The organism is Corynebacterium sp. LK2510 (assembly GCF_040946405.1).
Classification (GTDB): Bacteria; Actinomycetota; Actinomycetes; order Mycobacteriales; family Mycobacteriaceae; genus Corynebacterium.
In genome coordinates this window covers 113,005-169,075 of sequence record NZ_JAYWLR010000002.1, presented here as the reverse complement: position 1 = coordinate 169,075, position 56,071 = coordinate 113,005, and the positions used below count along the sequence as shown (strand labels likewise).

The 56,071-nt window shown below is 64.5% G+C and carries 55 protein-coding genes and 4 tRNA genes (2 of these 59 running past the window's edge); 15 read left to right on the top strand and 44 right to left on the bottom strand.

Annotation, left to right across the window (positions count from 1 at the left end; all coding sequences use genetic code 11):
* A protein-coding gene (locus tag VVR41_RS02575; protein WP_368523471.1) for a type IV toxin-antitoxin system AbiEi family antitoxin crosses the window boundary here: on the bottom strand, window positions 1–525 show its 5' portion. It extends 501 nt beyond the left edge of the window; 525 of the gene's 1,026 nt are visible here — the first part of the coding sequence; the start codon lies at window positions 523–525; its stop codon lies beyond the left edge, outside the window.
* A 127-nt stretch (window positions 526–652) separates the two neighbouring features.
* On the opposite strand from VVR41_RS02575, the gene VVR41_RS02570 reads away from it, so the two are divergent.
* Genes VVR41_RS02570 through VVR41_RS02560 form a run of 3 tightly spaced genes read left to right on the top strand, consistent with a single transcriptional unit; the run spans window position 653 to window position 4,399 of the window.
* Window positions 653–1,030, top strand: coding sequence for a zinc ribbon domain-containing protein YjdM (locus tag VVR41_RS02570; RefSeq protein WP_321103964.1), 378 nt, complete (start codon window positions 653–655; stop codon window positions 1,028–1,030).
* A 59-nt stretch (window positions 1,031–1,089) separates the two neighbouring features.
* On the top strand, window positions 1,090–2,781 hold the full coding sequence (locus tag VVR41_RS02565; RefSeq protein WP_368523470.1) for an ABC transporter: 1,692 nt from the start codon (window positions 1,090–1,092) through the stop codon (window positions 2,779–2,781).
* A complete protein-coding gene (locus VVR41_RS02560) occupies window positions 2,768–4,399 on the top strand; it encodes a GTPase (protein ID WP_368523469.1) in 1,632 nt (543 codons plus the stop codon). The genes VVR41_RS02565 and VVR41_RS02560 overlap by 14 nt, the downstream gene beginning before the upstream one ends.
* A gap of 632 nt (window positions 4,400–5,031) precedes the next feature.
* Here VVR41_RS02560 and rpsQ read toward each other — a convergent pair.
* The 11 genes from rpsQ to rpsJ are packed head-to-tail and all read right to left on the bottom strand — an operon-like array spanning window position 5,032 to window position 10,205.
* On the bottom strand, window positions 5,032–5,316 hold the full coding sequence (gene rpsQ, locus VVR41_RS02555; protein WP_368523468.1) for a 30S ribosomal protein S17: 285 nt from the start codon (window positions 5,314–5,316) through the stop codon (window positions 5,032–5,034).
* Between the two features lie 2 nt (window positions 5,317–5,318).
* On the bottom strand, window positions 5,319–5,549 hold the full coding sequence (gene rpmC / locus VVR41_RS02550; protein WP_368523467.1) for a 50S ribosomal protein L29: 231 nt from the start codon (window positions 5,547–5,549) through the stop codon (window positions 5,319–5,321).
* Window positions 5,549–5,965 (bottom strand): 50S ribosomal protein L16, encoded by a 417-nt coding sequence (gene rplP, locus VVR41_RS02545; RefSeq protein ID WP_368523466.1) that lies wholly within the window; start codon window positions 5,963–5,965, stop codon window positions 5,549–5,551. Before rplP ends, rpmC begins: the two co-directional genes overlap by 1 nt.
* A gap of 3 nt (window positions 5,966–5,968) precedes the next feature.
* Complete coding sequence (rpsC, locus tag VVR41_RS02540) at window positions 5,969–6,712, bottom strand: 30S ribosomal protein S3 (protein WP_368523465.1); 744 nt, start codon at window positions 6,710–6,712, stop codon at window positions 5,969–5,971.
* Complete coding sequence (rplV, locus tag VVR41_RS02535) at window positions 6,712–7,071, bottom strand: 50S ribosomal protein L22 (protein ID WP_115685313.1); 360 nt, start codon at window positions 7,069–7,071, stop codon at window positions 6,712–6,714. Before rplV ends, rpsC begins: the two co-directional genes overlap by 1 nt.
* A gap of 3 nt (window positions 7,072–7,074) precedes the next feature.
* Window positions 7,075–7,350 (bottom strand): 30S ribosomal protein S19, encoded by a 276-nt coding sequence (gene rpsS / locus VVR41_RS02530; protein WP_368523464.1) that lies wholly within the window; start codon window positions 7,348–7,350, stop codon window positions 7,075–7,077.
* A 16-nt stretch (window positions 7,351–7,366) separates the two neighbouring features.
* Window positions 7,367–8,203, bottom strand: a complete 837-nt coding sequence (gene rplB / locus VVR41_RS02525; protein WP_321103836.1) for a 50S ribosomal protein L2 — start codon at window positions 8,201–8,203, stop codon at window positions 7,367–7,369.
* Window positions 8,204–8,228: 25 nt separating this feature from the next.
* The gene (gene rplW, locus VVR41_RS02520) at window positions 8,229–8,534 is read right to left on the bottom strand and encodes a 50S ribosomal protein L23 (RefSeq protein ID WP_115685315.1); all 306 of its coding nucleotides are present in this window, start codon (window positions 8,532–8,534) and stop codon (window positions 8,229–8,231) included.
* Window positions 8,534–9,199 carry a 50S ribosomal protein L4 gene (gene rplD, locus VVR41_RS02515; protein WP_321103835.1) on the bottom strand — a complete coding sequence of 222 codons (666 nt, stop codon included), beginning with the start codon at window positions 9,197–9,199 and terminating at the stop codon, window positions 8,534–8,536. The genes rplW and rplD overlap by 1 nt, the downstream gene beginning before the upstream one ends.
* Window positions 9,196–9,852: a 50S ribosomal protein L3 gene (rplC, locus tag VVR41_RS02510; RefSeq protein ID WP_321103834.1), complete on the bottom strand. Its 657-nt coding sequence runs from the start codon at window positions 9,850–9,852 to the stop codon at window positions 9,196–9,198. The genes rplD and rplC overlap by 4 nt, the downstream gene beginning before the upstream one ends.
* Before the next feature lie 47 nt (window positions 9,853–9,899).
* Window positions 9,900–10,205 (bottom strand): 30S ribosomal protein S10, encoded by a 306-nt coding sequence (gene rpsJ / locus VVR41_RS02505; RefSeq protein ID WP_005286760.1) that lies wholly within the window; start codon window positions 10,203–10,205, stop codon window positions 9,900–9,902.
* Window positions 10,206–10,709: 504 nt separating this feature from the next.
* Between rpsJ and VVR41_RS02500 the strand changes: the two genes are divergently transcribed.
* From VVR41_RS02500 to VVR41_RS02475, 6 genes are read left to right on the top strand one after another with little or no spacing between them, the layout of a single operon-like run.
* Window positions 10,710–11,201 (top strand): Asp23/Gls24 family envelope stress response protein, encoded by a 492-nt coding sequence (locus tag VVR41_RS02500; RefSeq protein WP_321103833.1) that lies wholly within the window; start codon window positions 10,710–10,712, stop codon window positions 11,199–11,201.
* Window positions 11,201–11,503, top strand: coding sequence for a hypothetical protein (locus tag VVR41_RS02495; protein WP_368523463.1), 303 nt, complete (start codon window positions 11,201–11,203; stop codon window positions 11,501–11,503). The genes VVR41_RS02500 and VVR41_RS02495 overlap by 1 nt, the downstream gene beginning before the upstream one ends.
* Window positions 11,504–11,537: 34 nt before the next feature.
* Complete coding sequence (locus tag VVR41_RS02490; RefSeq protein WP_368523462.1) at window positions 11,538–11,756, top strand: hypothetical protein; 219 nt, start codon at window positions 11,538–11,540, stop codon at window positions 11,754–11,756.
* Window positions 11,756–12,373: an Asp23/Gls24 family envelope stress response protein gene (locus VVR41_RS02485; protein ID WP_368523461.1), complete on the top strand. Its 618-nt coding sequence runs from the start codon at window positions 11,756–11,758 to the stop codon at window positions 12,371–12,373. Before VVR41_RS02490 ends, VVR41_RS02485 begins: the two co-directional genes overlap by 1 nt.
* Window positions 12,363–12,965 (top strand): hypothetical protein, encoded by a 603-nt coding sequence (locus tag VVR41_RS02480; RefSeq protein WP_368523460.1) that lies wholly within the window; start codon window positions 12,363–12,365, stop codon window positions 12,963–12,965. Before VVR41_RS02485 ends, VVR41_RS02480 begins: the two co-directional genes overlap by 11 nt.
* Before the next feature lie 2 nt (window positions 12,966–12,967).
* The gene (locus VVR41_RS02475) at window positions 12,968–13,525 is read left to right on the top strand and encodes a hypothetical protein (RefSeq protein WP_321103828.1); all 558 of its coding nucleotides are present in this window, start codon (window positions 12,968–12,970) and stop codon (window positions 13,523–13,525) included.
* Here VVR41_RS02475 and VVR41_RS02470 read toward each other — a convergent pair.
* From VVR41_RS02470 to rpsL, 5 genes are all read right to left on the bottom strand, one after another.
* Window positions 13,522–14,214, bottom strand: a complete 693-nt coding sequence (locus VVR41_RS02470; protein WP_368523459.1) for a hypothetical protein — start codon at window positions 14,212–14,214, stop codon at window positions 13,522–13,524. The two genes, VVR41_RS02475 and VVR41_RS02470, sit on opposite strands and share 4 nt — an antisense overlap.
* Before the next feature lie 93 nt (window positions 14,215–14,307).
* Window positions 14,308–15,498, bottom strand: a complete 1,191-nt coding sequence (gene tuf / locus VVR41_RS02465) for an elongation factor Tu (RefSeq protein ID WP_368523458.1) — start codon at window positions 15,496–15,498, stop codon at window positions 14,308–14,310.
* A 381-nt stretch (window positions 15,499–15,879) separates the two neighbouring features.
* Window positions 15,880–18,000: an elongation factor G gene (gene fusA / locus VVR41_RS02460; RefSeq protein ID WP_321101345.1), complete on the bottom strand. Its 2,121-nt coding sequence runs from the start codon at window positions 17,998–18,000 to the stop codon at window positions 15,880–15,882.
* 279 nt (window positions 18,001–18,279) lie between these two features.
* Window positions 18,280–18,747: a 30S ribosomal protein S7 gene (gene rpsG / locus VVR41_RS02455; protein WP_321101347.1), complete on the bottom strand. Its 468-nt coding sequence runs from the start codon at window positions 18,745–18,747 to the stop codon at window positions 18,280–18,282.
* A 6-nt stretch (window positions 18,748–18,753) separates the two neighbouring features.
* The gene (gene rpsL / locus VVR41_RS02450) at window positions 18,754–19,125 is read right to left on the bottom strand and encodes a 30S ribosomal protein S12 (RefSeq protein ID WP_019193925.1); all 372 of its coding nucleotides are present in this window, start codon (window positions 19,123–19,125) and stop codon (window positions 18,754–18,756) included.
* Between the two features lie 494 nt (window positions 19,126–19,619).
* On the opposite strand from rpsL, the gene VVR41_RS02445 reads away from it, so the two are divergent.
* Both VVR41_RS02445 and VVR41_RS02440 read left to right on the top strand, forming a co-directional pair.
* Window positions 19,620–21,434, top strand: a complete 1,815-nt coding sequence (locus VVR41_RS02445; protein ID WP_368523514.1) for a ribonucleoside triphosphate reductase — start codon at window positions 19,620–19,622, stop codon at window positions 21,432–21,434.
* A gap of 21 nt (window positions 21,435–21,455) precedes the next feature.
* Window positions 21,456–22,148 carry an anaerobic ribonucleoside-triphosphate reductase activating protein gene (locus VVR41_RS02440; RefSeq protein ID WP_368523513.1) on the top strand — a complete coding sequence of 231 codons (693 nt, stop codon included), beginning with the start codon at window positions 21,456–21,458 and terminating at the stop codon, window positions 22,146–22,148.
* 126 nt (window positions 22,149–22,274) lie between these two features.
* On the opposite strand, the gene VVR41_RS02435 is transcribed toward VVR41_RS02440, so the two are convergent.
* From VVR41_RS02435 to VVR41_RS02420, 4 genes are all read right to left on the bottom strand, one after another.
* Window positions 22,275–26,273 (bottom strand): DNA-directed RNA polymerase subunit beta', encoded by a 3,999-nt coding sequence (locus VVR41_RS02435; RefSeq protein WP_368523457.1) that lies wholly within the window; start codon window positions 26,271–26,273, stop codon window positions 22,275–22,277.
* A 106-nt stretch (window positions 26,274–26,379) separates the two neighbouring features.
* Window positions 26,380–29,877, bottom strand: coding sequence for a DNA-directed RNA polymerase subunit beta (locus tag VVR41_RS02430; protein ID WP_368523456.1), 3,498 nt, complete (start codon window positions 29,875–29,877; stop codon window positions 26,380–26,382).
* A 371-nt stretch (window positions 29,878–30,248) separates the two neighbouring features.
* Window positions 30,249–31,238: a DUF3068 domain-containing protein gene (locus tag VVR41_RS02425; RefSeq protein WP_368523455.1), complete on the bottom strand. Its 990-nt coding sequence runs from the start codon at window positions 31,236–31,238 to the stop codon at window positions 30,249–30,251.
* 42 nt (window positions 31,239–31,280) lie between these two features.
* On the bottom strand, window positions 31,281–32,777 hold the full coding sequence (locus VVR41_RS02420; RefSeq protein WP_368523454.1) for a succinic semialdehyde dehydrogenase: 1,497 nt from the start codon (window positions 32,775–32,777) through the stop codon (window positions 31,281–31,283).
* Between the two features lie 93 nt (window positions 32,778–32,870).
* On the opposite strand from VVR41_RS02420, the gene VVR41_RS02415 reads away from it, so the two are divergent.
* The gene (locus tag VVR41_RS02415) at window positions 32,871–33,668 is read left to right on the top strand and encodes an SDR family oxidoreductase (protein WP_368523453.1); all 798 of its coding nucleotides are present in this window, start codon (window positions 32,871–32,873) and stop codon (window positions 33,666–33,668) included.
* Between the two features lie 57 nt (window positions 33,669–33,725).
* Here VVR41_RS02415 and rplL read toward each other — a convergent pair whose 3' ends face one another.
* The 11 genes from rplL to VVR41_RS02360 all read right to left on the bottom strand — a co-directional run bounded on the left by rplL (window position 33,726) and on the right by VVR41_RS02360 (window position 39,738).
* Entirely contained in the window at window positions 33,726–34,115 is a 390-nt protein-coding gene (rplL, locus tag VVR41_RS02410; RefSeq protein ID WP_321102967.1) for a 50S ribosomal protein L7/L12, read from the bottom strand.
* A 64-nt stretch (window positions 34,116–34,179) separates the two neighbouring features.
* Complete coding sequence (rplJ, locus tag VVR41_RS02405) at window positions 34,180–34,701, bottom strand: 50S ribosomal protein L10 (protein ID WP_368523452.1); 522 nt, start codon at window positions 34,699–34,701, stop codon at window positions 34,180–34,182.
* A gap of 357 nt (window positions 34,702–35,058) precedes the next feature.
* The gene (gene rplA / locus VVR41_RS02400) at window positions 35,059–35,769 is read right to left on the bottom strand and encodes a 50S ribosomal protein L1 (protein ID WP_321102970.1); all 711 of its coding nucleotides are present in this window, start codon (window positions 35,767–35,769) and stop codon (window positions 35,059–35,061) included.
* Between the two features lie 77 nt (window positions 35,770–35,846).
* On the bottom strand, window positions 35,847–36,275 hold the full coding sequence (gene rplK, locus VVR41_RS02395) for a 50S ribosomal protein L11 (protein ID WP_321102972.1): 429 nt from the start codon (window positions 36,273–36,275) through the stop codon (window positions 35,847–35,849).
* A 198-nt stretch (window positions 36,276–36,473) separates the two neighbouring features.
* Window positions 36,474–37,463 carry a transcription termination/antitermination protein NusG gene (nusG, locus tag VVR41_RS02390; protein WP_368523451.1) on the bottom strand — a complete coding sequence of 330 codons (990 nt, stop codon included), beginning with the start codon at window positions 37,461–37,463 and terminating at the stop codon, window positions 36,474–36,476.
* A 138-nt stretch (window positions 37,464–37,601) separates the two neighbouring features.
* The gene (secE, locus tag VVR41_RS02385; RefSeq protein WP_368523450.1) at window positions 37,602–37,931 is read right to left on the bottom strand and encodes a preprotein translocase subunit SecE; all 330 of its coding nucleotides are present in this window, start codon (window positions 37,929–37,931) and stop codon (window positions 37,602–37,604) included.
* Window positions 37,932–37,953: 22 nt separating this feature from the next.
* Window positions 37,954–38,029 (bottom strand) — tRNA-Trp (locus VVR41_RS02380).
* A gap of 67 nt (window positions 38,030–38,096) precedes the next feature.
* A tRNA-Met gene (locus tag VVR41_RS02375) sits at window positions 38,097–38,168 on the bottom strand.
* Between the two features lie 35 nt (window positions 38,169–38,203).
* Window positions 38,204–38,276 (bottom strand) — tRNA-Thr (locus tag VVR41_RS02370).
* A 290-nt stretch (window positions 38,277–38,566) separates the two neighbouring features.
* A tRNA-Tyr gene (locus tag VVR41_RS02365) sits at window positions 38,567–38,648 on the bottom strand.
* Window positions 38,649–38,721: 73 nt separating this feature from the next.
* On the bottom strand, window positions 38,722–39,738 hold the full coding sequence (locus VVR41_RS02360) for a polyprenyl synthetase family protein (RefSeq protein ID WP_368523449.1): 1,017 nt from the start codon (window positions 39,736–39,738) through the stop codon (window positions 38,722–38,724).
* 152 nt (window positions 39,739–39,890) lie between these two features.
* Between VVR41_RS02360 and VVR41_RS02355 the strand changes: the two genes are divergently transcribed.
* Window positions 39,891–41,129 (top strand): geranylgeranyl reductase family protein, encoded by a 1,239-nt coding sequence (locus tag VVR41_RS02355; RefSeq protein WP_321103948.1) that lies wholly within the window; start codon window positions 39,891–39,893, stop codon window positions 41,127–41,129.
* 45 nt (window positions 41,130–41,174) lie between these two features.
* Here VVR41_RS02355 and VVR41_RS02350 read toward each other — a convergent pair whose 3' ends face one another.
* The 12 genes from VVR41_RS02350 to VVR41_RS02295 form a co-directional block, all read right to left on the bottom strand.
* Window positions 41,175–44,021 carry a DNA methyltransferase gene (locus VVR41_RS02350; protein WP_409338262.1) on the bottom strand — a complete coding sequence of 949 codons (2,847 nt, stop codon included), beginning with the start codon at window positions 44,019–44,021 and terminating at the stop codon, window positions 41,175–41,177.
* Window positions 44,022–44,265: 244 nt separating this feature from the next.
* Entirely contained in the window at window positions 44,266–44,706 is a 441-nt protein-coding gene (locus VVR41_RS02345; protein WP_368523447.1) for a helix-turn-helix domain-containing protein, read from the bottom strand.
* A gap of 128 nt (window positions 44,707–44,834) precedes the next feature.
* A complete protein-coding gene (locus tag VVR41_RS02340; RefSeq protein ID WP_368523446.1) occupies window positions 44,835–45,524 on the bottom strand; it encodes a demethylmenaquinone methyltransferase in 690 nt (229 codons plus the stop codon).
* A gap of 54 nt (window positions 45,525–45,578) precedes the next feature.
* Window positions 45,579–46,805 carry a glycosyltransferase family 4 protein gene (locus VVR41_RS02335; protein WP_368523445.1) on the bottom strand — a complete coding sequence of 409 codons (1,227 nt, stop codon included), beginning with the start codon at window positions 46,803–46,805 and terminating at the stop codon, window positions 45,579–45,581.
* Between the two features lie 67 nt (window positions 46,806–46,872).
* Window positions 46,873–47,277: a DUF3592 domain-containing protein gene (locus tag VVR41_RS02330; RefSeq protein WP_368523512.1), complete on the bottom strand. Its 405-nt coding sequence runs from the start codon at window positions 47,275–47,277 to the stop codon at window positions 46,873–46,875.
* Between the two features lie 40 nt (window positions 47,278–47,317).
* The gene (menD, locus tag VVR41_RS02325; protein ID WP_368523444.1) at window positions 47,318–48,946 is read right to left on the bottom strand and encodes a 2-succinyl-5-enolpyruvyl-6-hydroxy-3-cyclohexene-1-carboxylic-acid synthase; all 1,629 of its coding nucleotides are present in this window, start codon (window positions 48,944–48,946) and stop codon (window positions 47,318–47,320) included.
* Window positions 48,947–48,954: 8 nt separating this feature from the next.
* The gene (locus VVR41_RS02320) at window positions 48,955–49,533 is read right to left on the bottom strand and encodes a hypothetical protein (RefSeq protein WP_368523443.1); all 579 of its coding nucleotides are present in this window, start codon (window positions 49,531–49,533) and stop codon (window positions 48,955–48,957) included.
* 118 nt (window positions 49,534–49,651) lie between these two features.
* Window positions 49,652–51,232, bottom strand: coding sequence for an SLC13 family permease (locus tag VVR41_RS02315; protein WP_409338260.1), 1,581 nt, complete (start codon window positions 51,230–51,232; stop codon window positions 49,652–49,654).
* Between the two features lie 78 nt (window positions 51,233–51,310).
* Window positions 51,311–52,291 (bottom strand): o-succinylbenzoate synthase, encoded by a 981-nt coding sequence (locus VVR41_RS02310; RefSeq protein WP_368523442.1) that lies wholly within the window; start codon window positions 52,289–52,291, stop codon window positions 51,311–51,313.
* Between the two features lie 9 nt (window positions 52,292–52,300).
* A complete protein-coding gene (locus VVR41_RS02305) occupies window positions 52,301–52,573 on the bottom strand; it encodes a FeoC-like transcriptional regulator (RefSeq protein WP_368523441.1) in 273 nt (90 codons plus the stop codon).
* Window positions 52,574–54,523 (bottom strand): ferrous iron transport protein B, encoded by a 1,950-nt coding sequence (feoB, locus tag VVR41_RS02300; protein ID WP_368523440.1) that lies wholly within the window; start codon window positions 54,521–54,523, stop codon window positions 52,574–52,576. It abuts the gene before it with no gap.
* Complete coding sequence (locus tag VVR41_RS02295; protein WP_368523439.1) at window positions 54,523–54,777, bottom strand: ferrous iron transport protein A; 255 nt, start codon at window positions 54,775–54,777, stop codon at window positions 54,523–54,525. Before VVR41_RS02295 ends, feoB begins: the two co-directional genes overlap by 1 nt.
* A 98-nt stretch (window positions 54,778–54,875) precedes the next feature.
* Here VVR41_RS02295 and VVR41_RS02290 point away from each other — a divergent pair, with 98 nt between their 5' ends.
* Together VVR41_RS02290 and VVR41_RS02285 are read left to right on the top strand one after the other, a co-directional pair.
* Window positions 54,876–55,802: a 1,4-dihydroxy-2-naphthoyl-CoA synthase gene (locus tag VVR41_RS02290; protein WP_368523438.1), complete on the top strand. Its 927-nt coding sequence runs from the start codon at window positions 54,876–54,878 to the stop codon at window positions 55,800–55,802.
* Between the two features lie 82 nt (window positions 55,803–55,884).
* Window positions 55,885–56,071: the beginning of an ATP-binding protein gene (locus VVR41_RS02285; protein ID WP_368523437.1), read on the top strand. It continues 1,019 nt past the right edge of the window; only the first 187 of its 1,206 coding nucleotides appear in the window; its start codon is at window positions 55,885–55,887; the stop codon falls past the right edge of the window.

Genomic DNA, 56,071 nt, shown 5'->3' with positions numbered 1-56,071 from the left:
CGTTTGCGCGACTGTCCCAACCGAAACGCCCGCGAGCTTCGCGATGGTACGCATCGGCGCTTCAAGTAGATCCGGATTATCCAGAATCATCGCCACAACTTGGGAGCGCCTTGGCGTGAATAAGGAAGCAGTGGGTTTCCGGGAGTGTGAGGACACCCGCCGACACCGATTACCACCTGCCCTTCCACGAACATCGATCAGGATTCCCGGCCCTGAGATGAAGCAGTTCCCACGCTCATCCGCATACGCAACCCCATTCTCTCGCAACGACTCGGCGAGCTCCGGCGTCGCGCTAGGGATCAGGAGCAAAACGCTGTGGTTGCGCTCCTTTGCTGCGATCTCCTCGACTCTCGGCGAATCGGAAACAACCACATGCACGGGCCACGAAGCCTGCTCCTCTGGCTTCTCTCCGGCGTGTAGCGTCACAACGTCGGCAGATTCGCCGAACTGTGAACAATCAAGCGCCAGGGGAATACCACCTCGCCGAAATATTTCATTCCAGTGTTGAGTATCGCGCAGCTCCATGCATTTCACCTTACCCGCGTTCAGCAATACTGAACGTTCAATAATACCGAACACCCGCCAACGTACCCGCCCTCTTTCCGATCACTCGTGTGTGGACTCGCCTCGTGCATCGCTTAGAATCCTGGCCATGACTGCTTCTGCCGCCGATACGCTTCCCCCCTGTCCCGAGTGCTCCTCCGAGTACACCTATGAGATGCCGCCCCTGGTGGTCTGCCCGGAGTGCGCACACGAGTTCTCCGCGGAGGACACCGCGGGCGAGAACGCCGCTGAGTCCCAGGTAATCAAAGATTCGGTGGGCAACGTGCTTGCAGACGGCGACTCGATCACCGTCACCACCACCGTCAAGGTCAAGGGCGCGCAGCAGCCGCTGAAGGCCGGAACCAAGGTGCGCGGCATCCGCCTCAACCCCGATGCCGGCACCGGCCCGGAGGACCACAACATCGATTGCAAGATTGACGGCTTCGGTGCGATGACGCTCAAGCCGGCTGTTGTAAAGAAGTCCTAGCCCCCTCTCCCGACCCTGAGCCCACGACTGGCGCGGCGCGGTCTGGAACAATGTGAGAGATGAACCACCCTGACATCTCTGCCGTCGCCCGCCTGCGCGACGTTCTCCGTGAGCTGCGCCTCGACGGCCCCGCCGCTAAGGAGGCCGCCGCGCTCGCCACCCAGCTGGACGACTACATCCTGCCGCGTCTGGCCAACGTCGACGCCCCGTTGCTCGCAGTGGTGGGCGGGTCCACGGGATCAGGCAAATCGACGCTGGTCAACGCTATTCTCGGTGAGCAGGTCACCAACCCCGGCGTCATCCGCCCGACTACCCGCCAGCCGATCCTGGTGGCCAACCCGGCGGACGCCGACTGGTTCAACTCCCCGCAGGTGCTCCCGGGCCTGGCACGCTCGCACGGCGCGGGTGACGAGCAATCGACGGCGCTGCGCGTCGTTATCACCGACGCGATTCCCACCGGCCTAGCGTTGCTGGACGCGCCGGACTTCGACTCGATCGACGACCGCAACCGCGCCCTGTCCTCTCAGCTTCTCGCGGCGGCTGACCTGTGGATGTTCATCACCACCCCGGCACGCTACGCCGACAACCTCGTGTGGAGCTTCCTCAACGACGCCGCCGGCCGAAACATCGAGGTCGCCGTGGTACTCAACCGCCTCGACGACGACGCCGCTGCTACCGTGCCGGACGATTTGAAGCGCATGATGGCCGAGGCGGGGCTCGGTTCCGCACCAGTCTTCACTGTCGGTTTCTTCTCCGGGCTCGACGGTTTCCTGCCCGCTGCGGAGGTTGCGCCGGTGCGCGACTACCTCGACAACCTGGCCCGCGACACCGCGGCCAGGCGCGCAGTCGCGGGCAAGACGGTGATGGGTGCGCTTGAGGCGGTGGCAGGTCGCGTCGATAAGCTCGCCGGCGTGCGCGAAGACCGGGAGGTCTTCGCGGGTCAGCTCGCCTCAGCTATCGACGCCCACTACGACGCCGCACACGACTACGTCGACGACGCCACCTCTGACGGGAAGCTGCTGCGCACGGAGGTACTCGAGCGCTGGCAGGACTTCGTGGGCACCTCGGACGTGTTCCGCGGCGTGGAAAAGTGGTTCACCCTCGCAGTCGATCGCATCGGCGCAGTGCTCAAGGGCCAGCCCACCCCCGTGCGCGAGGTCGAAACCGAGCTCGAGTCCGGCCTGCACGCCGTCATCATCGACGCCGCCGACACGGCCGCGGCACGCTCGTGGTCCCACCTCGGAGCGGTCGCACCGGACCTGCGCGCCGGCGCCGATCCGGCGCTCGCCCGGGCCAGCGCCGACATCTCAGCCGACGCCGCGGCGCTCGTCCGCGCCTGGCAAGACGACCTGCTGCGCCACATCCAGGACACGGCCGGCGCCAAGCGCCAGCGCGCCCGGATCATGTCGCTGGGGCTCAACGTCGCAACCGTCGCACTCATGCTGGTTGTGTTCGCTTCCACCGCCGGGCTCACCGGCGGCGAGGTCGCCATCGCGGGCGGGTCCGCGGTGGTCGGCCAGAAGCTTCTGGAGACCATCTTCGGCGAGGAAGCTGTGCGCCGGATGGCCACCCGCGCCCGCGAGGACCTCCGGACACGTCTGGCGGCGCTGTTCGACAGCGAGCGCGCACGCTTCAACGCCGTACTCGAGCCTCTCAACGCAGGAACGAGCGCCCACGAGCTGCGCGCAGCGGCCGACGCCGCTGTGGACTCCGTCGAGCGAAAGGTGGCGGGCGACAATGGCGCTGCTTAAGAGGAAAGCTTCTCTCGGCGAGCGTCTCAGGGCGCTTCACGACGCCGCCGAGCTCGCCGCCCCGTACCTCGCACCCGCCGAACTCGACCGGCTGAGCGCGGTCGCCGAGGCGGGCACGCAGCGGCGCGCGCTGTCCGCCGAGCACACCGTAGTCGGCTTCTTCGGCGCCACCGGTTCCGGCAAGACATCGCTGTTCAACGCCGTAGTTGGCGAGGATCTCGGCACCGCTGCTGCGCGCCGCCCCACGACGTCCTCGCCGCTGGCCGCGATCTGGGAACCCGAAGGCTCTGCCGAACTGCTCGACTGGCTCGCCGTAGAGGACCGCCGCAACCGCGAGGACGAGTTCGCACCCGGTGCGGGCCCGATCATCCTTCTCGACCTGCCGGACTTCGACTCCGTGGAGCTCTCCAACAGGGAGATCGCCACCCGGCTCGCCGGCCAGGTCGATGTGCTCGTCTGGGTCTCCGACCCCGAGAAGTACGCCGACAGCGTCATCCACGACCAGTTCATCCGGCCACACGCCAACCACTCGGCCGTCACGCTCGCCGTGCTCAACAAGGCCGACACGCTCGCAGAGACAGACCGCCCCGTTGTCGCCCGCTCGTTCGCGGGTTTGCTTCGCGACGACGGGCTAACCAACGTCCAGGTCGTCGCAACCTCCGCCCGCACAGGCTTAGGCATCGACGACCTACGTGCCGCCATCACCCGCGTCACCCAGGCCCGCACTGCCCAGACCGCCCGCATCGAGGCCGACATCCGCGCGGTCACGTCTCCGTGGGTCGATGGTGAGCGTGGCCGGGAGCGGAAGCTGGGGGATGTCGATAAGCGAGCAAAGCGAGAAATGGATGCCGTCCTTGCACAGGCGGCAGGCGCCGACCGCCTGGCGGACGCCACCGCGGCGGCCTACCGCAAGCGCCTCAACCAGCGCACGGGCTGGCTGCTCACCTCGTGGATCTCGCGGCTGCGCCCCGACCCGCTGCGGCGCATGGGCCTGCGCGACGAGGCCGACGAGGTCGGTGTCCACCGCACCTCGCTGCCCGAACTCGACGCCGCATCGAAAGCTGTGGCCAACCGAGGTGTCCGTACGTACGCGACCGCTGTCGCCGAGGGATTGCCGCACGGCTGGGCCTCCGCGGTGAGCGACACCGCCGACGCGGTCGCAGCTCAGTTGCCCGAAGAACTGGACCGCGCGGTGGCCCGCACCACCCTGCCCGCCCAGCCCTCGAAGGCATGGTCAGTCCTCACTGCCGTGCAATGGTTAGCCCTCGTCATGGCCCTGTGCGGGGTGCTCTGGTATCTACTGGCCGCGTTCGTTCCCGGGGTCATGCTGCCGCTGATGAACTCTCTCGGCTACGGCTCCGTCCTGGTTCCCTCTATCGAAGGTTGGCCCATCCCGACGCTGCTCATCATGGGCGGGTTGCTGCTGGGCTTCGTCCTGGGTGTGCTCACCGCAGTCTTTGGCGGAATGATCGGCGCAGGAATCCGCCGCCGAACGCGATCCGCTCTGCGCGAGCAAGTCGCCCAGGCCTCCGCGGGCGCAATTGTTGAGCCGCTCTCGCAGATTCGGGGCGACTACCGCGCCTTCCGCACCGCAGTGGGCGTGGCGGCGGGCGGCTAGATCTGTACTTCCCTGCGTGGGTGTGGATTCGTTCGGGTCGAGCGCGCCTGTGCACGACCTCAAGCGTTTGCGTCTTGGGGTTTTGTGCGCGTGATCGCGCTGAGGTCGTGCACGAGAAGCTGCCCGGGCGCGGGACGGGTGAGCTACGCGGGTCTGCACGACCTCAAGCATCTGCATCCTGGGGTTTTGTCTGCGCGATCGCGCTGAGGTCGTGCACGAGGAGCTGCCCGGGCGCGGGGCGCGTGAGCTACGCGGGTCTGCACGTCCTCAAGCATCTGCATCCTGGGGTTTTGTCTGCGTGATCGCGCTGAGGTCGTGCACGAGGAGCTGCCCGGCCGCGGGGCGCGTGAGCTACGCGGGTCTGCACGTCCTCAAGCATCTGCATCCTGGGGTTTTGCGCGCGCAAGCACGCTGAGGTCGTGCACAAGAAACTGCCCAGGCGCGGCGAACACGAACGACGCAACGCTGCACGACCTCAAGCATCTGCGTCCTGGCATTTTGAGTACAAGACCGCGCTGAGGTCGTACACGCATCGCCCCCCACTCCCCCACACGAACAACTCGCCTCAACCCGCACATGCGAAAAGCCCCGCCCGAAAAAGGGCGGGGCTTTAGACACGAGAAACTATCGCTTTAGCGGGCCTTCTCGATGATCTCGACGAGACGGAAGTGCTTGTCCTTGGACAGCGGGCGGGTCTCCTCGATGAGAACGAGATCGCCGATGCCGGCGGTGTTGTCCTCGTCGTGTGCCTTCACTCGCTTGGAGCTACGCACGATCTTGCCGTAGAGGGCGTGGGACTTGCGGTCCTCGACCTCGACCACGATCGTCTTGTCCATCTTGTCGGACACGACGTAGCCACGACGACGCTTCTGGGTCGCCTTCTCTTTCTTAACTTCGTTCACGTTTGCCTCAGTCATGGTTATGCCTCAGCTCCCGGGACGACAGACAGGCCGAGCTCGCGCTCGCGCAGCACGGTGTAGATGCGTGCGATGTCGCGCTTCACGGTGGAGATGCGGCGGTTGTTGGTCAGCTGACCCGTGGCGAGCTGGAAGCGCAGGTTGAACAGCTCTTCCTTTGCCTCGGTCAGACGGGTGCGCAGCTCGTCTTCGTTGAGCTCGCGGAATTCCGATGCGGGGGTACCGGTAGCCATTAGAACTGGTCCTCCTTCTTGATGACGCGGACCTTGCACGGAAGCTTCGCGCCTGCGCGGCGGAGCGCCTCGAGTGCGGTCTCCTCGTTCGGGTACGACATCTCAAAAAGAATGCGGCCCGGCTTGACGTTAGCCACCCACTTCTCGACGGGGCCCTTACCGGAACCCATACGCACGCCGAGCGGCTTCTGGGTCAGGGGGCGGTCCGGGAAGATGTTGATCCAGACCTTGCCGCCACGCTTGACGTGGCGGTTGATCGCAATACGCGCGGCCTCAATCTGGCGGTTGGTGATGTAGGCCGGCTCGAGAGCCTGGAGGCCGTAGTCACCGAAGTTGACGGTGTTGCCACCCTTGGACACGCCACGACGGGTCGGGCGGTGCTGGCGGCGGTACTTAACGCGCTTAGGGATAAGCATGTTTTAGCCCTCCTGCTTCTGCTCTGCGCGCTGGCGGCGCTGGCCACCGCGACGCGGGCGGCGGTCGCCACGGCCGCGACGGTCGTTCGAGGGAGCGTTGAGCTCGGACTCGCGCACGCCACCGACGACGTCACCCTTGTAGATCCAAACCTTGACGCCGATGACGCCGAAGGTGGTGTGTGCTTCTGCAATGCCGTAGTCGATCTCTGCACGCAGCGTGTGCAGCGGAACGCGACCCTCGTGGTAGCGCTCGACGCGGGACATCTCGGCGCCGCCCAGACGGCCAGAGGTCATCACCTTGATGCCCTTGACCTGCGGGTTGCGCATTGCGGACTGGATAGCCTTGCGCATGGCGCGACGGAATGCGACGCGGTTGACCAGCTGCTCGGCGATCGACTGTGCGACCAGAGCGGCGTTGGCGTCGACGTTCTTGACCTCGAGGATGTTGAGGGCAACCATCTTGCCGGTGAGCTTTTCCAGCTCGCGGCGGATGCGGTCAGCCTCAGCACCGCGGCGGCCAATCACGATGCCCGGGCGGGCCGTGTGAATGTCCACGCGGACGCGGTCGCGGGTGCGCTCGATGACGACGTCGGCGATGCCGGCGCGCTCGAGGCCCTTGGACAGGAACTCACGGATCTTGATGTCCTCGGCGACGTAGTCGGCGTAGTTCTTGTCGGCGTACCAGTGGGACTTCCAGTCTGCGGTGATTCCCAGGCGAAGGCCGTGTGGGTGAATTTTCTGGCCCATTACTTAGCCCCTTCCTTGGACTCGACAACAACAGTGATGTGGGAAGTGCGCTTCCGGATCTGGAATGCGCGGCCCTGGGCACGCGGCTGGAAACGGCGCATGGTCGGTCCCTCGTTGGCGTATGCCTCGGAGATGACCAGGGTGCGCGGGTCCAGGCCGAAGTTGTTCTCGGCGTTGGCGGCTGCGGAGGCAACGACCTTCGCAACCGGCTTGGCTGCGCCCTGCGGTGCGTACTTCAGGATTGCGAGGGCCTCGGCTACGGACTTGCCGCGGACGAGAGCCAGCACGCGGCGAGCCTTCATCGGGGAAGTACGAACGAACTTGGCCGTCGCGGATGCAGTGGTGATGGTCTCAGCCATTGCTTATCGACGTCCCTTCTGTTCCTTGACGTGACCCTTGAAGGTCTTCGTGGGTGCAAACTCACCGAGCTTGTGTCCGACCATGGCCTCATCAACGAACACCGGGACGTGCTTGCGACCGTCGTGGACGGCGAAAGTGTGACCGATGAAGTCGGGGAGAATGGTCGAGCGGCGAGACCAGGTCTTGATGACCTGCTTGGTGCCGGCCTCGTTCTGAGCATCCACCTTGTTGAGGAGGTGCTCGTCGACGAACGGGCCCTTCTTAAGGCTACGTGGCATGTCTGTTTACCTCCTCTTAGCGCTTCTTGTTCGCACGACGACGGCGCACGATCATGTTGTTCGAGTAACGGTTCGGGTTGCGGGTGCGGCCTTCCTTCTGGCCCCACGGCGACACCGGGTGGCGACCACCAGAGGTCTTACCCTCACCACCACCGTGCGGGTGGTCGACCGGGTTCATGACAACACCACGAACCGTCGGGCGCCAGCCCTTCCAGCGCATACGGCCGGCCTTACCCCAGCGGATGTTGATCTGGTCGGCGTTGCCGACCTCACCCACGGTGGCGCGGCAGCGGATGTCCACGCGGCGGATTTCGGAGGACGGCATACGCAGGACTGCGTAGGAGCCTTCCTTACCGAGGAGCTGGATGGAGGTACCTGCGGAGCGAGCGAGCTTGGCGCCGGCGCCCGGCTTGAGCTCAACTGCGTGGATGGTGGTACCGGTCGGGATGTTGCGCAGCGGAAGGTTGTTGCCAACCTTGATGTCCGCGTTGGCACCAGACTCGAGCACTGCACCCTGGACGAGGCCCTTCGGCGCGATGATGTAGCGCTTCTCGCCGTCGTAGTAGTGCAGCAGCGCGATGTTCGCGGTGCGGTTCGGGTCGTACTCGATGTGAGCGACCTTGGCCAGCACGCCGTCCTTGTCGGAGCGCCGGAAGTCAATCACGCGGTAGCGACGCTTGTGGCCGCCGCCGCGGTGACGGGTGGTGATGTGACCGTGCTGGTTGCGGCCACCCTTCTTCGGGAGCGGGCGCAGCAGAGACTTTTCCGGAGTGGAGCGGGTGAGCTCCTGGAACTCGGAAACGGAGCTGGCGCGGCGACCCGGGGTTGTCGGCTTGTACTTGCGAATAGCCATAATGTGTCCTTTTCTATCGAGCCACTTAGACGGCTGCGCCGCCGAAGATGTCGATGGAGTCGCTGCCCTCGCGGAGAGTGACGTAGGCGCGCTTGGTGTCCTTGCGCTTGCCAAAGCCGGTGCGGGAGCGCTTGCGCTTGCCCTCACGGTTGGCGGTGTTCACCGAAGCGACGTCGACGCCGAAGATCTCTTCCACGGCAATCTTGATCTGGGTCTTGTTGGCAGACGGGTTCACGAGGAACGTGTAGGTGTTCTGCTCCATCAGCGCGTAGGTCTTCTCAGAGAGGACCGGGGCGATGACGATGTCACGCGGGTTTGCGATCTTAGCCATTACTTATCCTCCTCCACTGCGCCCGCGCCAGCGTTCTGGTTGGCGTTGACGAAGGTGTGGAGTGCCTCCACCGAGAACACGAGGTCGTCGGCGTTGAGCACGTCGTAAGTGTTCAGCTGAGTCGGCTCAAGGATGTGGACGCCCGGCAGGTTCCTTGCGGAAAGACGGGAGTTCATGTCCTCACGGCCGATCACGAGCAGAACGCTCTTGCGGTCGGTCAGGCGCTCAATGAAGGCGCGGGCGGCCTTCGTCGACGGGGTCTGGCCCGGGACGAGGTCCTCAACGACGTGGATGCGCGCGTTGCGAGCACGGTCGGTGAGAGCACCTGCGAGAGCAGCCTTGATCATCTTCTTGGGGGTGCGCTGCGCGTAGGAACGCGGCTGCGGTCCGTGGACAACGCCACCACCGGTGAAGTGCGGGGCGCGGATCGAACCCTGGCGGGCGCGACCGGTACCCTTCTGGCGGAACGGCTTGCGGCCGCCGCCTCGCACCATGCCACGGGTCTTGGTGGCGTGGGTGCCCTGACGGGCGGCTGCCAGCTGAGCGGTGACAACCTGGTGCATCAGGGGGATGGATGCTTCGCGGTCAAAAAGCGCTTCCGGAAGCTCTACGGAACCGTTGGTCTTTCCGTCAGCGGTGTGGACGTCAAGCGTCAGGTTCGTCATGCGTGAGCACCGCCCTTCACTGCGGTCTTGACGGTAACAACGCTGCCCTTGGCGCCGGGGATGGCACCCTTGATCAGGATGAGGTTGTTGTCGCCGTCGATGCGTTGGATCTTCAGGTTCTGGGTGGTAACGCGGTTACCGCCCATGCGGCCGGCCATGCGGGTGCCCTTGAGAACGCGACCCGGGGTGGCGCAGGCGCCGATAGAACCGACGCGGCGGTGTGCCGCCTGGTTACCGTGGGACGCGCCCTGGCCGGCGAAGCCGTGACGCTTCATGGCGCCGGCGTAGCCGTGGCCCTTGGTGGTGCCCACGACGTCGACGTAGGTGTCGCCGTCGAAGATGTTGACGGTGATTTCCTGGCCGAGCTCGTATGCCGAGGTGTCATCCATGCGGATCTCGGTGACGTAGCGGCGCGGGTTGGCACCAGCCTTCTTGAAGTGGCCGGCCTGCGGCTTCTTCGACTTACGGGGATCGATGTCGCCGTAAGCAATCTGGATGGCAGAGTAGCCATCGGTTTCGGGGGTACGAATCTGGGTGACCACAGCAGGCCCAGCCTCGACGACGGTAACCGGGATAACGCGGTTGTCCTCGTCGAAGATCTGAGTCATGCCGAGCTTCTTGCCCAGAATGCCCTTGATCTGGTTGTCAGACATTGTTAGTTCTCCACTAAGAGTTGGGGGTTCTCGGTGCTTCTCAGTTACTACTGAATGTTCACGTCAACGCTGGCCGGAAGGTCGATGCGCATGAGAGCGTCGACGGTCTTCGGCGTCGGATCGAGAATGTCGATGAGGCGCTTGTGAGTGCGCATCTCGAAGTGCTCGCGAGAGTCCTTGTCCTTGTGCGGAGAACGAATAACGGCGTACACGTTCTTTTCAGTGGGCAACGGCACCGGCCCAACGACGCGGGCACCCGTGCGGGTGACCGTCTCGACAATCTTCTTCGCGGATGCGTCGATTGCCTCGTGGTCGTAGGCCTTGAGCCTGATGCGGATCTTCTGTCCCGCCACGCTTACCTCTTCCTCGCATCCCCACATTCTCTTAACGAGAAGCGGTGGGGTTGTAGCTTCTAGTTTCTCTATAACGTTGTCCGGGCTGGGCCCTTGGCTCAACGCCAGTGTCGTTTCTGACTGTCATGACACATCCGGAAGGTGAGGCCATCAGCAAAGTGCGAGGCGAATCAGTGCTTCCGCCTGGGCCTTGATTCAGACCCGGGTGTCAGACTCGGAAGGGCGCGTGACCCTTGCGTACTGCCGCTGTTTATTTGCCATGGCCCTTCTCCGGTCCCCGCGAACGGGGCCTTCAGATGAAGGTGTCATGTTCGCCTTACCATCACGCTTGCGCGCCATGTCAAGGCAACCCGTTCATTTAAGCACGTCAGCACTTTTTGCGCAAGACGCTTATCGACGCCTCCCCGATCCACCTTTCCCGTCCCCACTTGCCCCGCCTGTGCCCGCCGCACCCGGTGTAGCCTTACCAACCAGAACTCATCGGGCTTTCCAGGAGGCACACTCATGTCCAACACCAGTACTGGCACAGGCGCGTCCAACGCCGTCACCGCGGAGCAGACCCGCCCCCGCAACGAGAACCTCGAGACCGAACTCGGCACGACCGTGATCGATGACAACGTCGTCGGCAAGATCGCCGGCATCGCCGCGCGCGAGGTCTCCGGCGTCTACAGCCTGGGCGGCGGTGCCGCGCGCATGTGGGGCGCGGTGCGCGAATCCCTGACCTCCTCGACCAACGTCCAGCAGGGCGTCAACGTCGTGGTGGAGGCAGGGCACGCCTCTGTCGCCGTGGCGATCATCGCCGAGTACGGCGTGGCTATCCACGAGTTGGCCAACGCGATCCGCGAGAACGTCAGCGTTGCGATCACTCGGATGACCGGCCTTATCGTCGACCGCGTCGACGTCACCGTCCACGACGTCCACCTGCCGGGCCAGGACACCGATACGGCGGAGCCTGCCCCAAGTTCAGACTCCGCCGTCAACGCGCAGCAGCTGTAATGACGTCAAGCGCGATGGACCGCCAGCGCGCCGAGGCCGCGCGCGACGCGGCTCTCTCTGTGTCGGGGGTCGCTGACTTGTACGCCGGGCGTTTCGGGGAGATTGCGATTCTCCTGCCGGGCACCCGTGTCGAGGGAGTGCGCAAGATTGCCCGCGACGACCGCTTCGGTGTCGAGGTTCACCTCGTAGTCGACTACGCGCTTGCCCGTGATGTCCGCGACATCGCCGCCGAGGTTCGCCGCGCCGTGGTGGGGGCAACCGGAGTGGAAATTGTTGATGTCGTTGTCGCCGACGCCCGGTGATACCGGGGTGCCCCACACCGCAGGAGCAGAAGCAATGGAGAAAGGTAAAGGGATGAACGTCCTGTCTAACAAGGCCGCGCTCGGCGTCGTCATCGGTGTCGTTGTCGCCTATTTCGTCACGTTCGGGGGCCTGCCGGGCCTTTTGTGGCTGGCGTTGTTTAGCGTCCTCGGCGGCGTTATCGGTGCCCAACTCGACGGCCGCCTCGACCTGGCAGCCCTGATCAGCGCGACTTCTGGACGAGGCCGCAGCTAATGGAGTCGTCTTTTCGGCTCAGTGGGAAGGCAGTGGCCAGGATCGCCGAGGCCGCCGCTCTCGCCGTGCCTGGGTGCATTCGCCTCGACGCGAAACTCGCCGGCCTCGCCGGCCGGGGCCTGCCGAAGATTGACGCGGTCATCGACAAAGCGGCGGCAACGGTGTCGATCGAGGCGGTTATTGCCACGTCCTACCCCGCCCCCGTCGTCGACGTCGCCGAGGCGGTGCGCACGGCGATCGCCTCGCATGTTGAGACTCTTACCGGCTACACAGTCATTCGGGTCAACATCACGGTGGCAAACGCGCGCGCTACGGGGACGACCGCACAGGACAGTCGCATCACCGCCGACGATGTCGCAGGGCATGCAACGTTCATCGTCCCGACGCCGATTACTGTCCGCCCGCTGCGGGTGAAATCGCCAGTGACCAGGCCGCTGCGTGAGCTGCGTGAGATCACGGTGACGCCACCCGCCCCCAGAGCTGTGGCCGCCCGCCCTCCTGCGGTCACGCATCCTGCAACGCCGGATCCACAGCCGGTGCGTGTGCCTCATCCTCCGCGACCCATTACGTTGCGGCCTATCTCGATTGAACCGGTGGTGATTCTCCGTGACGCGTAGTACCTCGCACCCGGTCACCGCTAACCGGGCGACGTTCCCAGGCGTGGGCCCAGGTGCAGAGCCTAGAGGCGTCGCCTCCGTCCGGTGGCTGTCTCTCGCACTTGGCGCGGCACTGCTCGGACTAGCCGTAGCACTGGGCCGAGACCTGTGGATGCACTACCGCGTGGGCCGCGACACCTCGTGGACCGCCTCGGCGCTGCGCTGGGTTGCCGACCATCAGATCGGCATGGTCACCGTCGCCGCTGGCGTTGTGGTTTCCCTCCTCGGTGTCCTACTGCTCATCGCCGCCGTGGCGCCGCGACCGCGCACCCACGTGCGCTACTCCTCGGAATCGTCCATCTGGATGCGGCCGGTCGACATTGCGCGCAAGGCGACGTTTGTTGCCCGCGAGGAATCTGGGGCAGACCACGTCCGTTCTCAGGCGAGCCGCAAACGAGTCCTGGTCCAGCTCCACATGCCGGCCGGCACAAAGGGTGACTTCGCCCGGACCCGCGTCGAGGAGGCGCTCACCGGTCAGTTTGCGGGGCTCCACCGCGTTCCCCGGATCGACGTTGAACTGACCCCAGCGCCCCAGACACCCAAGGAGATCTAGCAATGACGCGTGCACTGGCAGCTGTCGACCGCCTCGCGGTCGCCGTAGTTGGCGTCCTACTCGTCATCGTCGGCGCACTTCCCGCCCTTCTGCATTGGAACGTGCCCGTCCTTAGCAGATGGGCAACATCTGTCGACCGCGCGCAGGTGGGCCGGCTTGCAAATCAGCCATGGTTCGACCCGGCGCTCGCCGGTGTGGCGACACTTCTCGCCATCGCCGGTCTCGCACTCATTTTGGCGAATATCCGCAACCGGGCGTTCAACAACGCCACCGTCGAGCAAGAAGACGGCGCGGAGGGAACCATAGTTCTCAATGTTCAACGCCTCGCCGACGCCAGCTGCGATCACCTCGCCCTCAGCCCGCTCGTTGAGCGCGCGCAGGCCAGTGTCGCCACCGTGGGCACACGCCCTACCGCCACCTTTAAGGTCGTGGCGCGTCCGGAGGCGTCGCTGCCCGAGGTTGCCTCGCTGATCGAGACCTCCGACCTCGACTTCGCCTCCGCCTGCCCCGGCATCGACCTCGACACCGTCTACAAGCTCGAGCTCGACAGGATCAACTAGCCCTCTCCGAGATAGACCACACGCTCCACAAGCCCTATCTCGGAGGGCTCCCCACCGCCAGCCGGTACCACTCTCAGCTGCTCCCCTACCCCGCAGCTTGCAATCTGTTCCCACCGTAGGCTTCGCTTGTCGACGTCACGCCGACCGGGCGTCCACACAGTGATGCTACGGCCCACGACAGCCCTCGCGCCCCCTTCGAACGCGACCAGCCATGCGCCACCGCCGACATCACCGTGATGCAGCCCGTCAAGCGGTCGATCCATGCACAACCGGCTAACCAGCCGCACGACACCGATCCGGTGCTCGATCGACTCAGTGTCGCGGATGACCAAGGGTCTGCCAGGTCCCGTCCGCCGCAACGACTCGTAGCGCCACACGCTCGGCATAGCGGAGGGGTTCTGCGGGTCGCGAACGATGGCGTACCCACCGCTGAGCGTGACGGCTCGCGCGGGATCGGTCGTCGTGATCGTGAGATCGTGGGGCGGGGTCGGCTCAACGGTTGCTGGGTGTTCTGCCTCGAGCTGTGCTAGGGCGTCGACAAGCTCATCGTCGCTGGCTCCCCAGCTGATGCCGCGATTGGCGAGAATACCCATCAGGGTGGTCAGGGGCAGATCGGGCTGTCCCTCCCACGCGCGCTCGAGCGCCGCGATGACGCGTGGAATACGGGTGGGGTCGCTGGACTCAAACACGGCTTTGAGTCTACGCACGCGAAAAAGCCGCCCTCCCCATTGGGGAGAAGCGGCTTAGTCGTTAGCGCTTAGCGCAACCTAGATCGTCGAGGATTAGTCGAGGATCTTGGTGACGCGGCCAGCGCCGACGGTGCGGGAGCCCTCGCGGATAGCGAAGCGCAGGCCCTCGTCCATGGCGACCGGCTGGATGAGCTCGACGGTCATGTCGACGTTGTCACCCGGCATGACCATCTCGGTGCCCTCCGGCAGCTTCACGACGCCGGTGACGTCGGTGGTGCGGAAGTAGAACTGCGGACGGTAGTTGTCGAAGAACGGGGTGTGGCGGCCGCCCTCGTCCTTGGACAGGACGTAGACGGAACCCTCGAACTTGGTGTGCGGGGTGTAGGCGCCCGGCTTGATGACAACCTGGCCACGCTCGACGTCCTCGCGCTTGAGACCGCGGAGCAGCAGAGCGGCGTTGTCGCCAGCCTCAGCGGTGTCGAGCAGCTTGTTGAACATCTCGATGGAGGTGACGGTGGTCTTCTGAGCCTTCTCCTTTATGCCGATGATCTCGACCTCGTCGTTCAGGTTCAGGACACCGCGCTCGACACGACCGGTCACAACGGTACCGCGGCCGGAGATGGTGAAGATGTCCTCGATCGGCATCAGGAAGTCGCGGTCGGTCTCGCGGACCGGGTCCGGGATGGAGTCGTCGCAAGCCTGCATGAGGTCCACGACGGACTGAACCCACTTCTCGTCGCCCTCGAGGGCCTTCAGAGCGGAGATGTGAACGATCGGAGCGTCCTCATCGTAGTCCTGCTCACCAAGAAGCTCGCGGACCTCCATCTCGACGAGCTCGATGATCTCTTCGTCGTCAACCATGTCGCACTTGTTCAGCGCAACGAGGATGTAGGGGACGCCCACCTGGCGGGCGAGGAGCACGTGCTCACGGGTCTGCGGCATCGGGCCGTCGGTGGCGGCGACAACGAGGATCGCGCCGTCCATCTGAGCGGCACCGGTGATCATGTTCTTGATGTAGTCGGCGTGGCCCGGAGCGTCAACGTGTGCGTAGTGGCGCTTCGGGGTGTTGTACTCCACGTGGGAGATGTTGATGGTGATGCCGCGCTCGCGCTCCTCGGGAGCCTTGTCAATCGCGTCGAATGCGAAAGCGGTGTTCTCGTCCGGGTAAGCGTCAGCAAGCACCTTGGTGATGGCAGCCGTGGTGGTGGTCTTGCCGTGGTCGACGTGACCGATGGTGCCGATGTTTACGTGCGGCTTTGTACGCTCAAACTTAGCCTTTGCCACTGTATGTCCTCCTGGACTTCATGGTGGCTACGACGTTCGCAGCCACGTGGTTTACATTTTCGCCTTGACCCGCACCGGCTTTCACCGGGCGCGCGACAATGGCCATTTCACAATGTGCCAGTTACATGATCCTAGATACCTCTGGACCGTTTTTCAAACTGTCCTGTACCCATTCGACAAGCTTTTTGGCCCGCTAGACGGATCATTGAGGGCCTACCGCGAAGTAGTCCTGTAGGGAGAGTAACGGCCGGCTCAAGCCCCTGATCCACTGGGGTGTCTATCTTCCCGTGGACCGACGGCCTCAGCCCGGCCGCTACTCAGCTGCCGCGGTGGTGCGCAGCCCTTGAGGCACATCAAGGGCTGCCGCGGCGGGCGAACCGACTAGTTGCCGGTGCGCTCGGCGATGATCTCCTGAGCAACGCTCGAGGGAACCTCGCCGTAGGAGTCGAACACCATGGTGTAGTTCGCGCGACCCTGGGTGCGGGAACGCAGGTCGCCCACGTAACCGAACATTTGGGACAGCGGAACGATGGCCTTGACGACCTTCGCGCCGGAGCGGTCATCCATGGAGTTGACCTGGCCACGGCGGGAGTTCAGGTCGCCGATGACGTCGCCCATGTACTCCTCGGGGGTGACGACCTCGACGGCCATGAGCGGCTCGAGAAGGACCGGCTTCGCCTTGGCGACGGCCTCCTTGAGCACCTGGGAACCAGCCATCTTGAAGGCCATTTCAGAGGAGTCAACCTCGTGGTAGGCGCCGTCCTCGAGGGTGGCCTTGATGTTCACCAGCGGGAAGCCGGCGAGGTAGCCGTACTGCATCGCGTCCTGGATACCAGCGTCGACGGAGGGGATGTACTCTTTCGGCACGCGACCACCGGTGACGGCGTTCTCGAACTTGTAGGTTGCGGACTCGCCCTCTTCCAGGGTCTCCTGGTCCGGGTTGTACGGCTCGATGGAGACGATGACCTTTGCAAACTGGCCGGAACCACCGGTCTGCTTCTTGTGGGTGTAGTCCAAGGACTCGACCTTCTTGCGGATGGTCTCGCGGTACGCAACCTGCGGGGAACCGATGTTCGCCTCGACCTTGAACTCGCGCTTCATGCGGTCCACGAGGACGTCGAGGTGGAGCTCGCCCATACCGCCGATGACGGTCTGACCGGTTTCGTCGTCAAGCTTGACGGTGAAGGTCGGGTCCTCTTCGGCGAGCTTCTGGATTGCGGTACCGAGCTTCTCCTGGTCGGCCTTGGTCTTCGGCTCGATGGCGACCTGGATAACCGGGTCCGGGAAGTCCATGGACTCGAGGATGATCGGGTTATCGGTGCTGCAGAGGGTGTCACCGGTGGTGGTGTTCTTCAGACCGATGAACGCGTAGATGTTACCGGCGTCGGCGTGCTCGACCGGGTTCTCCTTGTTCGCGTGCATCTGGAAGAGCTTGCCCACGCGCTCCTTGTTGTTCTTGGTGGAGTTGAGCATCTGCTCGCCCGGGGTTGCCTGGCCGGAGTAGACGCGCACGTAGGTGAGCTTGCCGAAGAACGGGTGAACCGCGATCTTGAAGGCGAGCGCGGAGAACGGCTCGTCGACAGACGGCTTACGGGTCATCTCGGTCTCGCCATCCATGGAGGTGCCGTGCACCTCGCCGATGTCGAGCGGGTTCGGCAGGTAGTCGACAACAGCGTCGAGCAGCGGCTCGACACCCTTGTTGCGGTAAGCGGTACCGCAGTACACCGGGTAGACCTCGGAGTTGACGGTCATCTTGCGGATGGCCGCCTTGATCTCGTCCAGGGTCAGCTCTTCGCCACCGAAGTACTTGTCCATGAGGGCCTCGTCGGACTCGGCGACGGTCTCGAGGAGCTTCTCGCGGTACTCCTCAGCCTTCTCCTTGAGGTCCTCCGGGATCTCCTGGATCTGCGGCGGGGTGCCGGTCTCGACCTTGCCCGGCCACAGCAGAGCCTTCATCTCGAGCAGGTCGACGACGCCGTCAAAGTCATCCTCAGCGCCGATCGGCAGCTGCATGACCAGCGGCTTGGCGCCGAGGCGGTCGATGATGGTCTGAACGGTGAAGTAGAAGTCAGCGCCGAGCTTGTCCATCTTGTTGACGAAGCAGATACGCGGAACGTCGTACTTGGCGGCCTGACGCCACACCTGCTCGGACTGGGGCTCAACACCCTCCTTGCCGTCGAACACGGCGACAGCGCCATCGAGGACGCGCAGGGAGCGCTCGACCTCGACGGTGAAGTCCACGTGGCCCGGGGTGTCGATGATGTTGATCTGGTTGTTGTTCCAGAAACAGGTCACCGCAGCGGACGTAATGGTGATGCCGCGCTCTTTCTCCTGCTCCATCCAGTCGGTGGTCGCGCCGCCGTCGTGGGTCTCGCCCACCTTGCGGTTGATACCGGTGTAGAAGAGGATGCGCTCGGTGGTGGTGGTCTTACCGGCGTCGATGTGGGCCATGATGCCGATGTTGCGGACCTTGTTCAGGTCCTTAAGCACTTCTTGTGCCACGTTTGTACCCCAACTTAAAAGTCGTCGACGCTATACCCACAGGGCGAGGCCATGTGGCCAGGGAACGTCTCTGGCGAATGTTTATCTTGGTCAATTCTGCCACTTTTTCCTTCAAGTGGCAGTGCGGGGGATGTAACTCACCCGCGAGGGGGCTATGCGAGGGCTCTATGCACACAACCCGGCAGCGCGCGACGCGTCAGCGCCGCATGGTTATGCAGTTCGCTGGCGCGCTGTCGTGCGCGTGCCGGGTTGTCGTCGCAAAGCCACAGCCGGTAGCAATTACCAGCGGTAGTGAGCGAAGGCGCGGTTGGCCTCAGCCATCTTGTGGGTGTCCTCGCGGCGCTTCACGGAAGCACCGAGACCGTTGGAGGCATCCAGGATCTCGTTGGCGAGACGCTCAACCATGGTGTTCTCGCGGCGCTGACGGGTGAACGTCACCATCCAGCGCAGAGCGAGGGTGTTGGAACGGCCGGGCTTGACCTCAACCGGGACCTGGTAGGTCGCGCCACCGACACGGCGGGAACGAACCTCGAGGTCCGGGCGGATGTTGCCGAGAGCCTTCTCGAGGGTGCCGACGGGATCGGTGCCGGTCTTCTCGCGGCAGATCTCGAGGGCGCCGTAGACGATGCGCTCTGCGGTGGACTTCTTGCCGTCCAGGAGGATCTTGTTAACGAGCTGGGTGACGACCTCGGAGTTGTAAACCGGATCCTTCACCACGGGACGCTTCGGAGCTTGCTGCTTACGCATATCTGATTACTGTCCCTTCTTCGCGCCGTAGCGGGAACGAGCCTGCTTGCGGTCCTTGACGCCCTGGGTGTCGAGTGCGCCGCGGATGATCTTGTAGCGCACACCCGGGAGGTCCTTCACACGGCCACCGCGAACGAGGACCATGGAGTGCTCCTGCAGGTTGTGGCCCTCGCCCGGGATGTAGGCGGAAACCTCGATGCCGGAGGTGAGGCGCACACGGGCGACCTTACGCAGAGCGGAGTTCGGCTTCTTCGGGGTGGTGGTGTACACGCGGGTGCACACGCCGCGGCGCTGCGGCGAGCCCTTCAGGGCTGCGGTGGCAACCTTGCCGCGCTTGTCGTGGCGGCCCTTGCGGACCAGCTGCTGAATAGTTGGCATTAATTCCAGTCTTTCTAAACTTCGTACGAACCGGGATTAGTCAAACATGCAAAAATGGGGGCTCTTTTCCGGGGCCCTACCGAACTACATGCCGACACATTGTTCCAGCTTCCCAGCCGTTGAATGGTCTGAACTTCATCGCACAAATGTCGATGAACTACCGGACAAGGTAGCACGTCAACCCCCGCACGCCCAAACCGCTTTTCGACGCCAGGCCGAATGACCCCATTCGGGCGCACTAGATTCGGGCCACGATAGCGCATTGCGCCAGCACCTGCCCCACCGCGAGTACTACATCTTGTGTTGGCAAACTTTTTGAATTACACATATGGGATTTTTGCGGAACTAAAGCTATCGTTGCCATACGTTACGGCTATGGGCGTCCCGACCCTCCCGCCTTTACCTTCCTCACTCTCGGCATCGATGCACGTAAGGACCTTCCTTTGTCACACTCCATTCCATCCAACGTCACCACTCTCACTCCCCGTACACAGCTGCAGGATGGGGCCCGGGGGGCGTCGACAAGCGTTGGCGTCGCCTCCACTGTCGACGAATACCTCGAGCGCAACGACTGGCGCATTAACGCCAACGCCAACCAGGACTACTCCCTCGGCGGGTTGATTCTGAATGCCGCCGGCAAGATCTCCGCCAACTACTGGCTCGACGAGGTCTTCAGCCCCCAAGCCGGCACCGCACACCGCGAAGGTGACATCCACATCCACGACCTCGACATGCTGTGCGGCTACTGCGCCGGATGGTCACTGCGCCAGCTGCTCGAGGAGGGCTTCGGCGGGGTCGAGGGAACCGTGTCCTCGCACCCACCGCGCCACTTCTCCTCCGCCTGCGGCCAGGTGGTCAACTTCCTCGGCACGCTGCAGAACGAATGGGCCGGCGCCCAGGCGTTCTCGAGCTTCGACACCTACATGGCGCCGTTCGTGCGGCTCGACAACCTGAGCTTCGAGCAGGTCAAGCAGTACCTACAGGAGTTCGTGTTCAACTTGAACGTTCCATCGCGCTGGGGCACCCAGACCCCGTTTACAAACCTCACCTTCGACTGGGTGTGCCCCGCCGACCTCGCGGAGCTGACCCCGTTCATCGGTGGCGAGCCCGTCGACTTCACCTACGGCGAGCTCCAGGATGAGATCGACCTGATCAACCGCGCGTTCCTGGAGGTGCTCACCGAGGGCGACGCCAACGGCCGACCCTTCACCTTCCCGATTCCGACCTACAACATCACGCGGGACTTCGACTGGGACAGCCCCGGAGCGGAGGCGCTGTTCACCATGACCGCGAAGTACGGCCTGCCCTACTTCCAGAACTTCATCAACTCCGACCTGGATCCAGGAATGATCCGCTCCATGTGCTGCCGCCTGCAGCTGGACCTGCGCGAGCTGCTCAAGCGCGGCAACGGGCTATTCGGCTCCGCCGAGCTGACCGGGTCCATCGGTGTCATCACCCTCAACTGCGCGCGCTTGGGCTACCTCTACCGCGGCGACGAGGCCGGTCTCCTGCAGCGCGTGGAGGAGCTGGTGGAGCTCGGTGTCGAGACTCTCGAGCGCCGGCGCGCCTTCGTCAACGCCAACCTGGAGCGTGGCCTGTACCCCTACACCAAGCGCTGGCTGCCGAGCCTGGACAACCACTTCAGCACCATCGGCGTCAACGGCTGCAACGAAATGATCCGCAACTTCACCGGCGATGCCTACGACCTGACTGACCCGGAAGGCCACGCCCAGGTCGCACGTTTGCTGGACCGCATCAACGAGCTGCTGACGCAGGCGCAGGAGAAAACGGGCCACCTCTACAACCTGGAAGCCTCCCCCGCGGAGGGCGCGACCTACCGCTTCGCGCGCGAGGACCGCAAGCGCTACCCGGAGATGGTGCAGGCGGGCTCCGAGGCCGAGCCGTACTACACGAACTCCTCCCAGCTTCCCGTCTCACTGACCCCCGATCCCTTCGCCGCACTTGCCGCCCAGGAGGATCTGCAGAGCAAATACACCGGCGGCACGGTGCTGCACCTCTACATGGGCGCTGCGATGTCGTCGGCGAAGGCATGCGCGACGCTGGTGCGCCGCTCACTCGAGAACTTCCGCCTGCCCTACGTCACGGTGACGCCGACGTACTCGATTTGCCCGGACCACGGCTACATCTCGGGCGAGCACCCGGTGTGCCCGCACTGCGGTGCTAAGACTGAGATGTGGACGCGTGTTATGGGCTACTTCCGCCCCATGGACAGCTTCAACACCGGCAAGAAGGGCGAGTTCCACGAGCGCCAGTACTTCTCCGAAGCACGCGCGCAGCTGTCCAGCTAGTTGGTTGCGGTGAGCGACTCCATGCACCCCTTGCATCCCGCCCCCTACTCCGACGCGGGCACCGAGCCCCAGGCCCTGCGCCTGCCCCTGGCGGGGATCATGCCGTTTTCGGTGACGGATTGGCCAGACATGATCACCGTGACCGCGTTCACGCAGGGCTGCCCGCTGCGCTGCACCTACTGCCACAACCCGGGCCTTCAGGGCTACACGCCCGGTGAGCACACCTTCGCAGAGGCCCTCGCGCTCATGGACGAGCGCGCCACGCTTGTCGACGCCCTCGTCATCTCCGGCGGCGAACCCCTCGTCCACACGGGCCTGGGCGCGGCCATCGCGCTCGCCCACGCCCACGGGCACAAAGTGGGCCTGCACACCTGCGGCTACTCCCCCGCCCGCCTGGGCCGCCTCCTCGGCAACGCGGAGACGCGCCCGGACTGGATCGGCTTCGACATCAAGGCCCTGCCCTCCCACCTGCCGGCCGTGACGGGCGCCTCGGCCACCATGGCCCGAGGCATGTGGACGAGTCTGGACATGGTGACCGCCGCCGCGAGGGATTACGGGATGGGACTGCAGGTGCGAACAACTGTCTGGCCCGGCGGCGTGGTGGAACGCGACCTCCCCGCACTGGAAGCGGCCGCGCGGGAGCGAGGTGCTGAGCTCGTCGTGCAGTGGGCGCGGGGCTGCGACGCCGCGGGCAACTACATCGGTCCTGCGTAGAAGCCATGTGGCGCTAACCGGTAGTCAGCCCACCCAGGTAGCAGAAAGACAAAGGCCCTTGCCTCCCCAGTTCAGGGGAAGCAAGGGCCTTCGCTTTAGAGCAGACCTAGCTAACAGCCAGAGAGACTAGATCTGGTCAAACCCGTACTCGTCCAGCGGCACCGAGGCACCGGTGAACTCGCCGTAGCCGTCGTCTCCGTAGATGGAGTCGCCGAAGCTCGGGATCGAGTACGCGGCGGAACGCGCTGCCTCGGTCGGCTTGACCTGGATGTTGCGGTAGCGCGAGATACCCGTACCAGCCGGGATCAGCTTACCGATGATCACGTTCTCCTTCAGGCCGATGAGCTTGTCGGAGCGCTTGTTGATGGCGGCGTCGGTAAGCACACGCGTGGTCTCCTGGAAGGAGGCCGCGGACAGCCAGGACTCGGTAGCGAGCGAGGCCTTGGTGATACCCATGATCTCGGAGCGCATCTCCGCCGGCTGGCCGTTCTCCGCAACAGCGGCGGCGTTGACCTGGCGAGCCTCAGCGAGGTCCACGAGGGTTCCCGGCAGGAACTCGGTGGTACCCGAGTCGATGACGGTGCCGCGGCGCAGCATCTGGCGGATGATGATCTCGATGTGCTTGTCGTGGATCGACACACCCTGGGTGCGGTACACAGCCTGAACCTCGTCGATGAGGTGCTTTTCCACACCACGGCGGCCGAGGACCTCGAGCACGTCGTGCGGGTCAGCCGCACCGCGCAGCAGGCGGTCGCCGACGCTGACGTGGTCGCCCTCGCGCAGGGAGCGCTCGATCATGGCGTCCGGGTTGGACTCCATCGGGCGGCGCACCTGGGCCAGGCCCTGGCGCTTGGACAGCTTCTCGTACACGACGACGTCGGAGCCGTCATCCGGGTGGATGGTCAGCGTCCAGAAGTTGCCTTCGTCTTCCAGGGTGATCGTGCCTTCAACGGACGCGATCGGGGCGCGGTTCTTCGGCACGCGGGCCTCGAACAGCTCCTGGACACGGGGCAGACCACCGGTAATGTCGCCACCGACACCACCCTGGTGGAAGGTACGCATGGTCAGCTGGGTACCCGGCTCACCAATGGACTGCGCGGCCACGATGCCCACAGCCTCGCCGATGTCGACGAGCTTGCCGGATGCCATGGACTTGCCGTAGCACTTGGCGCACACGCCGGTCGCGGTCTGGCAGGTCAGCACGGAGCGGACCTTGATCTCGGCGACACCAGCCGCGACGAGGGCGTCGATACGCTCCTCGGTCAGCTCGGCGCCACCCTCGAGGATCACGTTGCCCTCGGCGTCCTTCGCGTCGGAGGCGAGCACACGGCCGGAGACGGTGGTCTCCACCAGCTCGTGACGAACCCACTTGTCGCCCACCTTCTCGGCGACCGGGACCTTGACACCCTGGTGGGTGCCGCAGTCGTCCTCGCGGACGATGACATCCTGCGCCACGTCGACAAGACGACGGGTCAGGTAGCCGGAGTCCGCGGTACGCAGAGCGGTATCGGCCAGGCCCTTACGGGAACCGTGGGAGTTGTTGAAGTACTCCATAACGGTCAGACCCTCGCGGAAGGAGGTCTTGATCGGGCGGGTGATGTACTCACCACGCGAGTTCACGACCATGCCCTTCATGCCGGCCAGGGTCCAGATCTGGCGCATGTTGCCGGCCGCGCCGGACTTCACGATCATCGGGATCGGGTTGTCGTCCGGGTAGAGGTCCTCCACGGCCTGACCCACCTTGTTGGTGGCGTCCTGCCACAGCTCGACCAGGCGGTCGTAGCGGTTCTCCTCGGTCAGCGCACCCTTCTCCCAGAACTTGCGCTCGATCTCCTCGGCTTCCTTCTCGTACTGCTCGAGGACCTCGACCTTGTTCGGCAGAACCAGAACGTCGGACATGGAGATGGTCACACCGGAGCGGGTTGCCCAGTAGAAACCGGCGTCCTTCATCTTGTCCAGGGTCTGCGCGACCGTGATCATCGGGTACTTCTCCACCATCGACTGGATGATGTCGCCGAGCATGACCTTGTCGGAGCCGCTGCCCTTACGGACCATCGCGCCTTCCTGGTACGGAAAGTTGAACGGAAGCAGCTCGTTGAACAGGATGCGGCCGAGGGTGGTCTCGGTCATCCAGGACTGGCCCTTCTCCCAACCGTTCGGGAACTGCTCTGCCTCGATCTCCGCGTTCGGGCGCAGGTGATCGATGCGCACGCGGATCGGGGCCTGCAGACCGAGAACGCCGCGGTCGTAGGCCATGATGGCCTCGCGGTAGGAGGAGTACACGCCCTGCTCCGGGCCGTTGTCGTCGGCAGGCTTGTAGGCACCCTCGCCGCCGATCTCGTTCTCACCCTTGAGCATGGTGAGGAAGTACAGGCCGGTCACCATGTCCAGGCGCGGCATAGCCAGCGGCTTGCCGGACGCCGGGGACAGGATGTTGTTGGACGAGAGCATCAGCACGCGAGCCTCAGCCTGAGCCTCGGCGGACAGCGGCAGGTGGACTGCCATCTGGTCACCGTCGAAGTCGGCGTTGAACGCTTCACAGGCGAGCGGGTGCAGCTGGATTGCCTTACCCTCGACGAGCTTCGGCTCGAAAGCCTGAATACCCAGGCGGTGCAGCGTCGGTGCGCGGTTGAGCAGCACCGGGTGCTCGGAGATGGCCTCTTCGAGCACGTCCCACACCTCGGGGCGCTGGCGCTCGACCATGCGCTTGGCCGACTTGATGTTCTGCGCGTAGTCGTTGTCCACCAGGCGCTTCATCACGAACGGCTTGAACAGCTCGAGAGCCATCAGCTTCGGCAGACCACACTCGTGCAGCTGCAGCTGCGGACCGACGATAATCACCGAACGGCCAGAGTAGTCCACGCGCTTACCCAGCAGGTTCTGGCGGAAGCGGCCTTGCTTACCCTTGAGCAGGTCAGACAGGGACTTCAGCGGCCGGTTACCCGGGCCGGTGACGGGGCGGCCGCGGCGGCCGTTGTCGAACAGCGCGTCGACGGACTCCTGCAGCATGCGCTTCTCGTTGTTCACGATGATCTCGGGCGCGCCGAGGTCGATCATGCGCTTGAGGCGGTTGTTGCGGTTGATCACGCGACGGTACAGGTCGTTCAGGTCGGAGGTGGCAAAACGGCCACCGTCGAGCTGGACCATCGGACGCAGCTCCGGCGGGATGACCGGGATGGCGTCCAGGATCATGCCGGCCGGGTCGTTGCCGGAACGCTGGAACGCGGCGACGACCTTGAGGCGCTTCAGGGCGCGGACCTTACGCTGGCCCTTGCCCTCGGCGATGATGGTGCGCAGCTCCTCGGCCTCGGCGTCGAGGTCGAAGTTGCGGATCAGGGTCTGGATCGCTTCGGCACCCATACCACCGGTGAAGTAGTCCTCGTAGCGGTCCATGAGCTCCTCGTAGAGGTTCTCATCGATGACCATCTGCTTCGGGGCCAGCTTCACAAAGGTCTGCCAGATCTCGTCGAGGCGGTCGACCTCGCGCTCGGCAGCCTCACGGATGTGGGTCATTTCCTTGTCGGCGGCCTGCTGGACCTTCTTGCGCGCAGACGCGTTGGCACCTGCGGCTTCGAGCTCGGCAAGGTCTTCCTCGAGCTTCTGGGCGCGCTCGGCGATCTCGGAGTTGGCGTCGGTTTCGACTTCCTTCTTCTCCAGGATCATCTCGGCCTCGAGGGTCGACATGTCGTTGTGGCGAGCCTCGTCATCAACGCTGGTGATGATGTTCGCAGCGAAGTAGATGATGCGCTCGAGATCCTTCGGAGCCAAGTCCAGAAGGTAGCCGAGGCGCGAGGGCACGCCCTTGAAGTACCAGATGTGGGTCACGGGAGCGGCAAGCTCGATGTGGCCCATGCGCTCACGGCGCACCTTGGACTTGGTCACCTCGACGCCGCAGCGCTCACAGATGATGCCCTTGTAGCGGACGCGCTTGTACTTGCCGCAGGCGCACTCCCAGTCACGAGTCGGGCCGAAAATGCGCTCGCAGAACAGCCCGTCCTTCTCCGGCTTGAGGGTGCGGTAGTTAATGGTCTCGGGCTTCTTGACCTCGCCGTGGGACCAGCGGCGGATGTCGTCGGCGGTGGCCAGGCCGATGCGAAGCTCGTCGAAGAGGTTTACGTCAAACACGTAAATTCCCTTTCACCTCCCCCGGACGGGGAGGATCGATGGTGGTTATGTCGTTGCGTTCTTCCGGGCGTCGTCAAGCACTCGCTTATCGACGCCCGCCTGGCGCTTACGCCGTGTCCGCCGCGGACCCCTCGTCGCGCGAGAGGTTAATTCCGAGGGAGGATCCGGCCTGGTCGTAATCGTCGTCATCACCGGACAGCTCCATCGGGACTCCGTCCGCGGTGAGGACCTCGACGTTGAGGCAGAGCGACTGCAGCTCCTTGAGCAGCACCTTGAAGGACTCGGGGATGCCCGGGTCAGGGATGTTGTCACCCTTGACGATGGCTTCGTAGACCTTCACGCGGCCCACCACGTCATCCGACTTGATGGTCAGCAGCTCCTGCAGGGTGTAGGCGGCGCCGTATGCCTGCATCGCCCACACCTCCATCTCGCCGAAGCGCTGGCCACCGAACTGTGCCTTACCACCCAGCGGCTGCTGGGTAATCATGGAGTACGGGCCGGTGGAGCGGGCGTGGATCTTCTCGTCGACCAGGTGGTGCAGCTTGAGCATGTACATGTAGCCCACGGAGACCGGGTACTTGAACGGCTCGCCGGAGCGGCCGTCGAACAGCACCGTCTTGCCGTTGGCGTCGACCATGACGTCGCCGTCGCGGTTCGGCTTGGAGTTCGCCAGCAGGCCGGCGATCTCCTCGTTGGTGGCACCATCGAACACCGGGGTTGCGGTGAGCGAGTCAGCCGGGACGTCGTAGAGGTGCTCCGGCAGGGTCTCGAGCAGCTTGGCGTTTGCCGGGTCGTCCGGGTTGACGGTCCAGCCGGCCTTGGCCAGCCAGCCGAGGTGGACCTCGAGGACCTGGCCGATGTTCATACGGCGCGGAACACCGTGGGTGTTCAGGATGATGTCCACCGGGGTGCCGTCAGCCATGAACGGCATGTCTTCCTGCGGAAGGATCTTGCCCACAACACCCTTGTTGCCGTGGCGGCCGGCCATCTTGTCGCCGTCCTGGATCTTGCGCTTCTGGGCAACGTAGACGCGAATCATCTCGTTGACGCCCGGGCTCAGATCGTCGTCGTCCTCGCGGGAGAAGCGACGCACAGCGATGACCTTGCCGGTCTCACCGTGGGGCACCTTCAGGGAGGTGTCGCGGACCTCGCGGGCCTTTTCGCCGAAGATGGCGCGCAGCAGGCGCTCCTCCGGGGTCAGCTCGGTCTCACCCTTCGGGGTGACCTTACCGACAAGGATGTCGCCGTCGCGCACGTCCGCACCGATGCGGATAATGCCGCGCTCGTCGAGGTCCTTCAGGACGTCCTCGGAGACGTTAGGGATCTCACGGGTGATTTCCTCGGCACCGAGCTTGGTGTCGCGGGCGTCGATCTCGTGCTCCTCGATGTGCACGGAGGTGAGGATGTCCTCCTCCACCACGCGCTGGTTGAGGATGATCGCGTCCTCGTAGTTGTGGCCTTCCCACGGCATGAAGGCAACCAGCAGGTTGCGTCCGAGGGACATCTCGCCGTCCTTGGTGCCGGGGCCGTCGGCGATGACCTGGCCGGCCTCGACGCGGTCGCCCTGGGAGACGATCGGGGTCTGGTTGTAGCAGGTGCCCTGGTTGGTGCGCTCGAACGTGCGCAGCATGTAGGTGTCCTGGATGCCTTCATCGTCCATGATGGTGATGAAGTCGCCGGTGACGTTGGTGACCGCACCCGTCTTGCGGGAGATCACGGTGTCGCCCGCGTCGTAGGCAGCGCGCTGTTCCATGCCGGTGGCAACGAACGGTGCCTCCGGGCGCAGCAGCGGCACAGCCTGCTTCTGCATGTTGGCACCCATCAGCGCGCGGTTCGCGTCGTCGTGCTCGAGGAACGGAATCATCGCCGTTGCCACGGACACCATCTGGCGCGGGGAAATGTCGAGGTAGTCGATGCCCTGCGGGCCGACGACACCGATGTCGCCGTCCTTGAGGCGGACCTCGTTGCGCTCTGCGGTGAGGGTACCGTCGGCAGCCATCGGGGTAGACGCCTGCGCGATGGCGTAGCGGTCCTCCTCGTCGGCGGTGAGGTAGTCAATCTGGTCGGTGAGCTTACCGTTTTCGACCTTCTGGTACGGCGTCTCGATGAAGCCGAAGGAGTTCACGCGCGCGTAGGAGGCGAGGGCGCCGATCAGACCGATGTTCGGGCCTTCGGGTGTCTCAATCGGGCACATGCGGCCGTAGTGAGACGGGTGCACGTCGCGGACCTCGATGCCGGCGCGCTCACGCGACAGACCGCCCGGACCCAGCGCGGACAAACGGCGCTTGTGGGTCAGGCCGGACAGCGAGTTGTTCTGGTCCATGAACTGGGACAGCTGGGAGGTACCAAAGAACTCACGGATCGCCGCGGAAACCGGGCGAACGTTGATCAGTGAGGTCGGGGTGATCGACTCCGCGTCCTGGGTGGTCATGCGCTCACGCACGACGCGCTCCATGCGGGACAGACCAACGCGGACCTGGTTCTGGATCAGCTCGCCGACGGTACGCAGACGGCGGTTGCCGAAGTGGTCGATGTCGTCGGTACTGATCGGCACGGTCTCACCGGTCGGGGAGGTCATCTCAGACTCACCCGCGTGCAGACGCACGAGGTACTCGAGGGTGGTGGCGATGTCCTCTTCGGTCAGGGTCATCAAACCGTCGTGGTCGCCGCCGAGGCCGAGCTTACGGTTGACCTTGTAGCGGCCCACGCGGGCCAGGTCGTAACGCTTCGCGCGGAAGAAAGAGTTCTCGAGCAGGGACTGCGCGAGATCGCGGGTCGGCTGCTCTCCCGGGCGCTGCTTACGGTAGATCTCCAGCAATGCCTCGTCGGTGTTGGCAACACCGTCGGACTCCAGGGTGGACATCATGATCTCGGAGAAGCCGAAGCGCTCCGTGATCTGCTCGGTGGTCCATCCCAGCGCCTTGAGCAGCACGGTCACCGGCTGGCGGCGCTTGCGGTCGATGCGCACACCGACGGTGTCGCGCTTATCGACGTCGAACTCGAGCCACGCACCGCGCGAGGGGATGACCTTCACGGAGTGCAGCGGACGCTCGGTGGACTTGTCGATGGTCTCGTCGAAGTAGACACCCGGGGAACGCACGAGCTGGGACACAACCACGCGCTCGGTGCCGTTGACGATGAAGGTGCCCTTGTCGGTCATCAGCGGGAAATCGCCGATGAACACCGTCTGGGACTTAATCTCCTGGGTGTCGTTGTTAATGAACTCCGCCGTCACGTACAGCGGCGCGGAGTAGTTGATGTCCTTGTCTTTACACTCATCAATGGTGTACTTGACGTCCTCGAAACGCGGCTCCGACAGGGACAGGCTCATGTTGCCCGAGTAATCCTGGATCGGCGAGAGCTCCTCGAGGATGTCCTCGAGGCCACTCGTTACGCGCGCGGCGTCGCCGCGCACGGCCTGCTCGCGCTCGCGCCACTCGTCGGTGCCGACGAGCCATGCGAACGATTCAAGCTGAACGTCAAGAAGCCCCGGAACAGTGATCGGTTCATCGATCTTCGCAAACGAGTAACGCTGCGGAGCTCCGGGAACATTAGCCATTGACATGGTCTGGTGGGAGACTGCCAAGTTGGGTCCTTCCAGCACCTCACGCGGACCCGGCCACAAAACTGCTCTGGCTTACAGTGTGGACGGCATTTCCGCTGGATAAGTTAGCATTCGGTCTGCTATGGAAGATCCGCCCCGAGAAAGCACAAAGCCACCTTGTCAAAACGACGTGTCCACCCTTTCGGGCCCCACCGTTCTAACAAGGTTCTTCAGCATGCCGGAGACGGCTTCCAGCGCAACGTCTTACCTTATACAAATGCGCGCGCATTGTAAAGACCTTCTCCACGGCGCACAACCCCCGATGTGCAGACCCAACGCAAGCCCCGCCTGCCGTCAGTGTCGCGGGTGACTCACTTGCCGGGAACTCTACCACCGACTGCGCGCGGGACGACAACCTCACGCGCTACGCGCTAGGCTCGCGCGCTGCCCTGGCGCCGATGCGCACCGGCGGTGTCGCCGCTTTGCGCACGTCGCGAGCGGTTGAACACACCCAGCGCCCCGAGGACCCCGGCGAGGGTGAGAACGGAACCCAGCCCGATCACACCGAGTGTGAGCGCGCGGGACTGCGCCATGGAAAACACCGTGCCGAGCTGCTGCGCGAGCGCGGCAGCCTGCGCCGGATCCATGGTGGCGTCGTAGGCAACAATGTCCTGTAGACGCCGGGCTTGGGCGTCACCGTAGAAATCGTCGACTGACTCGCTGATGTCCACGACCAAGCCGGAGACCTGGTCCACCGTCAGCTCACGCTCGGCGGAGTGGAAGTAGAAGGCGCGGATTGGCTCGTCATCCGGGCCCTGGAGCGTCATGGTGTTGCGCATGTCCGCGTAGGTCAGCGCGACGTTGGTCGGCGGGATCGTCTGGGTGAAGGTGTAGACCTCGCGCCCGCCGAGGGTGCCCTCCCCCGCGAACTCCGCTGGCGCGGTGGCGCGCAGCACGGGGTCGAAGACCTCGTAGGTCTGCTCCTGCACGTTCGTGGGGAACTTCAGCCAGTGGCCCGCCCCGCTCACGGTTGTCTCCGGCATCCCCATGACAGTCTGCAGGCGCATGTCCCCGACCGGCTCACCGCTGGTGCGGTCGAGCGCGTAGGTCCACGTGGTCGCGGTGACCAGGTTGTCGAAGTCGCTGCCGGCGTCCCCGGCACGCAGGGTGTCGCCGATGCGCACGCTGGCAGTTTCGGCATCGGCGGGGTTCTGCACCTCCATGTGCAGCTGGCGGGTCACCGGTGCCGGCTCGCCGAGGTAGCTCCCGTCTGTGTCCTTCAGCGTCCACGTCGTGTTCTCTAGAGCCAGCGGCAGCCGCCCGTCCCCGATGAGGAACCGGGGCGCAACAAGCCCGGCGACGATCAGCGCGATGCCGACGCCAGCGAGGAGGGTGGCGACAATGCGGGAGGTAGACTGCATAACCGCCGATACTATCGCACCCGCTTCTCGGGCATTGCTGCCCTACCGCAGGATGTCGCGACCGAGCTTGAGCGTTGTGGCCAAGATATTCGCCCACTTATCCCGGGGAATGCCGTTGTCCATCATGGTTGTAAACCGGGTTTCGGTGACGTTGCGCGCCTCGGTGTACTTGGTCAACCCGCCGTCGCCGTGGCGCCGGCCCGCGCCCGACTTCTTCCAGCCGCCCATGGGGGCGTCGATAGCTGACCATGCTGGCGCGTATCCCTCGTTGATGTTGACGGTGCCGGTGCTGAGCTGCCGCGCGATCGCGTGCCCGGTCGCCGACGACGCCCAGACCGACGAGTTCAACCCGTACTCGGTGTCGTTGGCGCGCTCGATGGCCTCCGCGTCGGAGTTGACCACCTCGATGTAGACCACGGGGCCGAACACCTCGGAGCGGTGGAGCTCCGCGGACTCTGGGACGTCGGTGAGCACGGTCGGGGCATAGAAGGCGTCGCCAAGCTCGCGCAAGCGCCGTCCGCCTGCGAGCACGGTCGCGCCCTTGCTCACCGCGTCGGTGACGAAGCGGTCGATCTCCTCGGTGTGCTCGACGGAGATCTGCGAGCCCATGTCGATATCCCAGTCCCTGCCGGGTCCGACGCGCATCGCCTGCACCCGCGCGACGAACTGGCTGATGAACTCGTCGGCCACCGCGCGGTGCACGTACATCCGCTCGATGGAGATGCACAGCTGCCCGGAGTTGCCGAAGCAGGCCAGCCACGCTCCCTCGGCGGCGCGCCGGACATCGGCGTCGTGGGCGACGATCATCGCGTTTTTCCCACCGAGCTCCATGGAGTAGTCGATCAGACGTCCCGCCGCCTGCTGGGCGAGCTTCTCTCCCGTCGCCGTCGAACCGGTGAACATCAGGTAGTCGCACTTTTCCACGATGGCTTGACCAACCTCGGAACCAGTACCCGTGACCACCTGAAACACCTCGTCCGGCAGTCCAGCTTCGCGCAGCAGCTCCACGCCGGCGAGCGAAGACAGAGGGGTCTTGGCATCGGGTTTGAGCACGACGGCGTTGCCGGCCATCAGGGCAGGAATCGCATCCGAGATCGACAAGGCGAGCGGGTAGTTGAACGGGGCAATGATGCCCACGACACCCTTCGGTGGGCGCTGCTCGCGGGTGGTTGTCAGACCGGGGAGGACCGACCTGCGGCGCTGTTCTTTCAGCAGGGCGCGTGCCCGGTATCCGTAGTGGCGCGCCGTCAGCGCGACGTCGAGCACCTCCTCGAGCGCGGAGAGTCGGTTCTTGCCGTTCTCGTCCTGAATCGTATCCATCAACCGTTCGCGGTTGTCCAGGATGAGATTGTGGAACCGCAGCATGATCGCGCGGCGCTCCCACACGCTCGTCTTCGCCCAGCGCAGTTGCGCGCGGCGGGCACGCTGGAAGGCTTCATACGTGTCTTCTGTCGTGTGCGCGGGCACCACCCCGACATGTTCCCCGGTGGCCGGATTGGTGATCTCGATCGACGTTCGCTCAGAGACTGGCTGGGACATGCGGATCGCTCCCTCGTGTCGGCAGTGTGATAGGCCCCGATGCTACACCTGTGATGTGCGCTACATCTAGAGCCAGAATCTATAGTCGGCGTCATGACAGCTCAACGAATCCGCACAGAACACAAGAGCCTCTTCATCTCCGGCGCAGCCTCCGGCATCGGAAAGGCGACAGCCCTGCGCATGCTCGCACGCGGTTGGATCGTCGGCTGCTACGACATCGCAGACGTCACGTGGCAGGACGAGGCAACCGCTCTGCCCGGCACACTTGTTACCGGCCACCTCGACGTGCGCAACTGGGACGACTGGGAGGCGGCGCTGGCGGACTTCACATCCCACACGGGCGGCACACTCGACGCATTCTTCAACAACGCCGGTGTCATCATCGACGGCCCCCTCGCCGAGCAGGATCCGGAGAAGATCCAGTGGCTGGTGGACATCAACTGCGTGGGCGTCACCTACGGCGCGCGGGCCTGCCACCCCTATCTGAAGCGCACCCGCGGCGCGGTCATGGTCTCCATGTGCTCGGCCGCCGCGCTGTTCGGCCAGCCCGAGGTGTCGACGTATTCCTCATCAAAGTTCTACGTCAACGGCCTAACCGAAGCGCTGGCGCTTGAGTGGGCCCGCGACCAGATCCGCGTGCACGACCTCATGCCCTTGTGGGCGCAAACATCCATTTCAGCTGTCGACGCCCGGTCCGTGCGCACCCTCGGCGTGCGGCTCGTCCCGGACGACATCGCGGCAGTTGCCGAAAGGGTCTTCACCACCCGCAACCTGTATTCGAAGAGGAAGCTGCACCACACCGTCAGTGCGGCGGATACCTTTTTCAAGGTGTTGTCCGACTTCGCTCCCGACATGGTGCGGCGCTACGTGGCAAAGATCGTCGTGGGATAGGCGCACGAAAAACTCCCCACACCGTCAACGGTGCGGGGAGTCTAAGAAGCAGCGAGATTACTTAAGGGTGATCTTCGCGCCGGCCTCTTCGAGCTTAGCCTTGGCAGCCTCAGCGTCGTCCTTGTTTGCGCCCTCGAGGATGGCCTTCGGTGCACCCTCGACCATTTCCTTGGCGTCCTTCAGGCCGAGGCCCGGAACGAGCTCGCGGACAACCTTGATGACGCCGATCTTCTTGTCGCCGGCATCCTCGAGGATGACGTCGAACTCGTCCTTCTCCTCAGCAGCGCCAGCGTCGCCGCCAGCCGGAGCGCCTGCAGCGGCAACTGCGACCGGAGCAGCAGCGGTGACGTCGAAGACCTCTTCGAACTCCTTCAGGAACTCGGAAAGCTCGATAAGGGTCATTTCCTTGAACTGCTCAATGAGCTCATCCTTGGACAGCTTAGCCATGATGGCTTCCTTTCTTTAGTGGGCCGGAGTGCGGCCCGGGTGTGTATGTCTCGGTGTGCGTTTGTTACGCAGCGTCGCTCTGCTTGTCCTGCAGTGCAGCAACAAGGCGGGCGGTCTTGGATGCCGGAGCCTGGAACAGGCCGGCAGCCTTTGCCAAGGAGCCCTGGAAGGCGCCAGCAATCTTGGCGAGGGTGGTCTCGCGGTTGTCCATCTCAGCGATGGCGTCAACCTGAGCGGCGTCGAGGACGTTGCCGTCCATGTAGCCACCCTTGATCACGAATGCCTCGTGACCCTTGTTGAACTTCTTCATGACCTTGGCTGCGTCGACAGCCTCGCCCTTGATAAAGGCGACGGCGGTCGGGCCGGTCAGAAGCTCATCGAGACCCTCGATGCCATTCTCGTTTGCGGCGATCTTGACGAGGGTGTTCTTGGCGACGTGGTACTCGACATCGAAGCCCAGCTCACCGCGCAGCTCCTGGAGCTGACCCACGGTCAGGCCGCGGTACTCGGTGAGAACGATGGAGCTAGCCTCCTGGAACTTGCCCTTGAGGACCTCGAGTTCCTGAACACTCTTCGGGTTTGCCATGACGCACGCCTCCTTCCAATTACGTCTTGTCCTTCAATCCGCCGGGACACAAAAAGTGCCCCGTGCAGAAGCACGAGGCACCGGAAAGGTAGGCCACGTTTCTCCTGCGTGGGCCGTTCCTTGGAGGGGAATCCTTCGGCCCTGGCTAACCAGGGCGACCGACGGTCTTCGGTGAAACTTGAGCTCGGGGCGCTTGCGCGGCCCGTTCAAACTTCGGTCGCTAACTCTAGCGCGATAGCACCCACGAAACCAAATCGTGGTTCGCTCCTCGCTTATCGACGCCCACCCGCCAACGACAACAGCCCCCGACCATCGGCCGGGGGCTGTTGTTACTAGGCGCTTATGTAGCGCGAGCGCTTACGCCTTGGTGGCGTAACCCTTCTGCACGGACGGGTCAACCGGAACGCCCGGGCCCTGGGTTGCGGAGAGGGTGATCTTCTTCAGGTAGATGCCCTTGGAGGACGACGGCTTCAGACGCAGCACCTCGTCGAGCAGAGCGCCGTAGTTCTCGGCGAGCTGCTCAGCGGTGAAGGAGGCCTTGCCGATGATGGCGTGCAGGTTTGCAGCCTTGTCCACGCGGAAGGAGATCTTGCCGCCCTTGACATCCTGGATCGCCTTGGCGACGTCCGGGGTGACGGTGCCGGTCTTCGGGTTCGGCATCAGGCCGCGGGGGCCGAGGACGCGGGCGACGCGACCGACCTTGGCCATCTGGTCCGGCGTCGCGATGGCGACGTCGAAGTCGAGCTGGCCGTTGTTGATCTGCTCGATGAGCTCGTCGGTGCCGACGATGTCCGCACCGGCTTCCTGAGCCTGGGTTGCCTTCTCGCCCTCGGCGAAGACGGCGACGCGGACGGTCTTACCGGTGCCGTTGGGCAGGGAGACGGTGCCGCGGACCAGCTGGTCAGCCTTGCGCGGGTCAACGGACAGGCGCATTGCAACGTCGATGGTCGCGTCGTACTTGTCAGACGCGGTGTCCTTTGCCAGGTTCGCGGCGTCGAGCGGGTGGTAGAGAGCGTCGCGGTCGACCTTTGCGGCCATCTCCTCGTAACGCTTGGACTTCTTTGCCATGTTGGCTTCCTTTCCTGTTTAGGTAAACAGCGGGAGTTGTGGTGCGGGCCTGGCCGGCCCTGCCACGTTAGGAGTGGTTACTTCTTGACCTCGATGCCCATGGAGCGGGCGGTACCGGCGATGATCGCGGCGCCAGCCTCGATGTCGCGGGCGTTGAGGTCAGCCTTCTTGGTCTCGGCGATCTCCTTGCACTGGTCCCAGGTGACGGAGCCGACCTTCTGGGTGTGCGGGACGCCGGAGCCCTTCTGCAGGCCGGCGGCCTTGAGCAGGAGGCGAGCTGCCGGCGGGGACTTCAGGATGAAGTCGAAGGAGCGGTCTTCGTAGACCGTGATCTCGACCGGGATGATGTTGCCGCGCATGGACTCGGTGGCAGCGTTGTACGCCTTGGTGAACTCGACGATGTTAACGCCGTGCGCACCGAGGGCCGGACCGACCGGCGGTGCCGGGTTCGCCATGCCTGCCTCGATCTGCAGCTTGATCAGGCCAGTGACCTTCTTCTTTGCCATCGAATTACCTCAATTCCTTGGTACGGCCCCCGGCCACGATGCACTGCCGGGAGCTTCCGGATGCCCGCCGCGGCAGCGTGTACGGAGCTGCGGTCAGGGCCACCGGGGATGAACATAGGGGCGCATTAAAAAACGCCGCGTGCGCTTGAATGCACACGCGACGTTTCACTTTAGGCCGTCGGCCTGGGCAGAAGCAAACTACATGATGCGTTCGATCTGGTCTGCCGTGAGCTCGACCGGGGTCTCGCGGCCGAAGATGGACACGAGTGCCTGGATCTTGCCGGTCTCCGGGTCGATCTCGTTGATCGTCGCGGAGACGGATGCCAGCGCACCGGAGAGGATCGTGACGGCCTCGCCGACCTGGTAGTCGTGGGCGGCGGCAGCGGCGGCCGCCTTCTCCTCCGGCATCGCAATGACAGTCTCACCCTCGGCGTTGGCGGTGGCCTTCGCGGCCTGGCCGTCGGCCGGAGCCTCCTTCGGCATGAGGAACTTCGCCACGTCGCGGTGCTTGACCGGAGTCGCGTTGCCCTCGTTGCCGACAAAGGAGGTCACACCGGGGGTTTCGCGAACGACGGACCATGCGGCGTCGTTCATGTCCATGCGCACCAGGACGTAACCCGGCAGCAGCTTGCGCTTGACCAGCTTGCGCTTGCCGTCCTTGAGCTCGATGGCCTGCTCGATGGGCACGACAACGTCGTAGATGGAGTCCTCAACCTCGAGCGTCTGGATACGCATGTCGAGGTTGGTCTTCACCTTGTTCTCGTAGCCCGAGTAGGACTGGATAATGTACCAGTCGCCCGGCAGCTTCTTCAGCTCGCGGGTGTACTCGCGCAGGCGACGCTTGTAATCGGCGTCCGCGGTGTCCTCCGAGTCGCCGCCGAGAGCGTTCTCCACAGCGGCGAGGTCGCCCTCCTGCACCGTCTCCTCCTCGACTTCGAGGGGAACGGACTCGCCGACAACCTCTTCCTCGGCGGCCACAGCCTGCTCAGCCTGCTCGACCTCTTTAGCCTGCTCGGTGGCGTCAGCTCTGTCGGAGTCCTCGTCGGTCTCGGACTCCTCCTCGGAAGCTGCCTGCTCGGCCTGCTCGGCTTCCTTGGCCTCCGGATCGGTCGACGGCTGCACCGGGGCGCCCTCGTCAACCATCTCGGTCTCGTTGTTCTCGACCTTCTGGGAGGTGTCTTCAGCCATGGTTATCTCCTCAACCTCTGCGGGGATTCGTTGATGATTTTGCCCCAGCCTACCTTCCGCAGGAAAGCAGCGGGACAATAAATTATCCCGCCTTCCCCGTGGTCGGGGCGGCGGGATGCTCGTGCGTGAAGATTATAACTAGCGAACGAAGATTTGTTCAAACACCCAGCGGGCGCCCCAGTCCACGCTCCACACAAGCGCGGTGAGGATAATAAGGAAGCAGAACACGATGAGCGTGTAGTTGACCATCTGGCGGCCGGTCGGCCAGATGACCTTGCGCATCTCGGTTGCAACCTCACCGGGGAATGCGGCAACGCCGCCACCGGGAGTCGTATCGTCCTCGGGGTCCTTGCGGACGGGACGCTTTTCCTCGTACGAGGCCGAGGTGACCTGAGAGGGGGAAGAGGTTCCGCGCAGCTGACGCTTGCCGGTCGGCTGAGCCGGGCCCTGAGCATTCGGATTCGTCACAGCTCTCCTCTACTAAACAATCTGGCAGGGGCGACAGGACTCGAACCTGCAACCTACGGTTTTGGAGACCGTTGCGCTACCAATTGTGCCACGCCCCTTGGGTACTACTAACAACGTAGTACGCCTACCCTACCACTGGGCGCCGGGGCGCCCTGTTGAGGTGAGTAGCGATGGAGAGAATTGAACTCTCGACACAGCGATTATGAGTCGCTTGCTCTACCACTGAGCTACACCGCCCTGCGTCCGTCGGATTGAATCGCGACAAACAACAGAGCCCCCTATCAGAATCGAACTGATGACCTTTTCCTTACCATGGAAACGCTCTGCCGACTGAGCTAAGGGGGCACAGCCTCTATGTTGTGAGTCTTGATTCCTCTCGACCCGCTCCGTTGAAGCCTTGAAAAGACTAACTCAACGTTTTGGATTTACACAAATCGGCAGGATAGGGCGCATTTTCGCGGTCTTTTTACGTGTTTATCTCCGCCCCTTTTGGCACGGCCGCAAGCACCTCAAAAGCACCCCACCGCAACCGCGCCCAGCGGGGGGCTCCAGCACCCCAGTACTCCTACCCTGCACTCCGCGCCCGGAAACGACGAAACCCGCCACCGTGATGGTGGCGGGTTTCGCGTGTTCTGTGCCAGGTAGAAGATTCGAACTTCTGAAGGCAATGCCGGCGGATTTACAGTCCGCTCCCTTTGGCCGCTCGGGCAACCTGGCAACGCGCTTGGCGCGCTGACTACCTTACATCACCTGCTGCCGTAAGCAACAAATCGGCAGCTCAGGGAGCGCTTTAACCGACCCGGCTGATCGTGTAGCTCGACAGCTCGCGCAGCGCGCGGTTCGCAGCACCCTCGGGCAGGTGGTCGAGGTGGTCGTCAATCTCGGCGAGGTAGCGGTGGACGTCATCAAGCGCGCGCTCGCGCCCGTTGGTGTTCCGGATGAGCTCAAGCGCCCGCGCCACGTCCTCGTCGCGCGTGAGCGGGCCAGTGAGCAGTGCCCGAAGTTCCTCGCCCGCCGGCGAGTCCTCGTGCATGGCGTAGAGGGTGGGCAGGGTGAACACGCCCTCGCGCAGGTCGGTGCCGGGGACCTTTCCGGATTCGGAGGAGGTGGAGAAGATGTCGATGATGTCGTCGACGATCTGGAAAACCATGCCGATCGCCGCACCGAGCTTTTCGCAGCGCTCGACCGCGTCCGGGGACGCACCCGAGTGCAGCGAACCGAGGTAGGCCGCGGACGCGATGAGCACGCCAGTCTTTTCCTCGATGACCTTGAGATAGTGCTCGATGGGGTTGGCTTCGCCCGCGCCGACCGTTTCGCGCATTTGCCCGGTGACGAGCACCCCGAAAGTGTCCGCGAAGTGGCGTACGGTGTCGGTGTCGATCTCGCTCATCAGACGCGAGGCGTGGGCGAAAAGGATGTCACCGGCGAGGATGGCCACGGTGTTGTTCCACCGGTGGTTCGCCGATTCGACACCGCGCCGCTTCGCCGCCTCATCCATGACGTCGTCGTGGTAGAGGGTGGCCAGGTGCACCATCTCGGTGATCGCCGCGCCCTTCACCACGTTCTCCGCGCCCGGGTTCGCTCCGAACTCGCTGCACAGCAGTGCCACGAGCGGGCGGAAACGCTTCCCGCCGGCGCGCACAAGGTGGGTGACCTTGTCGGCGACGAAGTCTTCGCCGGTGCTGAGCCGGTCGTACAACAGGTCCTCGACCTGTGCCATGCCTGCGGCGATCCGGGCGTTGAGGGCGGCGTCGCCAAGCTCCATTGTGAAGTCCCGGGGCGTTGACGGGGAGATGCCGTTGGTCATCAATGACGTCCTTGCAGGTCGATTAGCCACCCCGTGACGACGCACATCGCCCCGGGCGGTCGAATGTCGCACTCAACCGTAGTCCACCCGGGCGCGGCAGTGCACTTGCGGGTCGCCGGACACGCCACCACGCTGTGCCACAATAGGTCACCGTGAACAGCAGTTGGGATGTCCTCATCGTGGGTGCCGGCCCCTCCGGCTCAGCGGCAGCCGTCGCCGCCCAGCAGGCGGGGTTGAGCTGTTTGCTTATCGACGCCCAACCGGCCCACCGCGACAAAACATGCGGCGACGGGCTCACCCCGCGCGCCGTCAAGACGCTGCGCGACATGGGTCTCGAGCACATCCTGCCCGCCTACCGCAACCGCGGGCTCAAGCTTCACGGCTTCGGCGGTGCGGTGACCGCGCCGTGGCCCGACGGGCATTACGGCACGCAGGGTTCCGCCAGCCCACGCGCAACCTTCGACGCCGCACTGGTGGAGCAGGCCCGGCGCGCAGGCGCGACCGTGTGGCACGACTGCGCCGCCACCGGGGTCGAGCTCTCATCGCAGGGCATCACGGCCGTCTCCACAACCCGCGGCGATGTCTCAGCGCGGTGGGTGATCGTCGCCGACGGTGTGCGTTCTCCTCTAGGCAAGATGCTGGGAAGGACGTGGCACCGCGGCGAGGTGTTCGGGATCGCGGCGCGCTCGTACTGCGCGACCCCGCTCGCGGGCGAGGAGTGGATGCACTCGCACCTCGAACTTCGCGACGACTCCGGCACCATCCAGCCCGGCTACGGCTGGATCTTCCCGCTCGGCGCCGACGCCGGCGCGGTCAACCTCGGGTGCGGCGCGCTGTCCACGGACACCCGACCCGCGAAGGTGAACACCAAGCAGCTACTCAGGCACTACGCCGCGCAACAGCGCGAGGCGTGGCAGCTCGGCCCGGCCGAAAACGTCACGAGCGCTCTGCTGCCCATGGGTGGCGCTGTCTCCAACGTCGCCGGTCCTAACTGGGCTCTGATCGGCGACGCCGCCGCCTGTGTCAACCCGCTCAACGGTGAGGGCATCGACTACGGGCTCGAGACCGCCGTCATGGCGATCAGCCTCATCACGTCGGCACCCGGGCGCTCTCTCGATCTCACACTCGCGTGGCCGGACGCTCTACGCGCTGCCTACGGGGAGTCGTTCCGCCTGGCACGCACGGCCGCGCGCCTGCTCACCTACCCGCAGTTCCTCCCGCTAGCCGGTCCCGTCGCCCTGCGCGGTCCGGTGGGCAAGCGGCTCATGCCAGCTGCGGCACGCCTGATGGGCAACCTCACCACCGAGGAAGACCGCGACCTCGTCGCGCGGGCGTGGCGGGCAGCAGGCAGGGCCGTTCCCCGCACCGGGGCCCTGTGGGACGTGCGCTAGTGGGCTGAGCGCGGGTCGCGGATTCGCCCTAGCTCCGTGGCTGACCTACGCCATTTTGGCGTAGTTGGCGAACAAGACCTCCTGCCGCTGCCTCTCAGTAGTGAGTTTGCGTGGTGCCCCCATTGCTTTGTCAACTTCCTTGTCCAACGCGTCGTGTGCTTTGAGCAATGCTGGATCCATCGCGAGCGGGTTGTAGTGGTCGGCGAGCGAACGCTCCGGATGGAGTTCACGTGCAGCCAGAACCTGTTTTCCAGCGTCGATGATTCGCAGGCGGGTCTGCTCGTCCAGCTCCGGAACTGGGAACGTGTTCCACGTCAGGGTATTGGCGAAATTCAGATCGGATTTGAGCCTTCCTCCTACCGCACGTTGCCAGGTTATGAACATGGAAGATGAAATCAAACCGAACAGGAGGCCATCAGAGTCGGTGGCGGTGTAAAGCTTGCTTCCAGCGATAACTCCAGGTTCGAGTCGAGCGACGGTGTAATACAGCCTTGTTTCGGAAACTACCGCCGGGATACCCACGTAAGGGCTGGAGGGTTGGCGGTTCTCCTGAAAAAGGTACGGGGTTAGAGCCGATTGTTGCGTGGCCAATTTCTTGCTGGCCTGGCGCATGGCTTTTACGGCCTCAACCCGCCCTCTCAAAACCGGGGATTTGCCCAAGTCTGAGGGGTCAAACGAATCCGCCATCCACAAACACCATCTGTCTAACCCACGCACAAGCTCTTTCCCCATACGGAACGGGCGGAGATACTTCGCTGCTATAGGGTCAGCTGCAACCTCGTCGTATTCTTCCACCTCAACAATCAGATTGCCGCCATCAGTGGGCTGAGACCCTCGCACGACAGGGGGAAGGACCGGGGAGAGCGGTTTCGACCGCTTCTTAACCAGCAAGTTCGGACCATCAATTAGGTACCCATTGATCTCTTGTCCCACAGTGAGCTCTATTGGATCGCCTTTAACATCAGAGTAATCCCACAGGCGCTGTCTCACACCACGGTCGCGGGTAAACCCGACGATGACGCAGTGGACAGCCGCTTTGCCTGGAGCTTCCGAATCCCAGGCGAAGGTGCGGTGCGCAAATTTGATCCGCCACCCTTCTCGGGTCAATGGGCCGAATAGCGCAGGTACTGGTTGACCCTGGGTAATTGAGTTGGTTGTCACGTAGGCAAACTCGCCGCGACGCTCGGCCAGGAGGTGCATGGCTTGGGCATGCCAGCCGGTCACGTAGTCCAGGTAGCCGTCATAGTCTTTGCCCCAGACTCTCCGCATGTCCTCCCGTTGCTCGTCAGTCTTTGTGTACTGGCCAATAAATGGAGGGTTTCCGAACACGTAAGTCTGCCCCGTCGCAACGGGCAGAATGTCCTTCCAGTCCACGGACAAGGCATTGGCATGGGTGATATGAGCGGTAATCGAGATTGGAAGTCGTTCTGGTGCCAGCCCCACCCGGTCAGCCAGCTCGCGATTGGCTTGATGATCCACAAGGAACATGGCTGTCTCCGCGATTTTTGCGGGCCACCAGTTCAACTCAATGCCGTAAAGCTGTCCGATGGACAACCTTTGTTCCCAAGTGATGTCCAACGCCATGCCGGTGTTGCCTTCACGCTCACGAATAGCAACGATCACGTCGGTTTCAATCTTGCGCAGCTCGCGGTAAGCAACGATGAGGAAGTTTCCACTGCCGCAAGCCGGATCCATAAACACGTGTGTGGCAAGGCTGTCGCGAAACGCACGCAAATTGTCTAATTGCTTCTTCACACTGCCGGTTGCGGTGCTGATCAAACGATCAGCTTCGGCGCGCATCTCGTCAAGGAAGAGTGGCTCGAGAGTCTTGAGAATGTTTTTCTCGCTGGTGTAGTGCTCCCCATCGTCGCGGCGGGCTTCTTTGGACTTGACCAGCTGGAAAAGGCTTCCAAAGATCGCGGGGGAAATGTTGGTCCAGTGGAACCGGCACGCCTGCAGGAGTGCCTCACGCATCTCGGGGCTGAAAAACGTGGTGATGCGCTGTTCACCGTCGCGCTGGAACAGGGAGCCGTTGACGTAGGGGAATGCCGCCATGGAATCCGGTACACGGCGACGCTTGCTCTCTGGCATGTTGAGCACGTCAAATAGGGCATCCAGTTGGCTGCCGAGGTTTTCACTCGTGGTGTGCTCTCGGATGAAGCGGTAGAACAAATCTTGTTCCCAAAGACCGGCATCGTCGCCGAAGAGGAGGAACAGCAGGCGGGTGAGGAAGACTGAGGTGCGTTGAACGTCTTCGTCTTCGTCTTCTGGGTTGGTGGGGGCATCGTCAGAGACGGCTTCGTCGACATCGCTGCCGGCCATTGCAGTAAACAGTCGCGCCATAATCTTAGAGGCTTTGATCGAGGCGGCTTCTTCTTCCTCGCGCGTGGTGGTCTCGTCGTAACCAGCCAGAAACATCAGCGCGTCAACATGATCGGTGACCTCACCCAGTTGGAAGGTGATGTCAAAGCGCTTTTCGGGTGCGCCGAGGCGAATCAAGCGGAAGGATTCGAAATCGGAGGCGAGGATGTATCGCGGTTGCTCAGTGTCGGTGACGCTGCCGCCCTGTAGGTAGTCGCGGGCCTGATCGACCGCGAGCTGGAGATCGACTCCAGGGGACTTGGCTTCACCGATGACAACGGAGGGCCAAAACAGGTCGATGTAACCGGTGTTGCCCGTAGAGCCACGACGTGCGTCTTGCTCGAACAAGTCCATGCGGGTAGCGGTGACCCCGAAGCAGGCGAGGAACTCTGCCCAGAAGGACTGTGCGTACTTCTTCTCGATGGCTCCTTGGGAGGCGTCGTGCCAGGAGTCGAGTCGTTCACGCCAGTGGAGTTTGAAGCTGTCAAGTTTGTGCCGCACTTCTGAACGGTCAAGGCGGAGCGCTGTCAACGAAGTCACCCACTCAGACTATCGTTTGCGTCCCTTAGCGCGGTGTATCTGTGGCCTGCGGTTACCCCTAAAACGGTCCGCACAAGAACGTCTAACCCAACGCTGACCACGAACTAGAGCTTGACCACTCGTGATCAAGACAGAGATCGCGCCGCAGGCGGTAGCCGCGGCGCGGATGTGAGAACCACCTACACCTTGCTGCAAAAATGGTCGCATCGACACAGACCCGCTGCCGCAGGAAAACCTATTCCCCGAAATCCCATTCTTTGTCGAGCTCGCGAAGCTGGGCAAATGCCTCGCGCCTTTCAACCTCGCGTTGCTTCTTGAACCTCATCACCTCGTGTCTATAAAACCGAGTATGGGAACCCACTCTGAAGCTAGGAAGCTTTCCTTGCTCCACCCACTTCATCAAAGTGGGCCGCGAAACCTCGAGAAGCTCGGCGGCGACAGTACTGGTCAGCTCGTCGGGGATTCGGGAGATGGTGGTCGTTTCTCCCTTCGAAAGCGACGTTAAGGCCTGCAGCAGGACCTTCTCGACAGCGGGAGGGAGAACCACTTCCTCCCCGTCTGCCATTTTGAGGGAGAGGGAAACGTTGCTCTGCCCTCCAGACAGGACACGGTGTGCTTCGAGCACGGTGTCGCTGTCAAGCAAGATCTGGGTGGTCTTTTTCCCAACTGCTGGCATGTTCATTCTCCTCGATCCGATAGCGACCACCCTAGCCCGGTTACAGATATAACTGCAACCGTTTCGAAGGGTGAGAAGCTAAGCGCGAGTTGCTGTCGGCCGAGCCGCCAACAAGAGAAATCAGCGCTCTAAGACGCCTTGACCGCGCTGTGTAGCGCGACGATGCCGAGCGAGAGGTTCTGCCACCCGGCGTCCTGCCAACCGTTGCGGTTGATCGCAGCGGCGAGCTCGTCCTGGTGCGGCCACGCGCGGATCGACTCCGCCAGGTACTCGTAGGCCTCCGGGTTGGAGGAGAACACCTTCGCCAAACGCGGCAGAGCGTAGGGCAGGTAGTTCTTGTACACGCCGCGAAACACCGGGATGACAGGCGTGGAGAACTCGTTGACGAGCAGTCGCCCGCCGGGTTTGGTCACCCGAGCCATCTCGCGCAGGCCGACCTCGAAGTCGTAGACGTTGCGCAAACCGTAGGAGATGGTCACGGCGTCGAACGTCTCGTCGGCAAACGGCAAGTGCATCGCGTCGCCGACAACCTTGGGCACATCCCTGTCGCGCCCGGCAGCCAGCATGCCCTGGGAGAAGTCGCAGGCAACAACCCACGCGCCCGACTTGGTCAGCTCAATGGTGGACACCGCAGTGCCGGCAGCCAAGTCCAACGCCTTTTCGCCGGGGGTGAGCCCCAGGCGCTCGCGAGCGCGACGGCGCCAGTACTTGTCCAGACCGAAGGACAAGATGGTGTTGGTGATGTCGTACTTCTTGCCCACCGCGTCGAACATCCCCGCGACGTCGAAGGGCTTTTTATCCAGGTCTGCCTTGGCCATGAGTGCCTAGCCTACAGGTCGCTGCCGCACTGACCCACTGCCCCACTGGCCTGCTCAGGCGCTGCGCGACGCGCGTGGCAGCGCTCCCCGGGCACGCCCGGCGGTTTTCTGCACCCAGGCGGGCACCGCGAAGCGGCGGCCGAGGATGGTTACCGAGCCGCGGTCGTAGTTGCGGATCGCCACGTCGTAGTAGTCGAGCAGCTGTGCGCACAGGGCGGGCCAGGTTTTGTCCGCGACGGATTCTCGGGCGTTGCGGCACAGCTCGTCATGGCGGACGTCGTCAAGCAGGTAGCCCACGGCGTCGGGAAGTTGCTGCGTGAACCTGTCGACGTCGAGAAGCAGCCCGTTGTAGCCCTCTTGGATGAGGTCAATCGGGCCTCCGGCTCGCGGCCCGATGGTGGGCACCCCGCTGGCCTGGGCCTCCTGGATGGCCTGGCAGAAGGTTTCGAACTCGCCGGTGTGGACAAACAGGTCCAGGCTGGCGTAGGCGCGGGCGAGCTGGGTGCCGCCGAGCGCGCCGGTGAACACGGCGATGGGCATGAGTTCCTGGAGTACCGGGCGCTCCGGGCCGTCGCCGACGATGACCAGCTGAATGTTCGGGTCAGAGGCGAGTACTGCGAGACGGTGCACGCCCTTTTCCGCGGCGAGGCGTCCGACGAAGCCGACGATCTTCTTCCGGCCGGTCGGGTCCCACTGGCAGCGCAGCATCTCCGAGCGCTTGGCCGGGTCGAACAGCTCGGTGTCGACGCCGCGGCCCCAGTGGTGGACGTTGTGAATGCCGTGCGACTCAAGCTCGCGGATCGTCTCCGACGACGGGGCGAGGGTCAGTTCGCAATGGTTGTGGATAGTGCGGGCCCACTCCCACGCCATGTGGGACAACACGGAGAGCTGGTACTGGGTGGCGAAACCCGCCACGTCTGTCTGGTAGAGCGCGACCGCGGGCACACCCATCTGCAGCGCCGCGAACGCGCCCGCTCCCCCAAGCACAAAGGGGCTGGCCAAGTGGACGACGTCGGGGTTGAAGTCCGCCAACGCGCTGATCACCACGCCGGTGGGCACACCGATGGGCAGCGAATCAATCAGCGGAACCATCACCGTGGGCACGCGGACGATCTCGAAACCGAGATACTCCGGGATCTCCTCCTGGAAGTCCCGGGCGCCGGGGGCGACCACGATGGCCTCGTGGCCCTCGGCATGGAGGTGCTCCAGTACACGGAGTACCGAGTTCGTTACTCCGTTGACGTTGGGGAGGAAGGATTCGGCAACGATGGCGACACGCATGTTCGTAACCTCTCACACCAGCTCAAATGAGGAATGCATGGAACGGAAAATCTGGGTGAATTCTCTTTTACGCTACAGCAACTTTGCCACCGCGATCGCGAGCCGGCCGGGAGCGGCTCACAGCGAACAAGGCAGCTCCGGCAACCACGGTGGACACGGCTGCGACGGACAGCGCCGGCACGATCGCGAGGGCCCAGCCGCGCCCCTCCACCTTCACCAGGTCGGGGTCGGACTTCGCGTAGGTCACCCACACGCGCTGGCCCACCGCCAGGCCTGTGGGATAGAGCAGCCCGTAGCGCGGCGAGTGGTACAAACCCGTCTCATCCTGGTAGTCGACCGAGGTGCGAACCGGGCTCACGTCCGTGACCGTGGCAAGGCCGCGCCCCGGGTCGGACATGATGCGGGCGTCATTGATCGCAGGGCCCGCCACCATCGCCACCGCCCCCAGCATGGCGCAGACGTAGAGGAACATGATCGCCTGCACGACGCGGCGCTTCGACACCACAGTCGCGCTACTTCTTCAGCCGCTGCGCCAGCTCGCGCCGGGTGGCGCGGGTGGTGCGGGCCTCGATGACGGTGACGGGCTCGGGGTTCGCGGTGGTCTCGACGAGCAGCTCCTGCAACTCGGTCAGCGTCTCCGCGCGGTGGTAGGCCACGTCGTGGGCACCCGCAAGCTTTTCGACGTCCACCCCATGCGGCGTGCCAAACGCCCGCTCAAAGTCCCCGCGCACGCTGTCGGCCCCGACCTCGAGGGTTTCGAAGATACCGCCGCCGTCATCGTTGGCCACGACGATCGTGAGGTTGCCCGGGCGACGCTCGCCAGGGCCGATGAGCAGGCCGTTGATGTCGTGCAGGAACGTCAGGTCCCCGAGCAACGCCACGGTGCGGGGTGCGCGAATCTCGTCCGGGTGCAGCGCCTGCACCGCGAGCGCGACGCCGACCGCCTGCGAGACGGTGCCGTCGATTCCTGCCGCGCCGCGGGCGCTGTAGGTGGCCACCCCGTCGAAAGGCAGGCCGGCGTAGCTCGCGTCGCGCACCGGGTTCGACGCCCCCAGCACGAGAGTGTCGCCCACCCCAAGCGTGTCCGCCACCGCGGCCGCGACGTGGAGCCCGGTGAAACCGAACGCGGCGTCAGCGAGCGCGTCGCGCACCGTTTGGGCGCCGACCTCGCCGGCGGCCTCGCAGATCTTCAGCCACGAATCGCGCGGCTGGCCGGTGGCGTTGACCCGCGATCCGGTGCGCGTGGGGTGACCGGTGAAGGTCTCGGTGCGGCTGAGGCCGATGACCTCGATGTCCGGATCCGCCAGCAGCGACATCACCTCGCGGTGCAGGGTGGGGTGCCCCACCACGATGATCTGCTCCGGCTTGGTGGAGGCGGAGAAATCCCCGCCGTCGTGGCTGATGGCCACCTCGCTCTGTACGAAGAAACGCGCGGCCAGGGGGTGCACCTGGTGGAACGGGGTGGGAGCGGTCGGCTCGGCGATCGTGGGCACGTACTCCAGCCCGGGCACGTCCCAGGCTTCGTCACCGGCGATGACGAGGGTGTCGCGCTCCAGGTCGACGTCGACGCTGCCGTGGTCGACCCACGCCGGCGCGGTGTCGAGGCGTCCCGGCCCGACAGGTGCCCGTCCCGCCTGGCCCGCTCTGCGGGGCAGTTCATCAGGCACGAGCGGAGTGTCGAGCGCGACGTTGATGTGGACCTGGTCCGCGGCGAAGCTTAAGGCATCCACGTCTGCAATGCTCTCCACGTGCTGTGTGGTGCAGTAACGACCGAAAAGTCCCTGCTGCCAGATGGTCTGCGACGCCCCGGTGCCGAGCATTCGGGAGGGCCGGTCGGCACTGACTACGGCGATAGGGGTGTGCGACATGTGCGCCTCCACCATGGCCGGCATCGTGTTGGCCACCGCGGTTCCAGAGGTCATCACCACCGCGACGTGGCGGCGCTGCACCCGCGCCAGGCCGAGGGCGGTAAACGCTGCGGAGCGTTCGTCGATGCGCACGTGCACGCGCAGGTCCTCGCGCGCCAGGAGCGCGTACGCCAGCGGGGAGTTGCGCGAGCCCGGACACAGCACGACGTCGGTGACGTTTCGCGCGAGCACATCCGCGATTGCTGTTGCGATATCGAAGGAAGAATCTGTCATGGCCACCCTCACTGTCCGCCCTGGAGCAGATCGCCCAGGATCCCGTCGACAAAGTCGCCGATTTCACCGTCGACCGGCGGCAGCTCAGTCGGAACGGCGGTGGGAAGCTCGCTGGGCAGCACCGGTGCCGGCACCTCGCCATCGTTGCCGCGGTCGAAGGGGTTGCCCAGACGACGCTGCGTCGTCGTCTCTGTGATGGTCTGCTGCTGCGTCTGAGTCACGGTGACTGTCTCGGGCGTGCGGTTGGCCTCGTTGGCCGCACCGCGCCAAAGGAACATGAACACCACGGCGGCAATGGTGGCAAGTGCCGCGATGATGCCGAGCGCCATCGCCGCCCCGCTGGACGACCCCCGGGAGGGTTCCCTGTAGCTCGGGGCGTAGTTCTGGCCGTAGTTCTGGTCGTAGCCCTGCGCGTAGCCGGTGCCGCTGGCGGGCTGCTCCCACGCCCCCTGCGCCTGGGTGTACTGCGGCCGCTGCTGGTGGGTCGGATCCGGGAAGTACTGCCGGGGGCGCTCTCGGCGCGGCGGCTGCGCACCGGAGCCGGGCTCGAACCCGAACTGGCGGGTGTCGTCATTGTTGGAGCTCATGCAGACAGGGTAGCGCGCCGCCGCCCGGAAACCCCGCGAGCCCTCAGCCCGCTGCCGATGCGTTGGCACCGAGGGGGGCTGAGGGCTCGAGTGTTGGGTTCGGGAGCCGCGTGAGCGCCTAGAGCACGAGTCCGAAGACGGGCACTGCGATGAAGTAGGTCGCCAGCGTGATGAGCACGAGGGCGATGAGGTTGAGCCAGAAGCCACCCTTGAGCATCTCGCCCATGGTGACGTATCCGGAGGAGTACGCAATCGCGTTCGGCGGGGTTGCCACCGGGAGCATGAAGGCGCAGGTTGCGGACAGTGCGACGGGGATGGCCAGCAGCATCACGTTCATCTCGGTGGCCTCGGTCAGGCCGATGCCGACGGCGACACCGCCCATGATCGGCAGGAAGGTCGCGGCGGTCGCCGTGTTGGAGGTCAGCTCGGTCAAGCCCAGCACCAGTGCGGCTACGGCCATGATGAGCAGGAAGGTCGGCAGGGCCGACAGACCCTTGGCAGCCTCACCGATCCACAGGGACAGGCCGGTCTGGGTGAACATCGCGGACAGGGACAGGCCACCACCGAAGAGCAGGAGCACGTCCCACGGCAGCTCGTTGGCCGTCTTCCAGTCGAGGATGCGGGTGCCGTCCTTGCGCGCGGGCAGGAGGAACATCAAAAGGCCGGCGATGATGCCCACGACGGCGTCGTCGTAGGGGAAGGTCCAGCCGAAGTAGTCGTGACCGAGCGGAATAAAGATCCACGACAAGGCCGCGAGTAGGAAGATGGTGCCCACCGCGATCTGTGGGAAGGTCCAGGGGCCGAGCTGGCGGATCTCATCGCGAATGAGCTCGCGTCCACCCGGGATCTCGTCGACCTCGGGCGGGAACACGGTGACCAGCACGAGCCACGCGATGAAGGTGAACAGCACGGCGACGGGCATGCCCACGAGCATCCACTCGCCGAAGCCGATGGTGATGCCGTGGGCCTCACGCATGTAGCCGGCGAGCAGGGCGTTCGGCGGGGTTCCGATCAAGGTGCCGAGCGAACCGATCGAGGCGGCGTAGGCGATGGCAAGCATGAGCGCGGTGGCGAACTTCTTCTGCTTCTCCATACCGCCGACGGTGTCGGCGGTGAGCTTGAGCACCGACACACCGATCGGGAGCATGACCACTGCGGTCGCGGTGTTCGACACCCACATGGACATAAATCCGGTGGCGATCATGAAACCGAGGATGATGCGCTTCGGGCTGGTTCCCACGAGGCTGACCACCATGAGCGCGAGGCGACGGTGCAGGTTCCACCGCTGCAGACCAAGTGCCATGAGGAATCCACCCATGAACAAGAAGATGGTGGAGGACGCGTACGGGCCGGCCACGGCGCTAAACGGCGCGACTGCCGCCAGCGGGAAGAGCGCGATGGGGATGAGCGCGGTGGCCGCGAGCGGGATCGCCTCGGTCATCCACCACACCGCCATGAGGACGGTGGCCGCTGCGACGATGCGCATCGTATCGGCGTCGTAGATCGTATCCGGCTTCGCGCCGGAGGAGTTGGCTACGGTGTCACCGGCCCCTGCGGGGAAGATGAAGTAGACGAGCAGAGCCAGGAGGATGCCGGCGACGATGCCGATTGCTTGGCGGCGCCACTCCTTCGGTTCCGGGGCTGTGGCAAGGTCGCCCTCAGAGAGGCGACCTGATGGGTGAGTCACGGGGGTTGACACGATGATTCCTTACTCAAAACGGTCAGGGGGGGCTAAGCATCTTATTTTATGTGACCGCACCCACACCACAAAACGACCCTAGCCCTGTTCCGTGCTCGCAGCAGCCCCATCTCGCTGGAGGTAGGGGTAGCACGCGCGCACTCGCTCGAACCACCACTGGCGGCACTGCTCCGAGGCACGCAGGCCGTGGAGTCGCTCGGGGTCCGGAATCGTGCGTGTGATTTCGAGGCACCCTTCACGCAACTCACGCGGGGTGGCCACGTCCTCGATGAAGAGCCGTTGGGTAGCCAGCCCCGCCGCCCGTGACCCCGTCAGCTTCGCCGCGACCAGCCCAGCGTCGATGCCCACCGCAGTGTCGAGGGCGCTGGCCACCGTGAGCGACAGGCCGAGCTTCTCCCCCATCGCCACCAGCGCGCGCACCCCGCCCAGAGGGGCAGGCTTGACGACGCCCACATCCGCCGCGTCAGCCTCCACCACGCGGTACGGGTCGGCAGCGCGCCGGATGGATTCATCCGCCGCGATCGGCGTGGTGGTGCACCGCCGCACCTGCGCGAGTTCTTCGACGGTGGCGCAGGGCTGCTCGATGTACTCCAGCTCCCCCAGAGCGTTTGCGGCGGCCACGGCCTGTTCGACAGTCCAGCCCCGGTTGGCGTCCACACGCAGGGTGGCGTCCGGGCGCGCGTGGCGGACGGCGGTGACGCGGGCGATGTCGTCGTCAAGCGTCTGCCCCTTCTCCGCCACCTTGATCTTGAAGGTGCCCACCCCCGGGTAGCGCTCGAGCACCTCAGGGATCTGAGCTGCGGGTACTGCGGGAACCGTCCCGTTGACGTCCACCCAGCCGTGTGCCTCGGGCAGGCCGACGAAAGCTGCCTCAATCCCCGCGGCGAGCCAGGTAGCGGACTCTTCGGTGCCGTACTCGACGAAGGGTGAGAACTCACCCCAGCCTGCAGGGCCGTGGATGAGCAACGCCTCGCGCGTGGTGATGCCGCGAAACGTCACCGCCATGGGAAGCGCGACTACGTGGGCGCGGTCGAGAATGTCGTCGAGGGCTGGGATCATGCCTCAAGGCTAGTTGCGAGACCGTCGGAGCCCCGGCTGCGTGCCGAGCACCAGCGCCACCGGCCCCTGCTGGATCGAGCACACCCCGTTGGAGGGGCAGGCGCCGCAGCCCCCAGCGGCGCATGAGGCGTTGAGCCCTTCGCGGCGCAGCTGGCCCATCGCCTCGAGGCGTTCGATGACGGCGTCGACAGTTGAGCGATTCAGACCAGTGCGCTGCGCGATGACTCCGCGGCCTGCGGCACCGGCGCGGATCTCATTCATGACGGCGGACATGGGACCCATCTACAGCACCACCTTGAGCACCTGGAACGTGGCGACGGCTAGTACCCAGGCCACGCTGAGCTGCAGGGCAACGCCGAACAGCGTCCACTTCATGCCGATCTCGCGGCGCTGCGCCGCAAGGGTGGCCACACACGGCGTGTACGACAGTAGGAAGACCATGAACGCCCACACCGCAGCAATCGCGTTGCCGCCGGATGCGCGATCGAAGTCGGCGCGGATGGATTCCGCCAGCGCGGACTTACCCTGCTCCTCCGGGGATTCCGCGGAGGGATCGTGCAGCGAGTACGTCTGCGCCCAGCTTGAGATCACAGCTTCCTTAGCCACGAAACCGGTGACAAGCGGCCCGGTCAGCGACCACGTGCCGAAGCCTGCTGGCTCGAAGACCGGGGCCACCGCGCCGGAGACGGCGCCGAAGACCGAATCCTCGGGGGCGACCTCGCCGAAGCTCGTGCCGGTGTCAGCGATGCCCGGCGCGGGGGTGGACTGCAGCGCCCACACCACGATGACGGTGGCAACGATGATTTTGCCCGCGGTCTGAAGGAACCCGCGCAGGCGGATCCACATGACGGACAGCGCGATGCGCGGCACCGGCCACTGGTAGGCGGGCAGGTCGATGACCAGTGGATCCGAGCCCATCGAGCGCCACAGGGTGTTGCGCATGATCAACCCAGCGAGGACCACCAGCAGGATTGACACCACGTACATGGTGAACACCACCGAGCCCGCGTGCTGCGGGAAGAACGTCGCCGCGAGCATGACGTAGACCGTCAGGCGCGCGGTGCAGGAGGTAAACGGCACCAGCAGCGCCGTCATGAGGCGCTGGCGCGGATCGCCGAGGACGCGCGTGGCCGAGATCGCCGGCACGTTGCAACCGAACCCCACGATGAGCGGGATGAACGCCTTGCCCGGCAGTCCGATCGCGCGCATGACGCGGTCGGCCACAACTGCTGCGCGCGCCATGTAGCCGGAGTCCTCCAGCACCGCCAGGCACAGAAACATCAGCGCCATGAGCGGAACGAAGGTCAAGACCATGCCGACGCCGCCGATGAGTCCGTCGACGATCAGCCCGCGCAGCCAGGAGATGTCGGGAAGGACGCGCTCCGCCGCCGCGGAGACCGGGCCGGCGAAGAACGCATCCAGCCCGTCTTGCAGGGGTGCAGCAACCGTGGTGGTGATCTGGAAGACGCACCACATGGCGGCGAGGAAGACGGCGGGGCCCGCGACGGGGTGCAGCACCACGCGGTCGACTTTCTCGGTGAGGGTGGTGCGGGGTTCGTCGCGAAGCGTTGCGGCAGTCACGGCGCTGTCCACCCATGCGAAGCGGGCGTCGGCAAGCGCGAACTGATCGGTCTCGGTCACTGGGCGCAGGGTGCGCGGCTCGCGGCCCAGCTCCTCGTCCACCACCCGTGCGAGGGTGCCGAGGTGGCGTCGGCGCGGATCGACCTCAACCACGGGGATGCCGAGCTCGGACGCAAGTGCTTCCGCGTCGAGCTCGAGGCCCTGGCTGGTGGCCACGTCGGACTTGGTGAGCGCGACCACCACACGGTACGGGTGCTCCGCGGCCTGCGCCGCGAGGTAGAGCCCGCGCGCGATGTTGGATGCGTCGACCGCAACGATGATGAGGTCCGGGCGCTGATCGACGGGCCTCTCGAGCACAAGCTCGCGCGTGAGCGCCTCGTCGGGGCTGACCGGATCGAAGGAGTACGCGCCGGGGAAATCGATCACCGAGTAGTCGCGCCCGGCGCGCCACAGGCCGCGAGCGACCTCGACGGAGGTGCCAGGCCAGTTGCCCATCTTCACCCGCGCGCCGGTCAGCGCGTTAAAAAGCGTGGATTTACCGGCGTTCGGCGCGCCGATCAGCGCGATAACCGGAGAGTGCGGCGGGGCGGCGACAAGGCCGGGATCCTCGCAGCGGCACGAGGGCGCGGCAGCAAAGGTGTTGTCGCCCATCAGGCCGCGTCAACTTCGATGGAGCGCAGCGCCGGCTTGCCCAGGGCGTAGCGGGTGTTGCCCACGCGCACCACGCGGCCTCCGCCGGAGGTCTTCTGCACGACGGTCACGTGCGCACCGGGGCGCAGACCGAGCTCTCGCAGGCGGCGGGCGACGATGAGGTCTGCCGTATTGTTGCTGATCACGGCGTGCGCACCAACAGGGATGTCGAGCAGCGACAAAACCGTGGGGCAAGGGATACTGGACAAGCGCATGCCGAAATCCTATGCCTCGGCGATTGAGGTAAGCAATACCTAAGATGCCTTTTTCTTACATATGTGTTGTGAAATTGGCGACACGTAGGATGAGCTGCATGAGTTACTCCACCGAGCAGCCCTTTGACCCGTCCCAGTGGGACGTCGTCGACGGCCTTGACTTCACCGACATCACGTACCACCGCCACAATGGCGGCGGCCGCGCCAACGGTATCGCGCGCATCGCCTTTAACCGCCCCGAGGTGCGCAACGCGTTTCGCCCCCACACCGTCGACGAGCTTTACCGCGCGCTTGACGACGCCCGCCGCGACCCCACCGTGGGCACCATCCTGCTCACCGGCAACGGGCCGAGCGAAAAGGACGGCGGTTGGGCGTTCTGCTCCGGCGGTGACCAGCGCATCCGCGGCCGCTCCGGCTACCAGTACGCCACCGACTCAGGCGATGTCGACGAGGCCCGCGTCAAGGCCGAGGGCGGGCGCCTGCACATCCTCGAGGTGCAGCGCCTGATCCGCACCATGCCCAAGGTGGTCATCGCGGTGGTCAACGGCTGGGCTGCCGGCGGCGGGCACTCCCTGCACGTGGTGTGCGACCTGACCATTGCCTCGCGGCAGGAGGCGCGCTTCAAGCAGACCGACGCCGACGTCGGATCCTTCGACGCCGGCTACGGCTCCGCGTACCTGGCCAAAATGGTCGGCCAGAAATTCGCCCGCGAGATCTTCTTCCTCGGGCGTACGTACTCGGCCGAGGACATGCAGCGCATGGGGGCGGTCAACATCGTCGCCGACCACGGCGAGCTCGAACAGGAGGCCATCCAGGTCGCCCGTGAGATCAACGGCAAGTCCCCCACTGCTCAGCGCATGCTGAAGTTCGCCTTCAACCTCACCGATGACGGACTCATGGGCCAGCAGGTTTTCGCCGGCGAGGCCACCCGCCTGGCGTACATGACCGACGAGGCCGTCGAGGGCCGCGACTCCTTCCTGGAGAAGCGCGATCCTAAGTGGGACGAGTTCCCCTACTACTACTAAGGACGAACCAGGGGCCCGGGCCAGAAGATAAACAAGATAAACAAGATAGTAAGGGATACATAAGCCCGGTAGACTGCGAGTCATGCGTCCCACCAGCAACCCGTTTCGGGCCACCCTTGGATCCACTCCCCCGTACCTCGCCGGGCGCACGGCTGAAATCGAGGATTTCGCCGCTGCGCTTGACGACGGCCCGGGCACCCATGAGCGCATCTCCCTCATCACGGGACTTCGTGGTGTCGGCAAGACCGTCCTCCTCAACGCGTTCGAGG

What these genes read in the sequence shown, in the direction of transcription:
- VVR41_RS02440 (WP_368523513.1), top strand. Translation starts at nt 21,456, where the DNA reads ATGCACCCCTTGCATCCCGCCCCCTACTCCGACGCGGGCACCGAGCCC.
- nusG (WP_368523451.1), bottom strand. Translation starts at nt 37,463, where the DNA reads ATGGCTGAAGACACCTCCCAGAAGGTCGAGAACAACGAGACCGAGATG.
- VVR41_RS02305 (WP_368523441.1), bottom strand. Translation starts at nt 52,573, where the DNA reads ATGGGTCCCATGTCCGCCGTCATGAATGAGATCCGCGCCGGTGCCGCA.
- rplJ (WP_368523452.1), bottom strand. Translation starts at nt 34,701, where the DNA reads ATGGCAAACCCGAAGAGTGTTCAGGAACTCGAGGTCCTCAAGGGCAAG.
- rplW (WP_115685315.1), bottom strand. Translation starts at nt 8,534, where the DNA reads ATGGCTAAGATCGCAAACCCGCGTGACATCGTCATCGCCCCGGTCCTC.
- VVR41_RS02320 (WP_368523443.1), bottom strand. Translation starts at nt 49,533, where the DNA reads ATGAGCTCCAACAATGACGACACCCGCCAGTTCGGGTTCGAGCCCGGC.
- VVR41_RS02310 (WP_368523442.1), bottom strand. Translation starts at nt 52,291, where the DNA reads ATGATCCCAGCCCTCGACGACATTCTCGACCGCGCCCACGTAGTCGCG.
- rplC (WP_321103834.1), bottom strand. Translation starts at nt 9,852, where the DNA reads ATGTCTGACAACCAGATCAAGGGCATTCTGGGCAAGAAGCTCGGCATG.
- VVR41_RS02335 (WP_368523445.1), bottom strand. Translation starts at nt 46,805, where the DNA reads ATGCGTGTCGCCATCGTTGCCGAATCCTTCCTCCCCAACGTCAACGGA.
- VVR41_RS02495 (WP_368523463.1), top strand. Translation starts at nt 11,201, where the DNA reads ATGACGTCAAGCGCGATGGACCGCCAGCGCGCCGAGGCCGCGCGCGAC.
- VVR41_RS02330 (WP_368523512.1), bottom strand. Translation starts at nt 47,277, where the DNA reads ATGTTCCTCTACGTCTGCGCCATGCTGGGGGCGGTGGCGATGGTGGCG.
- VVR41_RS02415 (WP_368523453.1), top strand. Translation starts at nt 32,871, where the DNA reads ATGACAGCTCAACGAATCCGCACAGAACACAAGAGCCTCTTCATCTCC.
- rplD (WP_321103835.1), bottom strand. Translation starts at nt 9,199, where the DNA reads ATGACGAACCTGACGCTTGACGTCCACACCGCTGACGGAAAGACCAAC.
- rplV (WP_115685313.1), bottom strand. Translation starts at nt 7,071, where the DNA reads ATGGCTGAGACCATCACCACTGCATCCGCGACGGCCAAGTTCGTTCGT.
- VVR41_RS02560 (WP_368523469.1), top strand. Translation starts at nt 2,768, where the DNA reads ATGGCGCTGCTTAAGAGGAAAGCTTCTCTCGGCGAGCGTCTCAGGGCG.
- rplL (WP_321102967.1), bottom strand. Translation starts at nt 34,115, where the DNA reads ATGGCTAAGCTGTCCAAGGATGAGCTCATTGAGCAGTTCAAGGAAATG.
- VVR41_RS02425 (WP_368523455.1), bottom strand. Translation starts at nt 31,238, where the DNA reads ATGCAGTCTACCTCCCGCATTGTCGCCACCCTCCTCGCTGGCGTCGGC.
- rpsG (WP_321101347.1), bottom strand. Translation starts at nt 18,747, where the DNA reads ATGCGTAAGCAGCAAGCTCCGAAGCGTCCCGTGGTGAAGGATCCGGTT.
- rpsQ (WP_368523468.1), bottom strand. Translation starts at nt 5,316, where the DNA reads ATGACTGAGGCAAACGTGAACGAAGTTAAGAAAGAGAAGGCGACCCAG.
- rpsC (WP_368523465.1), bottom strand. Translation starts at nt 6,712, where the DNA reads ATGGGCCAGAAAATTCACCCACACGGCCTTCGCCTGGGAATCACCGCA.
- rpsS (WP_368523464.1), bottom strand. Translation starts at nt 7,350, where the DNA reads ATGCCACGTAGCCTTAAGAAGGGCCCGTTCGTCGACGAGCACCTCCTC.
- VVR41_RS02565 (WP_368523470.1), top strand. Translation starts at nt 1,090, where the DNA reads ATGAACCACCCTGACATCTCTGCCGTCGCCCGCCTGCGCGACGTTCTC.
- menD (WP_368523444.1), bottom strand. Translation starts at nt 48,946, where the DNA reads ATGACAGATTCTTCCTTCGATATCGCAACAGCAATCGCGGATGTGCTC.
- VVR41_RS02485 (WP_368523461.1), top strand. Translation starts at nt 11,756, where the DNA reads ATGGAGTCGTCTTTTCGGCTCAGTGGGAAGGCAGTGGCCAGGATCGCC.
- VVR41_RS02475 (WP_321103828.1), top strand. Translation starts at nt 12,968, where the DNA reads ATGACGCGTGCACTGGCAGCTGTCGACCGCCTCGCGGTCGCCGTAGTT.
- VVR41_RS02295 (WP_368523439.1), bottom strand. Translation starts at nt 54,777, where the DNA reads ATGCGCTTGTCCAGTATCCCTTGCCCCACGGTTTTGTCGCTGCTCGAC.
- feoB (WP_368523440.1), bottom strand. Translation starts at nt 54,523, where the DNA reads ATGGGCGACAACACCTTTGCTGCCGCGCCCTCGTGCCGCTGCGAGGAT.
- rplK (WP_321102972.1), bottom strand. Translation starts at nt 36,275, where the DNA reads ATGGCAAAGAAGAAGGTCACTGGCCTGATCAAGCTGCAGATCGAGGCA.
- rplP (WP_368523466.1), bottom strand. Translation starts at nt 5,965, where the DNA reads ATGCTTATCCCTAAGCGCGTTAAGTACCGCCGCCAGCACCGCCCGACC.
- VVR41_RS02500 (WP_321103833.1), top strand. Translation starts at nt 10,710, where the DNA reads ATGTCCAACACCAGTACTGGCACAGGCGCGTCCAACGCCGTCACCGCG.
- rpsL (WP_019193925.1), bottom strand. Translation starts at nt 19,125, where the DNA reads ATGCCAACTATTCAGCAGCTGGTCCGCAAGGGCCGCCACGACAAGCGC.
- rplB (WP_321103836.1), bottom strand. Translation starts at nt 8,203, where the DNA reads ATGGCTATTCGCAAGTACAAGCCGACAACCCCGGGTCGCCGCGCCAGC.
- VVR41_RS02570 (WP_321103964.1), top strand. Translation starts at nt 653, where the DNA reads ATGACTGCTTCTGCCGCCGATACGCTTCCCCCCTGTCCCGAGTGCTCC.
- rplA (WP_321102970.1), bottom strand. Translation starts at nt 35,769, where the DNA reads ATGGCAAAGAAGTCCAAGCGTTACGAGGAGATGGCCGCAAAGGTCGAC.
- VVR41_RS02420 (WP_368523454.1), bottom strand. Translation starts at nt 32,777, where the DNA reads ATGTCCCAGCCAGTCTCTGAGCGAACGTCGATCGAGATCACCAATCCG.
- rpmC (WP_368523467.1), bottom strand. Translation starts at nt 5,549, where the DNA reads ATGGCTACCGGTACCCCCGCATCGGAATTCCGCGAGCTCAACGAAGAC.
- VVR41_RS02290 (WP_368523438.1), top strand. Translation starts at nt 54,876, where the DNA reads ATGAGTTACTCCACCGAGCAGCCCTTTGACCCGTCCCAGTGGGACGTC.
- VVR41_RS02345 (WP_368523447.1), bottom strand. Translation starts at nt 44,706, where the DNA reads ATGCCAGCAGTTGGGAAAAAGACCACCCAGATCTTGCTTGACAGCGAC.
- VVR41_RS02360 (WP_368523449.1), bottom strand. Translation starts at nt 39,738, where the DNA reads ATGACCAACGGCATCTCCCCGTCAACGCCCCGGGACTTCACAATGGAG.
- VVR41_RS02340 (WP_368523446.1), bottom strand. Translation starts at nt 45,524, where the DNA reads ATGGCCAAGGCAGACCTGGATAAAAAGCCCTTCGACGTCGCGGGGATG.
- VVR41_RS02490 (WP_368523462.1), top strand. Translation starts at nt 11,538, where the DNA reads ATGGAGAAAGGTAAAGGGATGAACGTCCTGTCTAACAAGGCCGCGCTC.